The following is a 54,117-nucleotide window of genomic DNA, read 5'->3' as shown; positions in this document are numbered from 1 at the left end:
GATCCGCCAGCTCGGACACAGGCCTGGCCTGGGCCTCGGCACTGTCCATCAGTTCATCCGTGCGACGGCACCAGACGTAGATCGCCCAAATCGCTCTTCGTTTCTCGTAAGGGAGGAGAAGCGTTCCGAGGTAGAACGTTTTCGCCCAAGTCGCGGTCTCTTGCCGACAACTCTCGTAGGCAGCGTCGAGATCCGGTGCGGCGAGGGGCATGACTCAGGCCGACACCGGCGAGCTGACAGGGGTCGATGATGCCAGCTGGTCACGCTTGCGGTCTACCGCAGCGGCACAGAGTTTGCCGCTGAGCACAGCACCTTCCATCGAAGCCAGGTAGCGCTGCATGGTGTAGTCGCCGGCCAAGAAGAAATTCTTGATCGGCGTGGTTTGATCCGGACGCAGCTGCTGACAGCCCGGCGTGGTCTTGTAAACCGAGAGGGGCGTTTTGACGACCTTGTATTTCCGCAGGATGGCGGGGTTGTCACCACTGAAATGAATCGGGAACAGCTTCTTGAGCTCGCCCATGGTGACCTCGATGATCTCCTCATCAGGACGTCCAATCCAATCCTTCGCCGGAGCGAACACCAGCTCGAGCATGGACTGATCAGGGTCCTCATATTCCCTGCAGGTGATGCTCATATCGGCATAAACACTGAGAAGTTTCGATCTACTAAAGAGCAGATGGTCGATATCGGTGAGCTTGCGATCGAACCACATGTGCAAATTGATCACGGGAACACCACGCAGGCCATCCAGCTTGCGAAAGACCTCCATCTGCTGCCACGGCTCGGGCAATAACAGCTTGAAAGGATCCACCGGCAATGCACTCACATAGGCATCGGCCTCGATGTCACGGCTCCCCTGGCCATCGAGGCCGCCAATCCGGAAGGCCGCAACACTGCCGTCGTCGTTGAGCTTGATCTCCCGCAAAGGGCTGTTGAGATGCACCTCTCCACCCAGCCCTTCAATGTGCTCAACAATCGGCTGGCAGAGCCGCTCCGGTGGCGCTCCATCCAGGAAAGCCATCTTGGAACCGTTCTTCTCCTGCAGGAAACGATTCAGTGCTGTCAGCACCACAGTGGAGGAAATTTCGTCGGGATCGATGAAGTTCAGCGCCTTGCTCATGGCGATGAACACCTCATCGTTGACGCGTTCAGGGATGTTGTGCAGACGCAGCCATTCCGTCCATGAGTATTGATCGCACTCCTCGACATAGCCCTGACCTCGCAGCATCGCAGGAACCAGGCCAAGACCAAAACTGATCTTTTCCGGCCACGTGAGCATGTCGTTGTTGCCAAGGATGGCTGCCACACCATTGATTGGAGCAGGCAGATCGGGAAAGTCGAAACGGCTGTAGGTACCGGGCTCTTCAGGCTGATTGAAAATCATCGAGTGACTTTTCCACTGCAGCCTGTCCTCGATGTTCAACTCCTTGAACAGCTGCAACATGTTCGGATACGCCCCGAAAAAGATATGCAGACCTGTCTCATACCAGTCCCCATCCTCGTCCTTCCAGGCCGCAACCTTGCCGCCAAGAACGTCACGCGACTCAAGCACCACCGGCGTATGACCAGCATCCGCCAGGTACTTCGCACAGGAGAGTCCCGCCAGACCGGCTCCTGCAATAGCGATGCGCATGGTGGTGCTCTGAAATTGCAAACAACCTTAAAAGCAGCCCACCCCCACTTGCTTCCTAAAGTCGGTTCAACCGCCGTCCTGATCCCCTCGGGGATCGTCGTTGCCATGGCCGAGACCCTGCTGAAGTGCACCACCCGTCACGTACGGCTGTTTACAGCCAAGGTGGAGAACAAGAACCTCGTTCCAGACCCCGAGCAGCTCACCCTGGACCTTGATCCGGACAACGAATTCATCTGGACTGACAGCACCGTTGCCACTGTTCAGCAGCGATTTAGGGATCTTGTGGACAGCCACAGCGGTGCCGAACTGAGTGACTACAACCTTCGCCGCATCGGCACAGAACTCGAGGGATGCATCCGGCAGCTGCTTCAGGCTGGTGAACTGAGCTACAACCCCGATTGTCGCGTCCTCAACTATTCGATGGGCCTGCCCCGATCTCCTGAACTGCTGTGAGCCGCTCCCCCTACGACCGCCCGCGCTATGACCAAGGGGGTTACGAACGGCCCCGGCCCAGGCGTTCCCGCCCCCCATCCCCGCCTCAAGGTGGAGGTCCGTCTGGTCCTGGAGGGCTGACATTGAACACCGGCAGCGTGGCTGTGCTGGCGGGAATTCTTGTGGTGGGAATCGGCATTGGTAGTGCCGTGACCAGCACCACCCAGGGCGATCAGGGCAATATCGCCAGCAGTCAGCAACTGGACATGGCTGTTCCTGATCCGGAGTTCTGCAAAAGGTGGGGAGCGAGTGCCTATGTCATGGATTTGGAGATGTACACAACCATGAACCCCGTCAGCAGCTTCGTGACCCAGCCAGCGCTTCAGGCCGGCTGTGTGATCCGCAGAGAAAACTGGTCTGTGCTGCGTAAAGAGGGGGCGATCACACAGGAACAGGAACGGGAGTGCAAACAACGGATGAACACCTTCGCTTACATCGGCTCGATTCGCGATAAACCATTTGTGCGCTGCGTTTATCAGACCGACATCCGCGAAAACAAATTCATCACGAAGGGCGTCGCTGATGACACCGTTGGGCTAACCCCAGAGGCCGATCAGTTCTAAGTAACGCGGGCATCAGCATCCCCGGCTGACTTCTCAGCCGGGGTCTGCTGCTGAGCCTGACCGCTACGGAGCTGACGCAAAGGGCTATCAGGACTGGCGAAGAGCGGCAGGACATCCCTACGGAACGCATCTGACGCCCTGGAGCAGTACCGGGCAGGGTGACTGATCAACTTCAGCTGTCGGCGCACCTGCAAGTCCACCACCGCTGGTTTATGGAGCGTGCCGGCATTGAGCTCTCTCTCGATCGAGACCACCGGCAGAAAAGCTGCCCCCAATCCGGCCTGGACAGCATTCTTGATGGCCTCGAGCGAGTTGAGCTCCATCTCGATGCGCAGCCGCTGCACATCAAGCCCAGAACGGGCCAGCAACTGGTCCACCATCTTTCGCGTGGTGGATTGGGAATCGAGACAGACAAAACCAAGCCGATAGAGATCGTCCTTGCTCAGTTCCATCAACCGGGCCAGAGGATGCTTGACCGGAAGCACCAGTGCCAGTTCATCACTGGCATAGGGCACAACCTGCAGCAGCTCATTCAGCTCAGGCGGTAGTTCGCCGCCGATAATCGCCAGATCAATCTGACCATTGGCAACGCTCCAGCCAGTGCGCCTGGTGCTGTGCACATGCAGCTGAACCGCCACATCCGGATATTTCTGCCGGAATAGGCCGATCATCCGCGGCATCAGATAGGTCCCTGTGGTCTGACTAGCACCGACCACCAGTGAGCCTCCCTTGAGGTTGTGAAGGTCATCAAGAGCACGGCAAGCCTCATGACACTGGCTGAGGATCCGGTCGCAGTAGCCGAGCAGCAGATGTCCGGCCTCTGTGAGCTGGGCCTTGCGACCCCCACGGTCGAACAGCGACACCTCGAGCTGCTTCTCGAGGTTCTGAATCTGCAGGCTCACCGCCGGCTGGGTCACAAACAGGCTGTCAGCTGCTTTTTTAAAACTGCCCTCGCTGACGATGGCCCGCAGAATGCGTAGTTGATCCAGGGTGAAGGGCAGATCGGCCATAGGGGCCTGCGCACCCGGGCAGGAAGAACTCAAAAACTGTAGGTGGGATGGCGGCGTTGATGGATCACGCGCTCACCGCCGGACACACCAGCTTCCAGAATCAGCGGATTGCTGAGAGCAGCACTCCGTGGCCGAAGCCATCCCTAGCACCGTTCACCACACCAGCCTCGTGATGCTGGGCCTCTTGGTGCTGTTCGCGGTGATCCACAGCGGCGGTGCAGCTTTGCGCACTCAGGCCGAGAAACGCATCGGGGCCAGGGCATGGCGGCTGCTGTTCGCCGCCGCCAGCATTCCTGCCGCGGTGGTCGTGATCGGTTACTTTCTGGCCCACCGCTATGACGGCCTGCGCCTCTGGAATCTCCAAGGCACGCCTGGAATCATTCCAGTGATTTGGCTGCTGACAGCCATCAGCTTTCTCTTCCTCTATCCAGCCACCTACAACTTGCTGGAGATTCCAGCAGTGCTCAAGCCCCAAGTGCGCATGTATGCAACGGGGGTCATCCGGATCAGCCGCCACCCTCAAGCCATCGGCCAGGTTCTCTGGTGCTTCAGCCATGCCCTTTGGATCGGCAGCAGCTTCATGCTTGTCACCTGCATCGGCCTGATTGGTCATCACCTCTTCGCGATCTGGCATGGCGACCGTCGCCTGCGTCAGCGATTCGGCACAGCCTTCGATGAATTACTCGCGAACACCTCAGTCCTGCCCTTCGTGGCTGTGCTGGATGGTCGGCAACACTTGATATGGAGTGAGTTCCTGCGTCCAGCCCAACTAGGAATTGCAATCGCCGTGGGGGTTTTCTGGTGGGCCCACCGCTGGATTCCGATCGGCACCACTGCCTTTCTGCACTCACGGCTAGAGAGCCTGCTCGGCTGAGCTGCCTACACTCCTCTCAGCCTGCCTCGACCGGATGCACTCGGCCGCTGATTACGCCTGGTTGATCCCAGTGCTCCCGCTGATTGGAGCACTGATCACAGGCCTGGGACTGATCAGTTTCAACCGCACGATCAACCGGCTGCGCAAGCCGGTGGCCGTTCTCCTGCTCAGCTGTGTCGGAGCTGCCGCGGTGATCAGTTACGCGGTGCTGTTTGAACAACTTGGAGGAGCACCTCCGGTCGAGCATCTCTTCGTATGGGCCAGTGCAGGCAGTTTCAGCCTGCCGATGGGCTTCGTGGTGGATCCACTCGGATCGGTGATGCTTGCCCTGGTGACGACCATCGCCTTTCTGGTGCTGATCTACTCCCACGGCTACATGGCGCACGACAAGAGCTACGTGCGCTTCTTCACCTACCTGGCCCTTTTCAGCAGCTCAATGCTGGGTCTGGTGATTAGCCCCAACCTGCTTGAGATTTACGTGTTCTGGGAGTTGGTGGGCATGTGTTCCTACCTGCTCGTGGGCTTCTGGTACGACCGCGACGGTGCAGCCCACGCCGCTCAAAAAGCCTTCATCGTCAACCGTGTTGGCGACTTCGGATTGCTGCTCGGCATTCTCGGCCTCTTCTGGGCTACGGGCAGCTTTGATTTCCAGGGAATCGCCGATGGGCTCTCCGCTGCCATGAGCAATGGCACGGTGCCTGGCTGGGCCGCGATTGCCCTCTGCCTGTTCGTGTTCATGGGTCCGATGGCCAAATCGGCCCAGTTCCCTTTGCACGTTTGGCTACCCGACGCGATGGAGGGCCCTACGCCCATCTCCGCCCTGATCCATGCCGCCACCATGGTGGCGGCAGGCGTCTTCCTGGTGGCACGCCTCGAGCCCCTCTACGCCCAATTCCCCAGCGTCGGACTGGTCATTGCCGTCGTCGGTGCCATCACCTGCTTCCTGGGAGCCTCAATCGCTCTCACCCAGATGGACCTGAAAAAGGGGCTGGCGTACAGCACTGTGTCGCAGCTCGGATACATGATGCTCGCGATGGGCTGCGGAGCTCCTGTCGCCGGCATGTTCCATCTGGTGACCCATGCCTTCTTCAAGGCCATGCTCTTCCTTGGCTCCGGCTCAGTGATCCATGCCATGGAAGATGTCGTGGGGCATGAACCTGTCCTCGCTCAGGACATGCGTCTGATGGGAGGCCTGCGCCAAAAGATGCCGATCACAGCGATCACATTTCTGATCGGCTGTGTGGCCATTAGTGGCATTCCTCCGCTGGCTGGGTTCTGGAGCAAGGACGAGATTCTTGGCCAGGCCTTCAACACCTATCCGTTGCTCTGGGCTGTCGGCTTCCTCACAGCCGGGATGACCGCCTTTTACATGTTCCGCCTCTACTTCCTCACATTCGAGGGAGAGTTTCGAGGCAACGACAAAACGATTCAGGCCGAGCTGCTGGCTACCGCAGGCAAGAGTGCCGATGACGGCCATGGGCACCACGCTGAGAGCGTGCATGAGTCGGCCTGGCCAATGACGCTGCCGCTTGCGGTGCTCGCAGTGCCGTCCGTGCTGATCGGTCTGCTGGGAACCCCCTGGAACAGTCGCTTCGCCGGTCTTCTCAACCCCGAGGAAGCCGCTGAGATGGCAGAACACTTCAGCTGGAGTGAATTTCTACCCCTTGCTGGAGCCTCTGTTGCCATCTCATTAACCGGAATCACCATCGCGGTGCTGGCTTATGCCCTGCATCGCATTGATCTTGGAGAACTGGTGGCAGCTCGTGTGCCGACGCTCAATGCCTTCCTGGCCAACAAATGGTATTTAGACGCCATCAACGAAAAACTCTTCGTTCGCGGCAGCCGCAAACTGGCAAGAGAGGTGCTGGAAGTGGACGCCAAGGTTGTGGATGGCGTGGTCAATCTGACCGGCCTCCTGACCCTTGGCAGCGGCGAAGGTCTGAAGTATTTCGAGACCGGCCGGGTTCAGTTCTACGCCCTGATTGTGTTTGGCGGAGTGATCGCAATGGTGGTGCTGTTCGGAGCCCTCGGCTGACCAATCAGCTGAGCCTGGCCTCACTTGGATGCACCCGGTTGTCTGACGCTGTGTGTCCCAAAGCAGATGGAAAGCTGCCAAGTGGCCAGACGTTTCTACACTCCACGCAGACCTGAAAAGGCTTGCACGTGCTGGAGTTTGCCGTCAGCCCTCCCTTTGATCCTCAGACGGTGGGCATCCCCGCCACTGCGATCGCAGCGGGGGTTCCCTGGCTGAGCCTTTCGATCCTTTTCCCGATCGTCGGCGCCCTGATCGTTCCTTTCTTCCCCGACCAGGGGGAGGGGAAACAAGTGCGATGGTTCGCGCTGGGCATCGCCCTGATCACCTTTCTGATCACCGTTGCCGCCTATCTGAATGGCTATGACCCAGGGGTCAGCGGCCTGCAGCTATCCGAACGGGTGAGCTGGCTCCCAGATCTAGGCCTCACATGGGCCTTAGGCGCGGATGGTCTCTCCATGCCGCTGATCCTGCTCACCAGCTTCATTACCGCATTGGCGGTGCTGGCCGCCTGGCCTGTCACCTTCAAGCCCAAGCTGTTCTTCTTCTTGATCCTGGCGATGGATGGCGGCCAGATCGCCGTTTTCGCTGTGCAAGACATGCTCCTGTTTTTCCTTGCCTGGGAGCTGGAGCTCATCCCCGTTTACCTGTTGCTGGCGATCTGGGGAGGGAAGCGTCGTCAATATGCAGCCACCAAATTCATCATCTACACCGCGGGGAGCTCTCTTTTCATTCTGCTGGCAGCCCTGGCCATGGGCTTCTTCGGCGGTGGCACACCCAACTTCGAATACAGCGTGCTGGCCCAAAAAGGCTTCGGCACTGGCTTTCAACTGCTCTGTTACTCAGGCTTGCTGATCGCCTTTGGCGTGAAGCTACCGATTGTGCCGCTCCACACCTGGCTCCCTGATGCCCATGGGGAAGCCACGGCACCGGTGCACATGCTTCTCGCGGGCATCCTCCTGAAGATGGGCGGCTACGCCTTGCTGCGCTTCAACGCAGAGATCTTGCCGGAGGCCCACGCTCAGTTCGCCCCTCTACTTGTGGTGCTTGGCGTGGTGAACATCATTTACGCCGCCCTGACCTCCTTCGCCCAACGCAACCTCAAACGCAAGATCGCCTACAGCTCAATCAGCCACATGGGTTTCGTGCTGATTGGCATCGGCAGTTTTAGCTCTCTTGGCACCAGCGGAGCGATGTTGCAGATGATCAGCCACGGCCTGATTGGCGCCAGTCTGTTCTTCCTTGTTGGAGCCACCTACGACCGCACCCATACCCTCCAATTGGATGAGATGGGCGGCGTGGGGCAGAAAATGCGGGTGATGTTCGCCCTCTGGACTGTGTGCTCCCTGGCATCCCTGGCGCTGCCTGGCATGAGCGGCTTCGTGAGCGAACTGATGGTGTTTGCCGGCTTTGCCACCGACGAGGCCTACAGCCTCACTTTCCGGATCGTGATCGCTGGCCTAGCCGCCGTGGGTGTCATCCTCACACCGATCTACCTGCTCTCGATGCTTCGCGAGATCTTTTTCGGCAAGGAGAACAGCGAACTGGTGTCGCACACGAACCTTGTGGATGCGGAGCCCCGCGAGGTGTACGTGATCGGTTGCCTCTTGGTGCCCATCATCGGTATCGGCCTCTATCCCCGCCTGATGACCGACAGCTACAGCAGCTCAATCGAAGCACTTGTGAACCGGGATGTGGTGGCGATGGAACGGATCACCCAACCAACCGCTCCGCTGATTCGGAGTTCACCCATTGTGTCCACACTCATCCAGGCTCCATCCATCCCGCAGGCGTAACGAACTTCGTCCGTTCGGCGATCTGAACGGACGACGACCAACAAGGCTCGTAATTTTCAGACGCGACTGCTTGCTGCCATGCGTCAGATCAACTTCGGCCTGATCTTCGCCTTCGGCCTGGCGATGGTGTTTTTCACGCTTGAGAACACTGCTGCCACGACGGTTCATGTCCTGCCAGGACTCAAATACACCATGCCACTGGCAGCCCTACTGCTGCTGTCTTCAGGCATCGGTGCCGTTTCCGCCTGGTTCTTCGCCACCTGGAGCGGCATGCTCAACACGGTGATCACCGTGGGCAAAGACGAGGAATATCAAGCCCAGCAGGTTCGAATCCAGGAGCTTGAAACCGATCTCAACCGCTATCGCTCCACGGTGGAAACCCAGCTCGGCCTCCTCCCCTCTGCCAAGACATCCGCCAGCGATGACGAAGACAGTGACGTCGAACAACTCGATGTCAGTGCTTCCTGAGTCAGGCGAATCCCCTGTCTGATCGCTGGCGGAGCGGCTGAGGGCTCGATACCTTGCGTTCAGCAAGTGTGTGATGTTGCCCGAGATCAGCCGAAACCAAAGAGCTGATGCAGGAGCACGCCTCGCCATCCGCCTCCTTCAAGATGCAGCCCAGAGGGGGGATCTCGACCCCTGGGATGTTGACGTGATCGCAGTGGTTGATGGCTTCCTCGACCAGCTGCGTCAAAGGATTGACGTGCCTCGTCAAGTGGCTGCAGCCCTTCAAGGTCAGGGAGGTAGCTACGAGAAAGACCTGGCAGACAGCAGTGAGGCCTTTCTGGCCGCGTCTGTGCTGGTAGGCCTCAAGGCCGAAATTCTCGAGGCGGAAACCTTCCCCCCGGAACCGGTCTTTGAGGAGGGTTTCGAACCTGAGCTGGGAGATCAGGGTTGGCTTGATCCCGACTTCAACCTGCCACGACGACCAGAGCGGCATCTGGAAAGACGGCCTGTCGCCCCTCCCCCGCTTCGTCGGCCGGTGACGTTGGGTGAACTGATCGAACAGCTGGAATCGATCGCTGATCAACTCGAGACCGACGAGCTGGAGATGCGGCGTCGGCAGAAAGCAAAACGCTTCAGCAACCGCGAAGCCATTGCCCAGGTGGCCGCGCTTGCACACCGTGAAAAGCTGCCGGAAACAACGGCTGCCCTCGGTCAATTTCTGCAGAGCTGGGAAGACGTTCTGCACTGGATGGACTTTGAACAGCTGGTGCAGCGCTGGGGCGAAGTGGCAGCGCCCGATCTCGACACCGACCGCGTCGGCGTGTTCTGGGCGCTTCTGTTTCTGTCCTCTCAGGGACAGATCGAACTGCAGCAGGGAGACTCGCTGCATGGCCCACTGCAGCTCAAACGACTCCTAGCGTCAGGCAGCATGGCTCAACTGCCGATTACGAAGCTCAACGTGCCAGCTGTTGTGCCGGCCGGAGAAGCGGTTGCAGCCTGATCTGGCCCTTATGTTGACCTATCGATCTGAGGCCTGATGCGTCCATGAAGGCGATGATCCTGGCAGCAGGCAAGGGCACCCGCGTGCAGCCGATCACGCATGTGATCCCAAAACCAATGATTCCGATCCTGCAGAAGCCAGTGATGGAATTTCTCCTGGAGCTGCTGAAGGAACACGGCTTCACAGAGGTGATGGTGAACGTGTCTCACCTGGCCGAAGAGATCGAGAACTATTTCCGCGACGGTCAGCGCTTTGGGGTTGAGATCGCCTACAGCTTCGAAGGCCGCATCGAAGACGGTGAACTGATTGGCGATGCGCTGGGTTCCGCTGGTGGTCTCAAGAAGATTCAGGACTTCCAACCCTTCTTTGATGACACCTTTGTGGTGCTCTGTGGCGACGCCCTGATTGACCTTGATCTGAGCGAAGCCGTTCGCCGCCACCGCGAAAAGGGAGCGATCGCCAGCATCGTCACCAAGCGAGTGCCTCGTGACCAGGTGAGTAGCTACGGCGTGGTGGTGACCGATGAAGCGGGCAAAATCAGTGCCTTCCAAGAAAAGCCCAGCATCGACGAAGCGCTCAGCGACACCATCAACACCGGCATCTACATCTTTGAGCCGGAGATCTTCGAACACATCCCCTCAAGCCAGCCCTTTGACATTGGCTCGGATCTCTTCCCCAAGCTGGTGTCCCAAGGAGCCCCCTTCTACGCCCTGCCGATGGATTTCGAGTGGGTCGATATCGGCAAGGTCCCTGATTACTGGCAGGCGATTCGCAGTGTGCTGATGGGCGAAGTGCGCCAGGTTGGCATCCCCGGCAAGGAAGTTCGTCCTGGGGTCTACACCGGCCTCAATGTCGCTGCCAACTGGGACAAGATCAACGTTCAGGGACCGATCTACGTGGGTGGCATGACCCAGATTGAAGACGGCGCCACCCTGATAGGCCCAACCATGATCGGGCCAAGCTGCTCGATCTGCGAAGGCGCGGTGATCGACAACTCGATCATCTTTGACTACTCACGGATCGGTGCAGGGGTGCAGTTGGTCGACAAGCTTGTCTTTGGTCGCTACTGCGTTGGCCGCAATGGCGACCATTTCGACCTTCAGGAAGCTGCCCTCGACTGGCTGATCACCGATGCCAGACGAGCGGATTTGATCGAGCCATCACCTCAGCAGAAGGCCATGGCAGAACTGCTCGGTACAGATCTCACACCGACACCGGGCTAACACCCGCTTGTTCAAGCACCAAAGGAATCCGTTCCTCTGCACGCACAGCCATCAAATGCACACCCTGAGCAATCCCCATGTAGCGCTGCACCTGCTCCGCCGCGATGGCAATCCCCTCTGCGGCAGGATCTTCCGCAGCCTCCAAGCGGGCGATCAGCGCATCAGGAATGCAGGCTCCAGGCACCATGCGATTGATGAAGCCGGCATTCTTGGCTGATTTCAGCAGAAATACCCCGGCCAGCACCGGCAGCTCTAGGGGTGCAGCCAGATCTGTGCAGAACCTCTCCAGCACTGCCCCATCCATCACCATCTGGGTCTGAAGGAAGCGTGCGCCAGCCTCCCGCTTGCGCTCGAGGCGCCTCAGAAGACCACTCTGGCTGGAGCAGTGTGGATCAGCGGCAGCACCGGCGAACAAAGCCGTGGGTCCGTCGGCCAGATCACCCTTGACTGGGTCCTCGCCGCGGTTGAAAGCCGTGACCTGATGCAAGAGACGCACTGATTCCAGCTCATTCACCGGACGCACCTTGGGCTGATCCCCGGCGGTCACAGGATCACCGGTCAGGCAGAGAAGATTGCGGATACCTAGGGCATGGGCGCCAAGCAGATCGGCTTGAAGAGCAATGCGATTACGGTCACGACAGGCGATCTGCAGCACCGGCTCCATCCCGTGATCCAGCAGCAACCGGCACACCGCCAGGCTGCTCATGCGCATCACAGCACGGCTGCCATCTGTGACATTCACAGCGTGCACCCTGCCACGCAAGGCTGCCGCCATCGCCAGGGTATGGCGCACATCACCGCCTCGCGGAGGCATCACTTCTGCCGTAATGGTTGGCTGACCAGCGGTAAGACTGTGCTGCAGCGCCGTGCTGTCCATCTCTAATCGTCTTCTCCCAGCCGTCACTATGGGCGATCGGGATCACACCGCCAGAACGTGCCTAGGATGAAGTGACGATGAAGAGACGGGGACGATGAGCAGCGGCAACACCCCGGGCTCAATGAATGTTTCCCTGTCTAGCCGCGAGCTTGAGATCATCGAACTGGTGGCTGAAGGGCTGACCAATCAGGAAATTGCCGAACGTCTCACCATCAGCAAGCGCACGGTGGACAACCACGTGAGCAATGTCTTCACGAAAACAGGGTCCAAGAACCGCGTGGCCCTGCTGAACTGGGCCATGGATCACGGCAAGATCTGCCGGGATGGCTTTAACTGCTGCGTGCTCCCTCACGACGAGAGCGACGCTTCCTGAACACCTGGGCTGCAGGGCGGGGCATTGGCAGCAAAGAACAGCTGGCGAGGGGCAGCGAGAACAGAGCGGCGTAAGCCTCACAAGCTTCACGGTCTCCACCCATGAAGCGAAGAATCCCATCGGTGTCATAAAGGCCGTACATCGCCGCGTCTCCTGATCCCAGGGTGCATTCCGCGCCGGAGAGGCACGACACCTTCTCCCCAAATCTAAAGCAAATCGAAAGAGGCTTTCAAAGTCTGGGGCCATAGCTTCATGGGCTGCAAGGCCAAGGCAGCGTTGCTCCAACGCTTGTCACCGGTGATTTCCTGTCCACACCAGTCAGGAATCACCACAGAGGTCTGCATCGATGGCAGCTCCACCTCCGCCAAAACCAAGGGTGCATTCTCCCCCGTAAAGCAATCCACCACCCAGTCACCACCAGGAAGATCAAGGCCATAGCGAATCTTGGTCAGTCGATGGGGAGCAAGCTCCCAAAGCGCTTCCGCATCATCGAGTGGCAATGGATATTCGAACTCATGGCTGGCGAAGCCAGCGGCTGGAGCCTTGAGGGTCAACCACGCTGCCTGCTCTGCGCGAATCCGCATCCTCACGGTGATCCCCTGCTCAGAAGTGGCCAAATAACCCTGTCGAAGCGACTGGGGTGCTCCAGCGAGGGTCCGCCACCCTTCCGATCGGACCAGAAAACGACGTTCGATCTCAAGGGGCATGGGATCGCCTCAGTTGGGGGATGGCTCCGAAGCGACAAGACTGCCCGCCCAGTGAAGCTTCTGCGCCAGTGTTCGGTAATAGGAGGGCTTTCTATCCAATTGGAGCATCAAGGCATGGTGGGGGGCACGCTGCACCATGCAGCATTCACCTGGCTCCAGAACGGCACCTGCCACTCCATCTTTCCAGAGCTTCACAGGCCGTTCTCCTTCACCCAGTGGCCAAATCATCAACCGAGAGCGGGGAGGCACCACGACCGGCCGACTCGACAAACTCATCGGACAAATGGGGCTGACGATGATCGCATCGATCCCTGGATGCAGGATGGGTCCACCTGAGGCCATGGCATAGCCCGTCGAGCCCGTCGGCGTGGCCAGGATCAGCCCATCACCGCGCACCTGATCAACCACCTCACCATCGATCTCCAACTCGAGAATGCAAGTGGGGGCGAGGTCTTCTCGATGGGGGCGCAAGTAAAGATCGTTCAGGGCCCAATGTCGCTCCAGCGCATCGGATGCATCCGCAGGAACCTGGGAGCGGCTGCCGTCCTCCATTGCACAGCGGAGGTCACGGCCGTGATGGACCGTTGCCTGCAGCATCATGCGCTGCTCCAGAGCGAACTGATCATCAATCAGACGCTGCCAGAGCTCAAGCCCACCCAACATGGTGGAGTCATGGGTCAGGAAACCCAAGTGCCCCCCGACGTTGAAACAGAGAATCGGCACGTCATGCACCGCCAGATGCCGAGCTGCTCCGAGAACGGTGCCATCGCCTCCGAGCACAACAGCCACATTGGGCAATGTGGGTTCGGAGGCCATCAGACCAGGGAAGGGATTGGCCTTCGGGCCACTCATGGCCAGGGTGACCTCGGCCCCGAGAGAGGTGAGGTCATCAGCGCAGCGCCTGGCTTCCCGCAAGGCAGCCAAGCTATCTGCTCTGTAAATCAACCAGACCCGATCAAGGCGCATGGGGCGTAGGCGCCGGAGATCACCAGCGCAGCAGGTTGAAGCGTTCCATATCCACTGTGACGCGATTGCGATAAAGCGACAGCAGAATCGCAAGACCCACGGCTGCCTCGGCAGCAGCCACGGTGATAACGAAAACAGCGAACACCTGGCCCCGAATTAAATCACCATCCACATAGGAGGAGAAGGCCATCAGATTGATGTTCACCCCATTAAGCATCAGCTCGATACTCATCAGCACGCGCACTGCATTACGGCTGTTGATCAGACCCCAGACACCGGTGCAGAACAACACTGCAGCCAGCAGAAGATACGCCTCGAGAGGTACGGATCCGTTCAGCAGCTCAGACATGGGGTGCAGATAAAAGGAAGAGATTCAGAACAGCACCGGTTCAGGCGGGGGGCTGATCCACCAAGAGAGGAGTACGGGACTTTTCAATCAGTCCCTGATCAGCCGACTGCCCCGTGCCCAGATCCGTTGCTTGCACATCTCGACGGGCCAAAACGATCGCGCCGATCATCGCCATCAGCAGAAGAACGGAAGCCAGCTCAAAGGGCAGAAGGTAATCGGTGAAGAGGTGCTCACCAATCCGAACGGTTGCGCCCTCACCGACGGCCTCTGGGCCAGGCACGGCCCAGGGGGTCGTGAAAGCAACCCTGACCAGCAAGGCAAACAGACCGGCGCAGACTCCTCCTGAGAGCAAGCGACGCGTTGGCAGGCCCTTGATCGGTTCCAGATCTTCCCGTTTATTCACGAGCATGATCGCGAACAGGATCAAGACGTTCACCGCTCCGACATAGACCAAGACCTGGGCCGCTGCCACAAAACTGGCATTGAGCAGCAGATACAAGCCAGCCACAGCCATGAAAACGCCTCCCAGAAGAAAGGCGGAGTAAACGATGTTGCTCAGCAGCACAACGCCCAGGCCGCCAATCGCGATCACAGCGCCGAGAACGAGGAAGCAGATGAGCTGGGTTGAGGCAGCAATCGTCATCCTGCGTTCTCCTCCTTGGTGGTCGTCGAAGAGGATTCTCCCCCATCCGCTGCCGACTTGGGCATCGAAGCCAGCACCTGATCAGGAAGCTGACCCGCCCTTGGACGGTCAGCAGCAACACCATGGGGATCCATCTCACCCACAGGCAGATAGGCGAGCTCCCGAAGTGGCTGCACGGAAGCATCAGTGGTGACGCTCGTGGGCAGACGCCCAAGAGCGACATTGTCGAAGTTGAGGCTGTGGCGATCGAAGGCTGCTAACTCGTATTCCTCAGTCATCGACAGACAATTCGTGGGGCAATACTCCACGCAGTTGCCACAGAAAATACAGACACCGAAGTCGATCGAATAGTTGCGCAGCTCCTTTTTCTTGGTCTGCTTGTTCATCACCCAGTCGACGACTGGCAGGTTGATGGGACAGACCCGAACGCACACCTCGCAAGCGATGCACTTGTCGAATTCGTAGTGAATCCGGCCGCGATAACGCTCGGACGGGATCAGCTTTTCGTAGGGATATTGCACCGTCACGGGACGACGCTGCATGTGGTCAAACGTGACTGCCAATCCCTGGGTCAGGTTGCGTGCCGCATCAACGGCATCCCTGGTGTAGTCACCAACCTGCTTGAGGAATCCGAACATGGCCTGGGAGGAAGTGGAACGGTGTGAGAACGAGGGGGGCGGGGCTAGGCGGATTCAACCGCCGAAAGCCACGGGAAAGGCCAATTTCAGTGCAGCTGTCACCAACAGGTTGACCAAGGCAAGCGGGAGAAGGAACTTCCAGCCCAGATTGAGGAGCTGATCGATCCTGACCCGCGGGGTGGTCCAGCGCAACAGGATGGCAAAAAAGACCAGAAGATAAGCCTTGAGCACCGTCATCACGATGCCTACGGTGCCTGTAATCACCTGCACAAGCGGTGCATCAACCGACTGGCCCATCCAGCCTGCCAGCCATTCCACAGGAATCGGGAAGCCCCACCCGCCGAGATAGAGAACCGACACCAACAGGGCAGAAAGCACCAGGTTGATGTAGCTGCCGAGATAGAAGAGGGCGAACTTCATCCCGGCGTACTCGGTCTGATACCCGGCGACCAGCTCTTCCTCTGCTTCCGGAAGATCGAAAGGAAGACGTTCGCATTCAGCCAGAGCACAGATCCAGAAGATCAGAAAGCCCACGGGCTGACGCCAGATATTCCAGCTGAGCAAACCGGCACCGGTCTGCTGGTCGACGATGTCAATCGTGCTGAGGGAATTGCTCATCATCACGACAGCCAGGACAGCCAGAGCGAGGGGGATCTCGTAGCTGATCGACTGGGCCGCAGCCCTCAATCCGCCAAGCAGGGAGTACTTGTTGTTGGAGGCGTAGCCGCTCATCAGCAGGCCAATCGGCTGAATGCTGCTAAGCGAGATCCAGAGGAAGATGCCAACCCCCACATTGCTCACGAGCAGGTTCTGGCCAAAAGGGACGATCAGCCAAGACAAGATGACCGGCACCACCACGAGCACCGGGCCAAGTGTGAACAGCACGCTGTCGGCCCGAGCCGGAATGATGTCCTCTTTCACCAGCAGCTTGAGGCCATCAGCTAGCGGCTGAAGCACCCCAAGGGCACCAGCGTATTCAGGGCCAATGCGCTGCTGAACGGCCGCCGAGATCTTGCGTTCCAGCCAAACCGTGACCAGCACACCCACGACAGCCGCCACAAGCACCAGCAGCATCGGCAGAGGCAGCCAAAGCAGATGAGCGACGTCAGGAGACAGGCCGAGTCCTTGCAATGCCTGGCTGAAACTGAACTCCAGGTCCAAACCGGGGCTCACCAGGGCCGTCATTGTGGTGGCAAGGGAGGTCACCATGTTCAGGGGTGAGATGGAAGCAACTTAGGCGCCCGCAGTCGGGAGGCGGCTTTCAAGCGGTATCCAGCTGCGCTGGGTACTGCCTGTGTAGATCTGCGAGGGACGGAAAATCCTGTTGGCACCGAGCTGTTCCCGCCAATGGGCCAACCAACCTGCCACCCGGGAAATGGCAAACACTGGTGTGAACAGATCGCGGGGAATCCCCAGTTTCCGATAGACGAGTCCGGAATAGAAATCGACATTGGGATAGATGCCCTTCGGTCCAAGCCTGGTTTCGGCAGCAGCCTCCAGGGCGCGGGCGACGTCATAGAGCTCGTCGTGACCGAAGCGCTCAAACATCTCCTCGACAAGAGCCTGAAGAATCACCGCCCGAGGGTCCTTCACCCTGTATTCCCGGTGACCAAAACCCATCACCTTGCGCTTGTTCGCAATCGCGTCATCGAGATAAGCCGCCGCCTGATCAGGAGAGCTGATCTCTTCCAGCATGGCCAGCACATCTTCATTAGCGCCGCCGTGTAGAGGACCGGCCAAGGTCCCGACTGCGGACGCAACCACGGCGTAGGGATCGGTGAGCGTGCTCGCCGTGACTCGAGCACTGAACGTACTGGCATTGAGGCTGTGCTCGGCGTGAAGCATCAGACAGCGATCAAAAATGCGGGCGGCAAACGGATCAGGTTCCCGCTCCGTGAGCATGTAGAGAAAATTGGCGGAATAAGCCAGATCGTCGCGGGGCTGGATCGGATCTTGGCCTTTGCGAATCAGCTGGAACGCAGCCACCATCGTGGGGATCTTGGCGATCAGCCGCACCACCGCCGCATAGATGTATTTGGGGTCGTCAATGGCCCGACGGGAATAGAACAATCCAAGGGATGCTGCGCTCGACTGCAGGGCATCCATGGGGTGACCGGTGGCCGGGAAGCACTTCATCATGTCCCGCACCCGGAAGCTCACCCGCCGGTGCATCTGCACCTCATGCTCGAAGGCCTTGAGCTGGTCAGTGGTGGGCAGCTCACCCCAAATCAGCAAATAAGCCGTTTCCAGAAAGGTGCTCTCGGCGGCGAGTTCCTCCAGCGGATAGCCGCGATAGGACAAACGCCCCTGCTGACCGTCGATGTCACAGATGGACGACTGGGTGGCAGGCACCCCATCCAGCCCGGGGCGGAAAACGATGCCTGTCCGCTCGTGGCGGATCTCCTCAACTGAAGACTGTCCCACCCCCAACCTGCATCGCCAGTGCAACCTAATCGGCGCCGCGCAAGAGCAGCCCTGGCCGCAACAACAGCTCCAAGCGCGCGGTCCCGACGACAGGCAGCTCTGTGCTCGGCCATCGCAGATGGCAGAAGCCCGCTTTGCGCATGCGCAAGAGTCCTGGTGGGGCTGCAAGAAGGGCAGCGGCAAAAGCGCTGAGATCAGGTTCATGGCCGACCAACAGGCATCGCCCCTGGAGCTGGGGAAGCAGGGCGTGATGATCGCCACCCGGCTTGAGAAAGGATGAGCACTCCGGTTCAGGTGCCAAGCCGGCGCGGTAGGCCAGCCACGCCGTTTCCAAGGCCCGAGCGTATGGACTAGAGATCAAGCGATCGGCACGGAGACCCGCCGTCACCAGGTGTGTCAGCACAGCATCGACGCGTTGTCGACCGCGCTGAGTTAGTGAACGGTCGGGGTGATCGCGGCCCGCAAAGCGTTCCACCGCGATCCCATGACGAAGCAGGAAGAGATCAACCCAGGTTGAGCAGGGCACGCAAGCGCAGGGTGTTGCCACCACCAGCCTGATCAGCGAATAACGCCGTGTCATCCGTGGGGTCCGGCCCCACAGCCACGGCCAACCCCTGCACCTGATCCAACAGGGAGCGACCTGCCACGGTCTGCACCAATGTCCAGGGGCGCCAACGCTGCAGCTGTTCACGACTGAGGGGCGCGGCCAGTGCCAGTTGCTGGGGCAGCGGCAGCTGTTGGTCCTCCAACGCCTTCAATTGCTGTAAGCGCTGCTGGAGTGGCTTGTCATCGCGACGCTGCTGCACCGTGTCAAGACTTTCCCCCCACCATTCCTGACGTCCCTCACGGGCAAGGGCCACCGCCAGCTCAGCCTGCAACGACTCCTGACCATGACTGCGTTTGCGCTGTAAACGGGTCCAGACCGTGAGCTGACCACGTTCAGCATCAAGTGACGAAGCGGCCAGGCCTTCTGCGCTCAGGGCGGCATCGACAGCATCAAATCCCGGACGCCCTGCCTCAGTCCCCACCAACCATCCCTGCGGCTGCTGTTCCCACAGCATCGGGCCGTCATTCCGGGCACTAATGGCATCCAGAGCCGGGGATGCCAAGGCCTGGAGCTGTCCCCGTAGCAATGGGCCCAGCAATTGCGCCTGAGGATCGTCGTTGGCCATCTCCAATAGGGCAGAGGGATTGGTGAGCAGCGCTAGGGCATCGGCGCTGCCCCCTGCAAACTCCAAGAGAGCCTCACGAGCCGCGGCTGCGTCAGTGCTGGAGGCCTCTGCCGCCACCACGGGAGACCGGAAACGCAGCATTCCATCCACCGCCAGATCAGCCCCTTGGACACCTAGGGACGCCACCAACCCATCCAAGTCGGAATGGTTCGCCAGCTCAGCAGGCAGGCCCAGCCATGAACCGAGCGCCTGAGGGGATGCCGTGACCAGGGCCACCCCATCGCCAAGCTCGGTTAAGCGACGCTGAAGATCAGCATCACCGAGCTGATGTTGATCGTCGAGTTGGGAGACATCGAGGGCCTGCTCAAGCACGCCTCGACCCGAGGCAAGCAGCAGGAGATCATTGTCGATCAAAGCCGTGGCAAGGGGCTGAGGATCGCGCCCCAGCAAGGCACCACGGCCACTAATCACGCCCATACCGCGGTAACTACTGACCTGCAGATCTGTGCCGGCCAAACTGCGGGTCTGCCAGAAACGCTGCAAAAACCGCCGCGGACCATCTGGATCCCGACTGGAAAGAGCCAGCACCCAACCCAGGCGTCCATCATCTCCGCCCGAATCGAGCAGGGCGAGACTCACTTCAGGCCCAAGCCAGTCGGACAACTCATCGCTGTACTCCAGCCCGGCCAGAGCAAAAGCCCCATCACGCAGCTGTTGCACAGCCTCACGGGCAGCACGGCGCTGCTTCGAGGGTGCAACGGCCTCTGCATAGGCTGGCAATCGCCCGGGATCCATGAGCCAATGAAGGCTCAGAGCTGCCTGACGCGGCACGAACTGAGCTGCCCGAGGCAGCTCCAACGGACGCTGGGCTTGGCGCAGAGGACTCTGCCAAGCCATCGTCCACCAAATCCCTGCAGCCGAGGTGAGCAGGAGCAGCACCGAGGCGGCGATAGCGAGAAGAAAAGAGCGGGCCTTCATGGGCCGGCGATCAAGCCAATTGACGACATCTTTGTCCATTCCGGGGCAGATGCCAGGGGGATTCAGAATGAATCGATGATCAACCCCGATGCCGCAGGCCGGCCCAAACCCCTCTCAGCGGTGAATCTTCAACACCTGCTTGAGGACGCAAACCCTCCAAGAATTGTCGATGTCAGAGAAGACCAGGAACTGGCTGTCGCAGCGTTTCCAGGTGATGTCTTGCATCTGCCCCTCAGCGCAGCCGATCGCTGGATGGACGATCTCCTGGACCAATTCAATGGTGACCAAGATGTTGTTGTGGTCTGCCATGCCGGGGTGCGCAGCTGGCAATTCGGCTGCTGGCTACTGGCGCAACGCCCTGAACTAACCGTCTGGAATCTGGATGGCGGCATTGATGCCTGGAGCCAGCAGGTGGACCCTGGCGTGCCGCGGTACTAAGCGAACACGCCCCGTACGATCGAGGTGGTGACACCAACGTCTTGGAACCCCTGCCCAGCCGACAACAGGAAGTGCTGCGAGCCACGGTGCACCACTATGTCGACACCATTGAACCGGTGGGCAGCCGCACGCTCGTCAAGCGCTTTGGCCTCAAGGCGAGCTCAGCCACGGTGCGCTACGCGATGGGAGCCCTTGAGCAGCGGGGACTGCTCACCCAGCCCCATACCTCCGCAGGCCGCGTGCCCAGCCCTCGCGGCTACCGCCATTACGTGGACTGCCTGCTACCACCGCCGGGAGCAGCCGCTCAACATTTGGAGCAAGAACTGACCCAACTCAGCCTGCGCTGGGCCGCACTCGACGATCTGCTCCAACAGATGGCCCGGCGCCTCACCGACTTCACAGGCCTGATGAGCCTGATCACCCACCCGACCCGGTTGCAACCGGCTCTCGAAGCACTCCGCTTGGTGCGCAGTGAGGAGCGTCTTCTGGTGATGCTGGTTCAGAACTCAAGCCAGGCAAGCCATCTCAACCTTCGCCTTCCCCACGGAAGTGAGCATCAAATCGAAGCGATCGAGCTGTGGACACGGAGGCAGCTGGAGCACAACGGCAATGGCCAAATCGCTTGGGAATCGCTGCCACTGGAACTGCAGGACTGTGGTCGAGCCCTGCAGGATGCGATCCATAGCCATCAGCAACTGGAGACGCCGCAAGAGTCCAGAAGTGTGTTTCACGGAGTCTCTCGATTGATCGCCGAGCCGGAATTCAGCCAAAGCGCTCGGGTCCGGCCGCTGCTGGAACTGATGGATGAACAACCCACAGCCCTCGCCCCAAGCCACTGTCATCCCTGCGGTGGTGTCTGGATCGGGCAGGAACATCCTCAGACAGCCCTTCACCAGTGTTCTGTGGTGCAGGCTCCCTATCGCAGCGGAGGCGAAGGAATCGGCCAAGTAGCCCTGGTCGGCCCCATGCGCATGGCTTATGCCACTGCTTTGGCAGCCGTGCAGTCAGTGGCCCGGACCCTTGAACGGCTTCTGTCGTAGAGACCAGACGATTGGGGATCAAGCACCCAGCGCAGTTCCTAATCGCTCTGCCACTGCGTTCACATCCTTGTCTCCACGACCGGAACAGTTGAGGACAACTTCAGTACCGTCACTGAGGGTGGGACAGAGCTGTTCCAACCAGGCAAAGGCATGGGCCGTTTCGAGGGCGGGGATGATGCCCTCGAGTTGGCTCACAAGCTGCAGAGCTGTCAAAGCCTGCGCATCGGTAACGGCGCCATACTCAGCCCGACCGATCTCACGCAGATAGCTGTGCTCTGGGCCAACGCCGGGGTAATCGAGGCCTGCGCTGATTGAGTGGGCTTCCTGGACCTGACCGTCACCGTCCTGCAGGAGCAGACTCATGGCCCCGTGCAGGACACCGACACGCCCTTCAGTGATCGTGGCCGCATGACGCCCGGTCTCGACACCATCACCGGCCGCTTCTACCCCGATCAGGCGTACAGCTTTGTCCTGCACAAAGGGATGGAATAGGCCCATCGCGTTTGATCCACCGCCAACGCAGGCCACCAGCACGTCCGGCAGACGCCCGAAGGATTCCTGGCACTGTCGCTTGGCCTCCTCACCGATCACAGCGTGGAAGTCGCGCACGAGCATCGGATAGGGATGCGGACCCGCAACCGAGCCGAGAATGTAGTGGGTGGTTTCCACATTCGTTACCCAGTCGCGAATTGCTTCGCTGGTGGCGTCCTTCAGGGTGGCTGTCCCAGCTGTCACAGGTTGCACAGTGGCACCGAGAAGACGCATGCGGAAGACATTCAGCGCCTGACGACGCATGTCTTCGGCGCCCATATACACAACACAGTCCAGACCGAAGCGGGCACACACCGTGGCTGTAGCCACACCATGCTGGCCGGCCCCTGTTTCGGCGATGATCCGCTTTTTGCCCATGCGCAGGGCAAGAAGAGCCTGGCCAAGGGCATTGTTGATCTTGTGGGCACCGGTGTGATTGAGGTCCTCACGCTTCAGCCAGATGCGCGGACCACCATCGGCGCGGCGGTAATGGTTGGTGAGGCGCTCGGCTTCATAGAGAGGTGTCTCACGCCCCACATAGCTGCGCAGAAGTCGATCCAACTCAGCAGTGAAAGCGGGATCCTTCCAAGCTTTGGCGGCGGCTAGCTCCAGCTCAGCCAAAGCTGGCATCAGGGTTTCCGGCACATACTGGCCGCCATACCGCCCAAATCTGCCCCGATCTGAAGGCCTGGCATTCACGGCCAGATCCGCATCGGTGGGCTGGGAAGGCAGGGTGCTGGTCACAGAACAAACGACCGCACATGCGGACGCTGAAGCGTGGGATCAGCGTAAGCAGGCGATCACACGATGCCGCGGATCACAAGCACTCACCTCGAGGGCATGGAAACCAGCGGCATGGAGGGCAGCTTCCATATCGAGGCCGAAATACTGCTCGATATACGGCTCAGTGCTCTTGAGCAGGGTGGCCACTGGAGCCGGCAGGGCCTGTAAGACCGAGGAGGCGGGATCCTGATCCACCATCACCAGCACGCCACCAGGTCGCAGCAAGCGGGCTGCCTCCTTCAGCACGGCATGGGTTGCCGTCTGGGGAAGTTCATGGCAAACGAACTGCAGGCTGATCAGATCGATACAACCAGCCGCCAACCCGGTGTGTTCAGCCGCCGCATGGCGCCACTCCGCCACGACCCCGTCCACATCACGAACCCTTGCAACGGCGAGCATTTCGGGGGAGAGGTCCAGCCCCACAACCCGTGGCGAAGCCTTCCCAGCCGCAGCAGCACGACCCGCCAGCCAATCAGCCAGGGCCTGGGTGCTGACACCCACCGAACAACCGAGATCAAGCACCTGCTCCAGTCGACCGCTGAGCATGGGTTCCACCGCCTGATGGATCGCATTCCTAAGGCGGGCCTGCGCCTGCCCTGGACTGAGTGTTTCCTCAGGCCAAACCCTCAACGCCATCGCATCAGTGGCCTGCTCAGCCTCTGCCGCGGCCTGCCAGCAGAGATTGCCTTCTTCATAAGCATGAAACCGCACGCGGTAGTAGTCGGGAGGTAACAGACCAGGAGTGGTGCTCTGAGCGAGCAGAGGTGTCGCTGCATCCCTGAGTTCCGAACGCCGTCGTCGCCATGGGATGCCATTGCGTTCAGCGGTACGGATAATCAGCTGCCGAGCTTGAAAAAACAGGGGCCTGCGCAAGACACCGATGCTGATCAGCCGCTCGATCCAGCGACCGAGGCCCTGGCTTGAATCAGCCCAATGAGGAGCGGAGACGGGAACGGTCATTGCAGGAACGGCAGGATGGAGGTGATGACAGGAGGGCAATGCCAAAGGGAGGCTGGCAGGAATTCAGCAGCGGCGACAGTCTGCAGCGCCCAAGTGGTCCGGCAACAGATCCGACACCCAAGGCTGAGCAGATCGTGCGGGTGCAACCGACCCGTGGTGGCCGGGGCGGCAAAACTGTGACAGTGATCCGCGGCCTCGAGCTTGATGCGGCCGGATTCAAAGGTCTTCTCAAGAAACTGAAAAGCCGCATCGGCAGCGGCGGCACCGCAAAGGATGGGGTGGTGGAACTGCAGGGGGATCAAGTGGAACTAACCCTGGAGCTGCTGACCAAAGAGGGATACCGGCCCAAACGGGCAGGAGGTTGAGGCCCAGCACGATGAAGCCGAAAGGCACGTCTGGCATAGCTGAGGGACAATGGCCATCCGAAAACGCCAGATTCCATGTCCGCAACGCCCACCTACGGCAATCTCACGAACCAGGGAGCCTCCACCAACATCGCCTGGCACCACGCCTCGGTGGATCGGGCAGCCAGGGCCGAACAGAGAGGGCACCGCAGCACCATCCTCTGGTTCACCGGCCTCAGCGGTGCCGGCAAGAGCACCCTCGCCAATGCCGTGAACCAGGCTCTCTTTGAGCGCGGGCTCGCCACATACGTGCTCGATGGCGACAATGTGCGCCATGGCCTCTGCAAGGATCTGGGCTTCTCCGACGCGGACCGCGAGGAGAACATCCGCCGCATCGGCGAGGTGGCCAAGCTGTTTCTCGACGCAGGCGTGATTGTGCTCACCGCCTTCGTGTCCCCTTTCCGCGCCGACCGCGACAAGGCCAGGGCATTGGTGGAGAACGGCGATTTCATCGAGATCTTCTGCTCAGCAGACCTCAGCGTTTGCGAACAACGTGACACCAAGGGGCTTTACGCCAAGGCACGCGCAGGTGAGATCAAGGAATTCACAGGCATTTCAAGCCCCTACGAAGCCCCGGAGAGACCGGAGCTGTCTGTCGACACCGGCGCCAGCGATCTGGAGGCCTGCGTCAATCAGGTGGTCCGTACCCTGATCGACCAGGGCATTATTCCGTCCCAGGCCTGACCTCGGACTGCCAGGCATCCACAAACGTTTTGGTGCAACTGGCGACGGGCACAGCCAGCAGCAACCCAAGCAAGGAGCCAAAGCCGAACAGATCTCCTGCCCTTGCCCCCACGGGCAGGACAATCAACAGCCAGGCCGGTTGCAGGCCAAGCAGATTGCCCATCAGGTGAGGCTGAATCACCTGATCGACGATCTGGCCAACAGCGATCGCGGCGGCAAGGATCTCTAAACCAGTGCGGGGATCCTGAATGGCCAACAAGGCACTGACCGCCACGATCATGAGGGCGCTGGCATAAGGGATCAACGTGGTGAAGCCGATCAGCACTGCGAACAGCACCCCATAAGGAATCCCCAAGACGGTGAACACCACGATCTGTCCGAGGCTGAGGATCAGAGCCAGTACCACCTGTCCAGCGAAATAGCCGCGGAATGTTGCCGTGATCGTGGTGACCACAAGCTCCCGCCACGCCTCCGGCAGCCAACGGGCCAGGCCGGCAGTCATCGAATCCCCGCTAAGCAGAAAGAACACAGCCAACACCAGCACAATCACCGTGTTGATCGTTGTGCCAAGCGTCGCTCCGAGGATGGCAAGCAGACGCTGGCTGAACTGACTGGCAACACGACTGAGGCGGGTGAGCAGATCACTGCTGACATCACCGAAATCACTGGGAAGTCCCCGCTGCAGAGACCAGTCCTGCACCCGGTTAATCCAGCCTTCTGCTGCCACAAGCCAGCTGGGCAAGGTATTGATCAGCTGGCCCAGCTGATCAATCAACAAAGGCACAAGGGTGACTGCAGCGAGCACTAATCCAGTGGCGGTGAGCACAGTCACGAACAGGATCGCCAGCCAACGGGGCAGTCCGCTACGCATCAGCCAGCGCGTTGGAATGTCGAGCAGAAAGGCGATCAGTGCCGCCGTCAAAAAGAGTGCAGGGAAAGGCGCCAGGGGCAGCAGGAGCTGCCGGCACACGTACAGATTGAGCGTGACCAGCGGAAGGGCCAAAGACCAGCGCAGCCAAAAGGGCCAGGGCATGGCAACGGGCGAATTGGCTTCATTGTGCGCAGACGCTCAAGTGCGTGGCTGGGCGTCAGCGATCGATCATGTTCTCGAGATAGACACTCGCCCCAAGCTCCAACAAACGGGCATCCTTCGCCACAACCGTGTCATGGAGACTCTGGCGGTAGGTCTGCAACCGAGTCGTGAGGGCAGGATCGGCGACCGCGAGGATCTGCGCCGCCAGCAGGCCTGCATTGAGACCACCGCCAATCGCCACCGTGGCCACAGGGATACCACCAGGCATCTGCACAATCGAATGGAGGGAATCAACGCCCGAAAGAGCCCGACTCTGGACCGGCACACCGATCACAGGAAGAGTTGTCAGCGAGGCCACCATGCCGGGCAAATGGGCGGCCCCACCAGCTCCAGCCACGATCACCCGAAAACCTTGATCCCTGGCCTGCTGAGCAAAAGCAACCATCTCTAGAGGGGTGCGATGGGCCGAAAGCACCCGCACCTCCACCGAAACATCCAAGTCTTCGAGAGCCTTCACCGCCGGATGCAGGCTGGGCAAGTCGGAATCACTGCCCATGATCACCGCAACCCGGGGCTGCTCAGACATCGCTTGTGAGGGGAATGAGGTCACGGTTCTGACAGGGCGAGTGCGAACTGGCGAGACTGTCATCGTCCCGCACGGACACGTTCCGGTCACCTGCCATGCGACGGATCACCAACGTCCGCCTGCCCCGACGTCCTGACGCTACAGATCCTGCAACGCCGGAATTCTGGTCAATCGAGGTGGATCATCGCCAACGCATTCACGCACTGACGCCGATGCAGCCCAGTGCGGCCATGGCCGGCGAAGACTGGCAGGGCGACTGGCTCAGCCCCATGGGCGTGGACCTGCAGATCAACGGCGGCCATGGCCTGGCCTTCCCTGAACTCCAGGAGGCTGATCTCCCCCGCCTCCTGAAGCTGCTGGATCAGCTCTGGCAAGACGGAGTGGAAGCGATCAGCCCCACGCTCGTCACCTGCGCGGTGGAACCTCTACGCCGATCCCTGGCAGTCCTGCAGGCTGCCAGGGCGGAAAAGCAACCCCAACGCTGTCATCTGCTCGGGGCCCATCTCGAGGGGCCGTTCCTTGCAGAAGCACGGCGGGGCGCCCACCCCAGAGAGCATCTCTGTGCCCCAAGCCTTGAAGCACTGGACGCACGCATTGGAGGCTTCGAGGCGGAGATTGCCTTGATGACTCTCGCCCCGGAGCTGGAGGGGGCAGCAGCCGTGATCAGCCGGCTGCGGGATCTCAACATCTGCGTCGCACTAGGACATACCAACGCCTCGGCCGAGCAGGCAATCACTGGCTTTGACCATGGCGTGACGATGCTCACGCATAGCTTCAATGCCATGCCCGGGCTGCATCACAGGGGCCCCGGCCCTATCGCGGAAGCCTGTCGCCAAGGGGACATTGCCATGGGGCTGATCGCCGATGGCGTCCATGTGCATCCCACCATGGCGATACTGCTCCAGCAACTCGCGGGGGATCAACTGGTCTTAGTCAGTGACGCCCTAGCGCCCTATGGCCTTGCAGATGGTCGCCATCGCTGGGACGAACGGGTGCTTCTGGTGGACAACGGAACCTGCCGACTGGAAGACGGCACCCTGGCAGGGGTCACCCTGCCATTGCTGGACGGCGCCATTCGTCTGGCCTCGTGGGGGGACAGGCCTGAAGCGTCGATCTGGGCCGCCACCTTGGCACCTCGAGAAGTGCTGGAAGCGAACGCCGCAGCGAAACTCGAGACCCTTCTGGTGGGCCAAAGCCTCCAAGACCTGCTGCGCTGGCGCTGGGAGAACAGCGACCATCAGCTCAGCTGGCGGCACGCTGCTTAGGATCCCCGCGATCCGCCCCCTCGACCGCCCATGGCTCCCGAGCAGCTGCTGAACAACAAGCAGACCGAAAAGCAGGAGGTGAAGGGCTACTTCGAAACCACTGGCTTCGATCGCTGGAACCGCATCTACAGCGACAGCGACGATGTGAACAAGGTGCAGCGCAACATCCGCATCGGCCACCAGAAAACCGTGGATGAAGTCCTCGACTGGGTCAAAACCAGCAACGAACTCACCAACGTGAGCTTCTGCGATGCCGGCTGCGGTGTGGGCAGCCTCAGCCTGCCCCTGGCCGCGATGGGCGCCGGCTCAATCCAGGCCAGCGACATCTCGGACGCGATGGCAAAGGAAGCCGAGCGCCGCGCCCGTGACGCCGGACTCAACATGGCCAAGCTCAACTTCAGCGCATCCGATCTGGAAAGCATCCGCGGCTCTTTCCACACCGTTTGCTGCCTCGACGTGTTCATCCATTACCCCCAGCCCGCAGCTGAAGAGATGGTGAAACACCTCTGCAGCCTCACCGAAGAGCGCCTGATCGTGAGCTTCGCCCCTTACACCCCTCTGCTGGCACTGCTCAAGGGAATTGGCCAACTGTTCCCCGGCCCCAGCAAAACCACCCGGGCGTACACCCTCAAGGAAGCCGGCATCGTCAAAGCCGCTGAAGCCTGTGGCTTCAAGCTGGTGCGCCGCAGCCTGAACCAGGCCCCCTTCTACTTCTCCCGCCTGATCGAGTTCCGCAAAGCCTGAGGTTGACGCCGCCCTACGGCTGATTAGCTCAACGCAGGCTCAGGGGGCGCAAGCGTCCTTGCCGCAGCACACCGAGCTGAATCGGACGCGGCGCCCCGCTCCGCGGCAACGTCACCTCAACCCAGAGGGGATCCGTGGGCGAGCGACGCGACGGATCGTTGACGTCGGGAGGGATGAACAGGGCCAGGGGCTCGGTCAACTCCACCAGGGCTTGGCCGTCCCGACGAATCAACTCACCGGCATAGCGCTCACCGTCTCCATCGTTCTGAGCCACCAGCCGGTCACCTTGCGCCTGCAGAATGACAGACTGGGTCGTGGATTCAGACGTCTCGGCGCCCGACAGCGGCACGAGCAAACGCAGGCTGACGTAACGCCCACGAATGGGGAGGTTGGGATCCACCGGTTGCGTCAGCGCCCAGAGCCGTGGTGAGGTGAGGCGCTCCATCCAGAAGCTCAAGCCAACGAGCAGCAACAGTCCGGCTTGGAACAGCGCCAGAAACACACCAGCACGCCGCATTGTCATTGCAGGGTCTCCTTCTGAACAGGCAAAAGCGAGCGACGCAAACGGTTCAAGCCCCAGCCCCCAGACAGAAAGAGCAAACCCAATCCGAGCAGGCTCAACGAGCGCTCCAAGCGCCCCATCACTTCAGCGATGTAAAAGCCCATCAAGGTGATGGCAAACAGGGCGGTGCCGAAATTGATTCGTTCAGCACGGGCCTCCGCCGTCCCCCAAGCCATCAGACCGATGGCACCAAGCCCCCACCACAGAAAGCTGAGCACTGTGAGCTCCTGACCTTGCAGCTGCAGGTCCACCAGAATCCAGACCAATGCCACGGCCAACGGCCAGGCCCGATGGCGGCGCAACAGCCAGGCCAGCAGCATGGGCAGCCCCAGCAAGAGCCCCCAGGCCAGCAGCATGGGCCAGGTCGACGGCAACGGGATTGGTGGTTGAGAGGACGCCGCCAGCGCCAACACAATCAACCCTGGTGGCAACAAGAGGCCGCCGACCCAGAGCAACACGCGCTGGGCAGGGCCAGCGACAGGGCGCATCGGCGCCGTGAAATAGGTGAGGGCCAACAACACACCGCTCACGACCCAGGGGAGCCCGGCCCAGGAACTGAACTCCGGGTCGAACCTCTCCAGCTCCAGGGCCAGCAGCGCCCCCAGCCAGCCGGGCAGCAGCAAACTCAGCAGCACCAACTGCGGCCCCTGACGCAGCAGCCACCAGCCGGCCGCCGCCGCCAATGACCAGAGCAGAAGTCCCCAACGGAGCGACCAATTGACCTCGAGGTTGAAAATCTGGGCACAAAGGAACACCCCAGCCCCCAGGCTGATCGTTCCAACGGCATGCAGCCCCTTCGACAGCACAGGCAGACGCTGCGCAAACCAGTGGCCACCGAGATGCATCGCCACAGTGCACAACCAAAGCAATCCAAACCGGCTGAGCGGTGAGAGCTGATCCCAATGGGCAGCGACAAACAACAGCACACCAGCCGCAAAAAGCAGCGAGCCCACCAGCACCAACAGCCGCACTGGCCAGGTCATCGCAGGCTGAGCCCTTGCCGGTTGTCCTTCCAGACGCTCCTGTTCCCAGGCCACGATCGATGCCGCCGCAGCGTCATCAATCAGACCTGCGTCTCGCCAACGTTGAAGGTGAAGGTCCCAGGCCGGGACGGAATCAGACAAAGGCTCCACGGGATCAACGCTTCAAGGTCACCTGGGGGAAGAGACGAACCGCCAGCAGCGGTGGATCGCCAACCTTCAGTTGCGCTGAACCAAGCAAACCTGCGAATTGCCCACCTTGTCCCTGCACAGACAATGCATGTGACCCAGGGAAGAGCGTTTGCATGCCAAACGTTTGTGACCCGCTGCGGGCCAGCAAAGACCGCTCCCCATCCGTGATCTGGATGGTGCCCATGGCCATCAGACGCAAATTGCCATCCGGCAGCATCACCGTTCCCTGCAGATCCGTCAGGAACTGCGAGTGACCCTTACCAACCTCGCGACGCTCAACGATCTGCTCAGCGCCGTAGAAACTGCCTGTGGGATTGGTGCAGGACGGCGTGCCTCCCTCCAGCAACGGAGACACCCTGACCACATAAGTGATCCGGTCTCCCACGCTCACGACAGCGTCGTTGTTGTGATCAAAAAACTGGCCGCTTTTGATGCTGCAGAACGCCAGTTGCAACGCCTTCGACGCTTCCGGTTGCCGATCACGCTTGGTGTTTGGCATCAGTCCGCATCCAGCGATGAACAGCAGGACAGCAGCAGCGGAACCAGCAACGGGAACTCGCACAGAAAAGATCAGCCGTTACCGCCCATGCTGGCAACGGTGTCGTGAAGGCTGGGTTAAGTCCGCTGTGAGGAATGGAGCAGGCAACGGCGCCTCAAAGACCAAGACATCTAAAACGTTGCTCGGCAGCTTCTCCAGGCGCCAGGCATGCAGCTGATAGCCCCCATCGCCTGGAGTCGCAGAGGGGGCCAGGTGACGGCCCTGGAGGTACAGCGGATCGCCCAGCAGGGGGCTGCCCAGCTGGGCCAGATGAATGCGGATCTGATGGGGGCGACCGGTGGTGATCGCCACCTGAAGCCGATCGCCCTGCTCGCCTCGCTCCAACAAGGTCAGCTCGGAATGGGCGGTGAGTCGCCGTCGCACGCTGGTCGCGTCGCCCCGAGCGTCATCAGGCGGCTCTGGCCCCCAGACCCAACCCAGCAGCGGGTGGGGGCGTTCCACCACATCAGTGCAGACCTGTAAAGGCAGCTCAAGATCCAGCCCCTCCACCCGCTGGCTCCAGGCTTGATACAGCTTGCGGCACCCTCCCTGCGGCCGGAAGTGGGCGGAAAGAGCAGCGCGAGTCTCCGGCCGGCGCGCGCACACCTGAAGCCCCGAGGTAAATCGACCGAGCCGGTGCACGGGCTTGGGAACCAGAGACTCCCCTCGCTCCCGACTGCGCTGCTCCAGCAGGGCCGTAAGGGTGTGGAGCAGGAATCCTCCACCGGGCATCACCGGCAGACCCGACGGCTTATTGATCACCAGCAGATCACCGTCATCATGGATCGTCTCCCACTGATCAGGCACCGCCTCTTCCCGCCAAGGCGGACGCTTCCAGCGAATCTGGTCACCGATGGCCACCGCAGCATCGATAAGCAACGGCTCGCCATTGCAAGAGAGCTGCCCGGCCTGCAATCTCTGAGCCCAGAGCGAGGCCGACGAATGGCGATGGCGGGATGCCATCACCTCACTGACGCGATGGCCTAGCTCATCAGCTACAACCTGGTCGCAATAGGTCCATCCTTGATTGAACGCAGCCGGTCGCCATCCCGACGGCACCGCCATCAATCCACCAAACGGTGCTGGAGGGCAAAGCGCACCAATTCAGTACGACTGGACGTGCCGGTCTTAATGAACAGGCGGCTCACGTACTTCTCAACATTGCGAATCGAAGTTTCCAGTTGGCGCGCGATTTCTTTATTCATGAGACCCTCGGCGACCAGCTGAAGCACGCTTGCTTCTCGGGGGGTGAAACTGAGCTGTGGCGTATCAGCAGCGGCGGCTTCAGCTGAACCCGAGAGCATCGAACGGATCTCGTTGATCTGCCGAGCCATCTGTCCGACGTCGGCATCGGCAAAGCGAGCCGCCTCTGTCAGCAAGCGATCCTGACGGCTCACCACGTTGCGCACGCGGGCCACCAATTCATCCGGGTCGAACGGCTTCGGGATGTAGTCATCCACGCCAGCCACATAACCCTGGGTGCGGTCGGCGGTCATGCCCTTAGCGGTTAGGAAGATCACCGGGGTCCCCCCGAGGCGTTCGTCGCCACGCATCTTCTCGAGCAAACCGTAGCCGTCGCAGCGGGGCATCATCACGTCGCTGATCACGAGATCCGGCATCAGCTGCTGTGCCTTCTCCCAGCCGTCAAGGCCGTCCACTGCCGTGGTCACCTGAAAGCCTTCGTCCTCGAGATAGGCCTGCACCGCCGTGCGTAGCCCGGGTTCATCATCCACCAACAACAGCCTTGGGGCCGGACGAGAGGACGCTTCAATCGACTGGGGATCTGCATCCCCGGGAGGGGTGGAAGTCATGGCCCTGACAGGTTCTGAACGGAATCTAGGAGTGTTATCTCTTAGGGGAGACGCAGTGTCTCGATCGATTCCAGAAGAAGTGTGGAATAGCCAAGCCCCCGTGCTGTATCTGTGAGGGTGGATGGATCAATTCCAGCCTGATCGGGCTGGCAGGCCGCCCACCACACAAGATGATCCTCTCGGTTCGCTGTGGTGACCAATCCACCAGGATTGAGACGACGCACATAGATGGCCTCGGCATCACGGGTGACCCGCAACGGGCCCTCGGTGCTGCAGTTCACCGACTCTGTGGGCACCACGAGATCGTTGGCAAATTCCTGCCAAAGCTTGTAGCGACGAAGATCATTATCAGTCGGGTCCAAGGAAACCGAAAAGATGCCAAGTGTGTAAGTGCCACCGTCGATCGTCCTGGTCTCCAGGATCGTCATCTCCTGCGGACGCATGCGTTTCATCTTTTCGAGCAATTCATCCCGTTCGATCGCACCGGCGGATTGGCCGATCCAGCCACAACCAACCAGAAGGATCAGACTGAGCGTTCGTTGAACGGCGCGCATCGCATCGGGAGCTGAGGTCACACCATGCTGCCAAGCCCTCCTCAACGCAACGCCAGGGACGAGAAACCTGTGGCGCTGGACTTTCAAGCCACGACACCCTGCGCTCCTGAGGTGGTTGAAGCGATGGAGCCCTGGTGGCAGATCCAATGGGGCAACCCCTCGAGCCGTCAGCATCGGCTTGGGCTGATGGCAGCCGCCGCGGTCAGTGATGCCCGAGACCGGCTCGCTGCCTGCCTGAACGTGGATCCAGAGCAGTTGATCTTTACGAGCGGTGCCACGGAGGCCAACAATCTGGCCCTCCTGGGCCATGCCCGGGCGATGGCGGAGCAAGCGGGCCGCCCTGGCCACCTGATCAGCGTCTGCACCGAACACCATGCTGTGCTTGATCCCCTGCAGCAGCTGAAGAGGGAGGGCTTCCGCCTCACACTCCTCACAACGGGAGCAGACGGCTTGGTCACCCCCAGCCAAGTGGAAGACGCCTTGCAGCCCGACACGATGCTGGTGAGTGTGATGGCCGCCAACAATGAGATCGGCGTGATTCAACCCCTGGAGCAGCTGGCAGACGTCTGTCATGCACAGGGGGCACGGCTGCACAGCGACGCCGCCCAGGCCTTCGGCAACATGCCTTTTCACCCCAAGCGCCTTGGCGTGGACCTCGCCAGCATCAGCGGCCACAAGCTCTACGGCCCGAAGGGCATCGGCGCCCTTGTCGTCGGCGAAGGGATCAAACTACAGCCCCTGCAGTTCGGAGGCGGACAGGAGCGTGGTTTGCGGCCGGGAACGTTACCGGTGCCTCTGATCGTGGGCCTGGCCCGCGCAGCAGAGCTCGCCCTTGAGGATCTCGATGCCCGCAGCCTCCGGATGATGGAACTGCGCAACCAGCTTTGGCGCGGCCTGCAGGAGCAGGTCGAAGGCGTGCAGCTCAACGGTGCACTCGAACAACGACTGCCCCACAACCTCAACATCCACGTGGCAGGAATCAACGGAAACCGCCTACAGCAAGCCCTACGAGGCAGGCTGCACTGCAGCAGCGGATCCGCCTGCAGCGCCGGCAGCCCCTCGCATGTGCTGCAAGCTCTTGGCCTCAGCCGAGAGGAGGCGAATGCCTCTCTGCGACTGAGCCTGGGCAGGATGACCCAGAAGGAAGACATCAACCGCGCGATTCAAGCGATCAGTGACGTGTTGAACGGTTTGCGGCAGGGACACTGAAAACAACCGTTCAAATCGCTACGTTCCGGCGAGAGTCCTTTTCCTCAACACCCTGGTCATGACCGATTCAAGCGGCAGTCCCAGACTGCAGGTGATGAGAGCCGTCGAAGACGGCTGGAACGCCTTCACGAAGTCACCCTGGCCCTTCGTGTTGTTTGTCCTCCTTTTTTGGGTCCTTTCGGCCATCTTCCAGGCCATCGCCAATGTGGTCGTGGTTTTCGCCGGAAACACCTCCACCACTGTTCAAATCATTGGCTTAGTCGTGTCTTGGCTGGGCAGCACGATCATTAGCCTCTGGGGTGTGACCGGGTTGATCCGAGGTGCATGGAAAGCCCTTGATGACGAGAAGCCCAATTTCTCAGAGTTAATCCGCTTGGACGGAGGAGCCGCCGGTCGACTGTTCATTAACCAGCTGGTGCTGGCGCTCATTCTCGGCATCATCGTCTGGATCAGCCTTTTGATCAGTGGCGAAGTGGCTCAGCTCAATGAGTCCCTGGCGTTCATCCCCGCCATTACAGCCGCCGTCGTATTCATCTATCTGGCGGTGAACCAGAAGTTTCTGCCCTGGATCGCCCTGATCCAGAACGGCAATCCCTTCGACACGATCCAAAGCGGACGTTCCGGCGTGGATCCTTCTTGGTGGTCGGTGGTGCTGCTTCTGATCATTGAGGCCTTGATCCTGCTCGCCGGCCTGCTTCTCTGTTGCGTCGGCCTGTTGGCGGCATTCCCTGTGGTGATCTGCATCTCCACAGCCGCCTACCGACAGATCTTCGGAAGTGAGGACAGCACGGGATTCCTCAGCTGATCTTCGACAGGGGCAGGCGACGGGCGAGCCGCAGTTTGGCGCTGCGGCTTCGCGGATTGGTGTCCTGTTCCTGCTCATCAGCAGTCAATGGCTTGCGGGTGATCCGCTCGAGGCGTTCGTCCTGCAAAAAGGCTGTTTTCACCCGTCGGTCCTCCAACGAATGGAAGCTGATGATCGCCAGCACTCCACTGGGCTTAAGCCAATCGGGTGCCTGCTGAAGCAAGCGATCCAGCACCCCAAGCTCATCGTTCACGGCAATGCGCAGGGCCTGAAAAGTACGTGTCGCCGGATGGATCCGTCCTCGGCGAGCCTTGGGCGGATAACACCCCGCCACCGCGTAAGCCAGAGCTGCGGTGCCTGCGTAAGCACCATGCGTAGCCAAATCGTTCTTGATACGACGGGCGATCCGCCGTGACAAACGCTCCTCCCCATAGGCGTAGATCAGATCCGCCAAAGCAGCTTCCTCGAGTCGCTCGATTAATTCAGCCGCGGTTTCAGTGTTTGCCTCTGGATTCATGCGCATGTCGAGCGGGCCATCGAGTCGGAAGCTGAAGCCCCTGGCCGCCACATCCAACTGCGGACTACTCACCCCCAGATCCGCCAACACCAGATCCACAGGTTGTTCAGGCCGGAAATCAGCGAAATTGGTCGCCACAACAATCGCCCGCTCTCCATAGGGCCGCAGGCGTTCCGACGCAGCAGACCGGGCTGTGGCGTCCTGATCGAGGCCGATCAGTTGCAACCCCGGGTAACGATCGAGCAGCAAAGAACTGTGGCCAGCGCCCCCCAGAGTTGCGTCAATCAACAGACCGTTCTGCCAGGGAGCATCAGCACTGGCGGCTAATGCCTGCAGCAGCGGAGCCGCCAACACCGGCACATGAACGAACCCATCTTCAGGGAGCTGTGACTGATCGGGCATGGGTCCTTCCTAATATCTCGATGCGTTCGCATTGCCACGGCCCCATGACGCAGCTGGAAACGCGCACGGAGCCGATGGTGGTCAACTTCGGCCCCCATCACCCCTCCATGCACGGGGTATTGAGGCTGGTGGTGACCCTCGACGGCGAAGACGTGGTGGATTGCGAGCCAGTGATCGGCTATCTCCACCGCGGCATGGAGAAGATTGCCGAGAACCGCACGAACGTGATGTTCGTGCCCTATGTGAGCCGCATGGACTATGCGGCGGGCATGTTCTACGAGGCGATCGTGGTCAATGCCCCGGAACGCCTGGCGGACATTCCGGTGCCGAAGCGGGCGAGCTACATCCGGGTGCTGATGCTTGAGCTGAACCGAATCGCCAACCATCTGCTCTGGTTGGGTCCCTTCTTGGCAGACGTGGGTGCTCAGACCCCCTTCTTCTACATCTTCCGCGAGCGGGAGATGATTTATGACCTCTGGGAAGCAGCGACAGGCCAGCGCCTGATCAATAACAATTACTTCCGAATTGGCGGTGTTGCTGCAGATCTGCCTTTTGGCTGGCTGGAAAAGTGCCGCGATTTCTGCGACTGGTTCGGCCCGAAAATTGATGAATACGAAAAGCTGATTACAAACAATCCGATCTTTCGGCGCCGCATCGAAGGCTTGGGGGTGATTAGCCGCGATGAGGCAATCAACTGGAGCCTGTCCGGGCCCATGCTGCGCGCATCAGGCGTGCCCTGGGACCTTCGCAAAGTTGATCACTACGAGTGCTACGACGACTTTGACTGGAAGGTCGTCTCAGAGAAAGAAGGTGATTGTTTCGCCCGCTACCGCGTTCGGATCGAGGAGATGCGCCAGTCTCTGAGCATCCTGCAGCAGGCCTGCGAGATGATCCCCGGAGGCCCAACCGAAAACCTCGAAGCCAAGCGAATGGCCGAAGGTAAAAAGAGCGAATTCGCTGGATTCGATTACCAGTATGTGGCCAAGAAGGTTGCTCCAACCTTCAAGATTCCCAATGGTGAGCTCTACACCAGACTGGAATCTGGCAAGGGCGAAATCGGTGTCTTCATCCAGGGCAACAACGATGTCACCCCCTGGCGCTTCAAGATCCGCGCTGCCGACAGCAACAACCTGCAGATCCTTCCCCACATCCTCAAAGGCCACAAGGTGGCCGACATCATGGCGATCCTGGGCTCGATCGACGTAATCATGGGATCCGTGGATCGCTAACGATCAAGCCGGACGAGAAGGCTGAATGAATGTATTCCTGCGCAGACTCCAGCACGCCGGCCACCTGATCCCTTCCGTGTTGACGGGTTATCTCTGGTTGAAGGGTTGGCAGCCTCATCTGCCCGGCTGGGGATGCCCTTTCCGTGCCTTAACAGGCATCCCCTGTCCAGGCTGTTTCCTGACGCGCGCCACCTCTGCGGCCTTGACTGGACAACTCGATCGCTCAATCGAATTACACCTGTTTGGGCCCATTGCAGCAGCAACACTTGTGATCTGGAGCGTTGCATCGATCCGAACCAACAGGCTGATACCCAAACAACTGTCCTTCGCCGCACTAGCCATAGCAGCATCAGCACTGTTCAGCTACTGGATACTGCGGATCCTCTTCAGCTATGCCCTTCACCTCAAGGGCTTTCCCGGATTCCCAAGCCCATAAAAAAAACCGCCCTACAAAAAGGGCGGCGATAAAATGATCAAACTCTGATTAGGATTTCACTCTTCAGACAGATGAAGAGGCACTAACCAGACCAGAACGTGAAACGTAGAGCTGGATAAAGAAAGTCACCACTGGCACATACACAATCAGGCCAACAATGCAGAAGCCGCAAGTCACAAAAGCAAGCAGGAAGGCCATTAATTGAATACCCACCAAAGCCCAACCTTTATCAGAACCGTAGACGGACGCAAAGGAGGAAGTGAAACAATCCCAAACGCCCTGATCAGTCGTAAACACCTTGTTCACGTAGACCGGCATCGACGCAAAGATGATCAACCCCGGAAGCACACAAGCGAAAATCCCTATAGTTGATGCAACTGTAAACAGAACACCCGCTATGACATAGCGCCCAAGCCGAGACATCAAGACCGAATAAACATCGGAGAAGCCAACCACTTCACCACGCTGATAATAAAGAGCAGGAATCGCGGTGAACATCACACCAATCAGACTCTGGAGGATCCAGAAAGGAACATTAGTGACCTGACTAAGAATCATTCCTATTCCGGCTCCGGCGCCTGAGCCGTCATCAATAGCTGCAAACCCAAAGAAAATAACGTAATAAACAATCAGCCCAATAATTCCTACAACAACCGAAGCCAACCAGGTCAGAAGAAGCGTCGGGACATGGGCAATCGTGTCCTTCCAAGCATCTCGCAGGGTGGAGCTGGCGCTAAACGAGGTCACAAGTCAAGGTCAATTACTGCAAATACTATCTTTTAGCTACAGGCCTTGCCACCTGGTAAGCAAATTCCGTAACAACACAAGCTTCACGCCACCTAACAATGTGCGCCTTGACCTCACTCGGCAAAACACATCAAATCAAGCCGAAAACGAGGTCACACTCGTGAGCCTTAAGATACGCTCTGCTGATAGCAATTACCCGACGATCTGCCCTTATTCTCACCATTAATGGTCACAAGGCAGCCGACATCATGATGCTCTTTGCTGGACTCGTTGATCACGAGCCTGCGGCAAGCAGAACGCCAATAACCATCAAAGAACAAGGCCTGCGCAAAGAAAGGCGGCCGACAACTATTGATCAAGAGCACTAAGCCATCAGATCAATCCACCACTCGAACACCACACAGAGCACAGTCACGTCAAGACTGCTTGATCGGCCGCCAGGGTTCGGATGAACATTGGAGTGAAGAAACATTCAGGCATATTTTCTAATCAGCCTTCCCCACAGAAGCGCAAATCCCAAGGGAGACATCGACGAAGACGACACAAGTCGATCTTGACACTTTTTAGAAGGAATAGGCTCGACTCAGTCTTATACTATTTAGACATCTTGAGTATTGAACCAATGAGCGTGATCCCCATTGCGATCTTGATTGGAGTTTTATGCTTGGATTTAGCCAATGCACTGATCGGCATGCTGACCAATTTCGAGCTTTTACCAGAACTCGGAAAATGGACAAACATTGCCTGTGCAGCCCTTAGCTTAATAGCAACACTGATGTCCTTTGTACTACTTTTAACCAAAAAATACTCATCGATTTTAATGGGCTTTATGGTGACAATGCTGAGCGCTCTATCCTTCGCCGTCTTCACAGCATGGACAGCAAGCTGGTTTGTGAACTGAGACTTGTATGAACCAAGCAAGTTGGCTCGAGCTTGAACGCCACGTGCGCTTTGGTGACACTGATGCGGCAGGCGTCATGCATTTCCATCAGCTCCTGCGCTGGTGCCATGAAGCCTGGGAGGAAAGCCTGGAACGCTACGGAGTAGCAGCCGCCGTGGTGTTTCCCGGCTGCCGCGATCAGGAACACAGGCCTCAAATCGCCCTACCCGTAATTCATTGCGAAGCAGACTTTTTGCGACCCGTGCATGGAGGAGATCAACTTTGCCTCACACTGCAACCAGAACGAATCAACCCAGGCTGCTTTGAGGTTCACTACCTCTTCCAACTGCAGGAGGAGGTCGTGGCCCGAGGCCTGATCCGCCACCTGGCCATTAATGCGGAATCTCGCCAACGCTGCCCCCTTCCAGAAGCAGTAGATCTCTGGTTAGAGGCTTCAGGCATGGGGCGAATCAGTAGCCTTTAAAAAGATCACAAAATAAAAAGATAGAGGCAACAACTGTCAAGATTGGGCAACCCTTACACATCAAGAAGCGAATGAGCGAAGCAATTAACTTTCAGCACCAAAGCCCTGCGACAATAGTCATCCTCCTTATAGCCACCTGCACCATTTATTACTTTGTTTTATTGTATCAATGGATCACCGCAGTCAACCTGGCCAGCTCAAAACCAAAACTAGACCCAGCAATTGCAATCATTCTAACAATAGTAACTTGCGGACTGGCCTCGATATATTTTGAATACGAAGTGGCCGAGCGAATCGAAAAAATCATCCAAGAGAAAAAAGCTAATGGAACTCTTAGAAACGACGGAATGGCGCCCCCTCTCAACAATCTAAAAGGGCTTGTTTTATTTGGAAGCCTTGGAGCCTTGGCAGTCTCTGCATTTTCAGCTGGCTGCTTAAGCGTACTTGCCTTGATATTCTTAATTTGGCTGTCTTGCGCAGTTCAATACGCAATTGAATATGCGCTTGACACCCCGCAAGAATAATCAGCCAGAAATCAAGCTGAGTACATTCCACGGCCCTGCCAAAGGCGAATCAGGATGCTTTCTAATCTTTTGCTTGCGAATTTAACCAAGCCTGCCAACGCTCACTTTGCCACTTGCCCTCGGCAGAAGCCTCAAGCTCCGGGCAGTGGTGCCAGGCCATCGGTCGTTCTGCAGGGAACCACTCTGCAGTGATTGAACTTAAGCGCTGCACCAGGGCAAGCCAATCCCTTTGCGTATAAGAATCCTCAGAGAAGCGCACCAGCCCTACCAACCGCTGCCCCCAAACGTCGCTCTCTTCCGGTAAAAGCAGCACCGCCTCCAACGGCAAGGCCTGCTCCTTTGCCTCATCCAAGAGGCGCTGGCCCAGTTGCTCAGGGAAGACCGTTTCACCACCAGAGTGAATAGCCCCATCGATGCGGCCGCGGATTTCCAGCCATTGGCACGCATCAGACCCTGTCGAGATCGAGGCGGCGTCTCCGCTACGCCACCAGCCGTCTGCATCAGCCAGAGGCTTCCACGCTCCATCACGCCAACGGGCCAGAGCCAGTCGCTCGGTGCGCACCATCAGGGCACCGTCACTATCCAACTGCAACTGCACATCAGCCAGGGGAGCTCCGCAACCAGACTGGCCCGCAAGGAACTCCTCTGGAGTCTGAGCTGCCACCATCGCAGCGGTTTCCGTGGCGCCATAACAAGGAGCCAAACGCAAATTCAACCTCCGAGCTTGTTGTGCAAGAGAGGCCGGCAACGAAGCGCCGCCAACCCACACCAAGGCCATCTGCTGCAACCAGATCACACCCTGGGCATGGTCGATCAGCCGCTTCAACTGGGTAGGAACCAACGAAACGACCATAGGCTTTTGGCCCCATCCGGGCAGAGCTGTGCATGCGGCCATCAAGGCTTCTGGCTGTTTCATCAAGGCAGGCTCAAGTACCTGGTAGTCGCCCCCAAAAAAACGACTCCGCCACCATGGCATCAGCCCACTGACGTGGTGAAAGGGCAGTGGGCTGAGGAAAAGAAGGTTCCGAGGGTCCAACCCCACCGCCTTCAGCCACTGACCGCAAGCGGCGGCGGAACGATCAAGGTTGAACCATGGCTGCAAGCAGAAACTGCGCTCCCCCTCGCTCCCACCGCTGGCCAAGACAACACCGCCACCCGCTGGCCAATCGAAATGACTGAGTGCGTCAGGGGAGGCTGAAGTTGCATCAAAGGTCTGAACCGCCTGCAACAAAACCCATTCGCCTCTCCTCTGCGCTTGCTCGAGCCGCAAAAACACCGCAGCCAACTCCTGGCCAGACACACTGAGCCGCAAGAAGCCTCCATCAGCAGCGCCACCAAACTTCTGCTCTCTCATCCGATCGCCTCTGAAGCAGCCCAGACCTGTTCTGGATCAGAGCTCAACAAGGGTCCCTGCGGGGACCAACCCGGGGCCAGCCCCGGAGCTGTCGGTGTCGGCCCCTGCAGTTGCAAAGCCGCGAGATGGGCAAGCCAGCGGGCACCGATGCCTGTTTCAAACGCCGTGCTCAGCATCAGCCGCGGCACGCCCTGCTGCAACTGGCGCAGCAATGGCCTGGGATCTCCCTCAAGACTGGGCCGGCGCACCTGCCAACCGGGCCAGTGTTCCCTCCAGGCTGGGTGCTTGCGCAGACCTTCATCCAGGGCCACAGGCACCCGAGCCAACAAGCTGCGATGCCCTTCCAGATCGTCCACCATCAGGGGCTGTTCCAACCACTCCAAGCGAGGGTCGCCCTGGAGAGACTCGACCCAGCGCTGGGCTGTCTGGCGACACCAGCCGCCATTGGCATCCAATCGCAACTTGGAGCGGCGGGGCAAGGAATCACGCAACCACTCCAGCAGGCGCCATTCCTCGGCATCTGCAGTCGCGGCCACCTTCCATTTCACAGTCAAGGGATGGTCCTGCGCCAGATCCTCCGCCAGGAGCCGCTCCAACGCCGCAGGCATCTCACCACCCGCCGGCAGCAACTGAGCCGAAGACGGGGCGGGCAACCAGCTCTCTCCAGCCGCTCCACCCACGAGTTCCTGCACTTCCGCCAGAGCAGCACCAAGACCGAAGGCCACAGCACCAGGGCTGACCATCACATGCCGCTCCAGATCAGCCTCCGTCAGGCTCTGGCTGGACGTGCCAGCGAGTTCAGTCATCGCGCGAGCACACCGCCGTTGTTCGACGGAATCGAGCGGCGACACTTCACCCCAACCGCAGCGACCTGAGGGAGATTGCAGGCGAAGCAACCAACCTCGGCGCTGTTGCCACTCACCGGCTGCGTTACGCAGGGAACGGGTGAGCACAAAGGAGTAGGGCCTGATCTGCAGCCTCAGCCCCATCGTCATCACCCTGCTGCCTGCTGGCCCCATCCCAGCAGAGGACTGATCGCCAGACCAGCACTCAACCCAAGCCCGTTAAGCGCCTGAAAGCGCAACGCCAGAAACTTGCTGTGCTGAATGCGCTCAGGCTCATGGTGATGCTGACGCAGTAAGCGGATCAAGGCTGCACCGGCGGGCAAGCCCAGCGCTCCAAGCAGAGCCGTCAACGGCCATTCCCCCTGCACCACAGGGATCCATTCCAGGGCCAGGGTGCCGACCACGAAGCAAGGGATCAGCGCGGCAGCCCTGGCCGTACCAAGACGCACCACAGGAGAGCGCTTGCCATGAGCTTCGTCTTCCTCCACCTGATGAAAGTGGGAACAAAACAGCACCAACGAGGTGGCAAGGGCTGGACCAGCGCCCAGCGTCAAGGCCGGCCCCCAGGGGATGGGGAGCTGCTCAACGCCATGAGCCGCTGGGGCGAGCACCAACAGGGCTGCAGCGGTCGCGAAGGGACCGAAAGCCAGCCAGCAAAGCGGTTCCCCCAAACCCAGATAGCCCAGGCGGAATGGAGGGCCTTGGTACACGTATCCGATCGCGCAGCTGATCGCCACCAAACCAAGCACCGCAACGCTGCTGCGCAAGGCCAGAAACAGCATCAACAACAGGCCCAGCAGCAATGCCAGCCAAGCCAAAGACCGAACCGGCGGCTTACGTCCAAGCAAAGCCACCACCGAGTGGGGCTTCCCCCTGGCATCCACCCCGGTGTCCGCATCAAAGAGATCGTTACTGAGGTTTTCCCACAGCAGCAGCAGCACCGCTGCCACAAGAAAACCGACCGCCTGGCTCCAACGCACCGAATGGCCTTCCGCCAGTCGCCAGCCGGCGGCCAAAAGCACCGGCATAACAGCCACGGAATACATCGGCCACTTGATCGCAGCCTTCCAGAGGCGCCGCCGATCCGAGTGCGGGGCGTAACGGGATGCAACAGCCTGCGGGTCTGGCATGGACTCAAGCCCTCCGGCCCATACGAAGGCCCATACATTTGAGCAGCACGGTGTCTTCTCCACGTCGGATGCAGGCCGCTTCCGCCTCCAGCCTGGATGCAGCACGGTTCCCTGACGTGCTGGCCGCTGCATTGCGAATCTGGGAACGGCAGCGGGTCGACGACGGGGTCTTCAGCATGGCCCTTCCACTGCAAGGAGTGGACCCGTTAGAGCAACTACCGCTGCTGGAAGCAACTCATCCGTTCCGCTTTCTTTGGGATGGCGCACCTGGCCTCTGCCTGGCCGCCAGCGGGCGCTGTCATCACCTCGACCTCGCTGGCCCCAAACGATTTGAGCTGGCGCAACGCTTCAGCGATGCCACCCTGGCCCGCCTCATCGATGCCAGCCCCCACGCACCAGCCCAAGCCCGCAGCCGGGTGCTGTTGGCCTTTTCTTTTTTCTCCCATCCGAACGAACAGCAACGACAAGCCCAGCCGCCAGCCGACACCACGCCAGCCGTCCAAGCGGTCCTGCCCCGATGGCAACTAAGCCGACATGGCCGCCAGGGCTGGCTACGCATCCATGGCTTGGCTCACCAAAGCGGCGATGTGCGCGATTTGGTGGAAACACTGTGGGCGATGCATCAACGCCTGCAGGCCCCGACTGCCAATGCCAACCCTCAGCACTGGCAAGGACCGATCGGTGCCGTGACCACCAACGTGCCCTGGCAGCAGTGCTATGCCCCGGCGCTTGAGCAGGGGATCGAACTGGTCAATCGGGGCGATCTGCACAAACTCGTGCTCGCGGTGCGCCAGAGCATCGCCCTGCGCGACACGCTCAATCCCCTTCCGCTCCTCGCCAGGCTGCGCCATGAGCAAGCTGGGAGCTGCCGCTTCCTCTGGCAACGCTCCGCTGCTGACGCTTTCTTCGGGGCCTCCCCGGAGCGCCTGCTGAGCCTGCGCGGCGGCCAGCTCCGCAGCGACGCCCTGGCTGGAACTGCAGGACAGGGGGACAGCGGCGAAGCTCTGCTGCAATCGGACAAGGACCGGCGCGAGCATGAGCTCGTGGTGCAAGCGATCACTGAGCACCTGCAGCAGCAGGGCCTCAGCCCACGTCGGCCACGGCGCCCTCAGCTGGCACGACACGGACATCTGGTGCATCTCCACACCCCGATCACCGCAGCAGCCAGCGGCCATCAACCCCTGACCCTCTCGGGTGCACTCCACCCCACGCCTGCCGTGGCTGGTTTGCCACGGCGAGAGGCGATGACCTGGCTGCGCAGTCTGGAGCCGTTTGAACGCGGAGGCTATGCCGCCCCAGTGGGCTGGATCGACAGCGCTGGGGATGCGGAACTCCGGGTAGCAATCCGCTGCGGCCATGCCCGCGGCCATCGCCTCGACCTGACCGCAGGGGCCGGCCTCGTGCGTGGATCACTGGCTGAGAAAGAACTTCAGGAGGTGGCTCTGAAGCTGGCCGTACTAGCCGACCAGCTCGACCTGCGCTCAGGGGGTCGGCAGCGAACGCAGACGCCAGTCCATTGAGCACTGCTTGAGCACATCACCGAAGGGCTCCACGCGCCCACCAATGTGTTGATGAAGAAAGTGCTCCTCTAACGCTGCCCAGGCCAACGCATTACGGGGATTGGCCCAGCCATGCCCCTCATCAGGAAACACAACAAAATCAATCGGCAGTTTGCGAGCCGTCATTGCAGCTGCGATGGATTCACTCTCCCGCAAGCTGACCCGTGGATCATTGGCACCGTGACCCAACAGAAGAGGGCGTTGAATCTGATCCACATGATTGATCGGAGAAATGGCATCGAGGTCAACACTGCCGACACCAATCATGCGGTCAAAATTGATGCGAGTGGCTGCCCAATAAGGAGGAATCGATTCCAACAATGTGCGGAGATTCGAGGGTCCGACTGCTGAAACCGCTGCTGCAAATAGCGTTGGATCACGCGTCAATCCTGCCAAAGCTGCATAGCCGCCATAGGAGGCGCCCTTGATCACCAGTTTGTCAGGGTCAGCAATGCCCTGATCAACCGCCCAGCCAACGGCGTCCACCAGATCATCCTGCATCCGGGCATACCACTCACCTTCTCCTGCCAGCAGATGCGCCTTTCCAAAACCAGTGCTGCCGCGATAGTTCACACTCATCACGTGATACCCCCGATTGGCAAGCCACTGATGGGTACGATTCAAACCCCAATAATCTCTGGCCTGAGGGCCACCATGCACGACCAGAACAAGGGGCTGCGGACCATCACTGGCGAGGGGAGTGCGCGTTAAATAGGCAGGAATCCTCCGGCCATCCCGGGCCTTGAGGTCGAGGCTTTCCATCGACGCCAGGGCGTAATCGTCCAGTTTTGGCTGAACTGAAAACAACCGTTGATGCTGACGGCGATCTCGATCCCAGAGCCAGAATTGCTCGCCCTGACGGTCGGAAGAGACCAGAACCAACCAGAGTCGATCTTTCCTGTCGCGATCGAAAACCGAGAACTCATTGGAGCCCGCCAAACGTTCTAAGGCGTCGTAATCGGAGCGCAGCGAAGGATCCAAAATGAAACGCTGACTACGCAAATCCGTTTCGACTAGCACCGAGGGCACGCCAGTCTCAATCGTTTTCATCGCGATGCCCAACGCTCCAGTCGTTGCTCGGTGCACGACTTCAAAACCACAATCGGTCGTGCAGCGCTCCAGCTCCTCACGACTCCAACGCACAAGGCGAGGTTTGTCTTCCCCCGTGCTCAGTTGCCCATACAGCCACTGACCATCACGGGTGAACCCTGCTGGCATAGACAAGCGAGCATCTTCGAAACCGAATTGAAGAAAGGGGCGCCACTCCTTCTCACCAGGCAAACGAAGCTCATAGACCACGCCGCCATCGGCCAATTCCTCAGAGCGCAGATAGGGATACCACTCACCATTGAGGCGATCCACTTCAACGGGTCGACCATCGTCAACTTGATGAAGCAGTTTGCGCTCTCCACTTGAAATATCGAGCACATAAAGATCGTGATAGCGAGGATCACGATCATTGAGGCCAACCACCAATTCGCCAGGCACATCGCGATCTGCAGCATTGACACGCGCCAAGACACCGGATGGTGGCGTGAGATCAACCGTCTCCCCTGTGCGCGGGTCAATTCTGACCAGCACCGTGTTTTCATCTCCCTGTGCATCTCTGCTAGAGATCAGGAAGCGCCCATCAGGCGTCCATCGAGCACCCTGTTGCGGCCGATCCGTCTTCCGGGTCAGCAGACGGGGCTCTTCACGCCCATCCAGATCACGGACCCAGAGGTTGAGAACTCCTTCGTAAGGCGCGAGGTAGGCGATGCGGGTGCCATCGGGGCTGAGGTCAACCCCCGCGATCTCAGGGTTACCGAACAGCACCTCGCGCGGAATCAATGGCGGCGGCTCCGCCGCCGGCACAGCGACAGGGACCAAAACCTGACTGAAGACCAGGCCCGAGAGCAGCAACCCTCCAAGCATCACCGTGCGCCTGCGCATCGCCAATTCCTCTGAAGCACCAACAGAATTGTGGCGCCCCTGTCCCAAAGTGACGAGACAACGCAAAGGGACTCAGCGTTGCCTGCTCAAACGTTCGATCACCCGATCAGCGAGGGGGACCTGCATGAGGCGTTCCACCTCTCGGATCCCAGTGGGACTGGTGACATTGATCTCACTGAGCATGCCGCCGATCACGTCGATGCCAACGAAGAAAAGGCCCTCTGCACGCAGGGCTGGTGCCAAGGCTGCACAGATCTGATGCTCGCGGTCACTGAGCTCGGTGGCCTCCGGATGCCCTCCCACTGCCAGGTTGCTGCGGAACTCACCCTCCTTCGGCTTGCGATTCACGGCTCCGAGAGGTTCCCCGTCCACCAGCAGGATGCGCTTATCGCCATCGGTTACAGAGGGCAGAAAGCGTTGGGCCATCACTGGCAACCGCCCCTGCTCCGTCACCAGCTCCAGCAGCGCGCCAAGGCCTGGAGCCTGAGCTGACACCCGCACCACACCCAGACCGGCACGGCCTCCGAGAGGCTTGAGCACGACCTCGCCCTGTGCATGGGCAAAAGCCTCCAACTCAGAAATCCGACCGGCCACAAGGGTCGGGGCCATCCAACGGCTGAAACGCAGGGCTCCGAGCTTTTCGTTCCAGCTGCGCAACGAGGAAGGCCGGTTGAGAACCAATGCCCCAGCCCGCTCGGCAACCTCCAACAAATGAGTTGCATAGAGATAAGCCTCATCAACGGGTGGATCCTTGCGCATCCAAATCGCGTCAAAGGTCTGGAGCTGCTGTCGCTGCGGCTCGCCAATCGTGAGCCAGGGTTCAGCCTGCACAGGCACCGCAACGACAAGCGGTTCATCACCCAAGGCGATGAGATCAGCAGGGGTCGACGCCCACACTTCATGACCGGCCCTCTGGGCAGCCTGCATCAGGGCAGCCGTGGAGTCTTTGACCGGATTGATCCGCTCCAGCGGATCCATCACAAACAACTGGCGCATCGGAACCTCCGATCAGGCCTGCGCCAGAAGCGCATCGAGGTCACCGGCACGCTCCAGCGCATGCAGCTCATCACAGCCACCGATGTGACGGTCGTTGATGAAAATCTGGGGAACACTGCGCCGGCCATTGCCCCGATCAGCCATGGCATCACGAGCCGGCTCATCACCATCCACGGAAATCTCGTTGAAGCTCACACCCTTGCGATCAAGCAATCCCTTGGCGCGCACGCAAAAGGGGCAGGTGCGCCAGGTATAGATCTCAACCTTGGCCATGGCTGTGCAGAACGGGTGAGGGGGAATCTTATGCAGGCCAACCACGCTGATAGCGTCGGATCAATGGAAAAGTCCTCACCGTTGCTCGACCTCACTGACTTCAAGCGCGACCTCTCCGAGCTCACTGACCGCCTGGGCCATGCCCAGGACTGTCTTTGACGTTCCTGCACTGAAGGCCAGGCAGCAGGACCTCGAACAACTCGCAGCCCAACCGGGTTTCTGGGACGACCAACAAAACGCCCAGAAGCAAATGCGCCGCCTCGATGAGGTGAAAGCTCAACTGGAAAAGCTCTTGCAATGGCGTCGTGCAGTGGACGATGCGGAGGCAACCCTTGAGCTTTATGAGTTGGAGCCCGACGACGACATGCTCGCTGAGGCCCAGACCGGTCTGACCAAACTGCGTAGCGAACTGGATCGCTGGGAGCTGGAGAGGCTACTGAGTGGGGAATACGACAAGGAAGGAGCCGTTCTCTCGATCAATGCGGGCGCCGGCGGCACCGATGCCCAGGACTGGGCCCAGATGCTCCTGCGCATGTATACGCGCTGGGCAGAAGACCATGGGATGTCGGTGAGCGTGGACGAACTCTCCGAAGGAGAAGAAGCAGGCATCAAGAGCGCCACGATCGAAATCGAGGGCCGCTACGCCTATGGCTATCTCCATAACGAGAAAGGCACCCACCGGCTGGTGCGTATCTCACCGTTCAACGCCAACGACAAGCGTCAAACCAGCTTCGCCGGTGTGGAGGTGATGCCCATGCTGGACGAAGACGTGGATATCGATATCCCAGAAAAGGATCTAGAAGTCACCACCAGCCGATCCGGTGGTGCTGGTGGCCAGAACGTGAACAAGGTGGAAACCGCTGTCCGCATCCTGCATATCCCCACGGGCTTAGCCGTGCGGTGCACGCAAGAGCGTTCCCAGCTTCAAAACAAGGAAAAGGCGATGGCTCTGCTCAAAGCCAAGCTGCTAGTCATCGCCCAGGAACAACGAGCTGCCGAAATCGCCGACATCCGCGGCGACATTGTTGAAGCAGCCTGGGGTAATCAGATTCGCAATTATGTATTTCACCCCTATCAGATGGTCAAGGATCTAAGAACCCAGGAGGAGACCACCGATGTGCAGGGGGTCATGGACGGTGATCTCGACCCCTTCATTCAGGCTCTGCTGCGCCAGGGTGTCGACAGCCCAGGCCGTGAAGACGAGAGCTGACGCATGAATGAAACGGTGAACGACAACGCCCCCAGCTTCGTCAAGCAGGCCATGCGCAACATGGTGCGCAAGGGCAGCAAAAGCCTGTTGCACTTTGGACTCACTGGCGTGGGTTTCCTCGCCTTCATTGTTTTGGTGGCCTGGCTCGGACGTCCCAGCCTTCCTTAATGACCAGGCCTGCATTCGAGCTCGATCTCGCATTTGATCCAGCACCATCGATCCTTCACGCTGACGCGGATTCCAAGACAGAGCACACTCGCCTCAGCGCTTCAGAGGACTGGCTCAAGGAGCTGACTGCTTGGCTGCAGACGATGAGAACATTGCAGCCGCCCGCTTGTCCTGCATCGGTACGACAAGCACGGGGATTCAGCCTGGGCCTACAACTCACCGATGATGCGACCATCGCCGACCTCAACGGCCGCTGGCGCAACAAACAGGAATCCACTGATGTGCTCTCGTTTGCCGCCCTTGACGACGCACCACCGCTGATCGAGGCACCATGCCTGGAGCTTGGGGACATCATTGTGTCCGTGCCGACAGCCCGCAAACAGGCCAGCGACCACGGGCATGATCTGCTTTGGGAACTGCGCTGGCTCGTCAGCCACGGCTTTCTCCACCTGCTCGGCTGGGATCACCCCAACGAGGCACTGCTGTCAGCGATGCTGCGCTGCCAGGAGCAACTTCTTGGCAAGAGCGGTAAGGTTCTGGGCCAAAGGGAGGGTAGTAGTGACGCGACTTCAGAACTCACTACTGCACCCTGAGAGCGCATCCACCGTGCCTGAGGATCTGAGCCAAACCAGTCCAACCCAGGCTCGGCGCACAGCCCGTCATGCTGCCCACCGCGGGGCCTGGACCATTGCCGGTGACCTGCCTTCCAGCTTCCGCTATGCCGCTCAGGGACTGGGCTACAGCTTCATCAGCCAACGAAACTTTCGCATTCACGTTGTGATTGGGGCCGTGGTGTTCAGCCTTGGGATCGGGCTGCAACTCCCGGCCCTGCAAATGGCTGTTCTGGTGCTCACCATCGCGGCGGTGCTTGTGTTGGAACTTCTCAATACCGCAATGGAAGCGGTCGTTGATCTGGCGATCGGACGGCGCTTTCACCCCCTTGCTCGGATCGCCAAGGATTGTGCCGCCGCTGCTGTACTGGTGGCTGCAATCAGCTCAATGCTGATCGCCCTGCTCCTGCTGCTGCCGCCACTGGTGGAGCGCCTTCAGGGATAATCAGAGCCATGCTTCTGGTGATCGACAACTACGACAGCTTCACCTTCAACCTGGTGCAGTATCTCGGTGAGCTGGCGAGCGAACACCCGGTCGCTGCTGATCTGCGCGTCGAGCGGAATGACGCCCTCAGCATTGGCGAGATCCACAGCCTCAATCCAGAGGCCATCCTCCTGTCACCAGGCCCGGGGGACCCGGACCAATCAGGCGTGTGCCTCGACGTGCTTCGCGAACTGTCTCCCAGCATCCCCACCCTCGGGGTCTGTCTCGGCCATCAGGCCCTGGCCCAGGTCTATGGCGGTCGTGTGGTGCGTGCCCCTGAACTCATGCATGGCAAGACCTCACCCGTGCTGCATCAAGGGGAAGGGGTGTTTGCCGGACTACCCCAACCCATCACCGCCACCAGATATCACAGCCTTGTGGCCGAGCGCGACAGCCTCCCCTCCTGCCTGGAGGTGACCGCCTGGCTCGAGGACGGCATGGTGATGGGTCTGCGACACCGTGACTATCCCCACCTTCAGGGAGTGCAATTCCACCCTGAAAGCGTGCTCACCGAAGCCGGCCACCAGCTGCTAGCCAACTTCTTACGTCAAGCTGAGTCGGGAGCACACCACTGCTAGTTTCCAAGCCCAGTCGGATCCACTCCATGCCCGCTCGCAAGCCGACCACGGCAGTCCGATCCGCAGCGATGCTGCTCGGTGCATCCATCACCCTGGGGGGAAGCCTGCATGCCCAGGCCGGTGGCGTCACCATCACCAACTATGGCCACAGCGCCCTACTGATCAATGGTGGTGGCCAGTCGGTACTGATCAACCCGTTCCGAGCCGTGGGTTGTGCCAAGGGTCTTGCGGAACCACGGGTCACGGCGAACGTGATCCTGGCCAGTTCCGAACTCCCAGATGAAGGGGCCCGCATCGCCAACGGCACCTTCCTTTCCCGACCTGGTTCCTTCCGGATAGGCGGCCTGAACCTGGAAGGCTTCTCTGCCCCTCATGACCGCATCGGGGGACGCCGTTACGGCCAGTCCACCCTGTGGCGTTGGCAGCAGGGTGGACTGAGCTTTGCCCACCTCGGCGGTACCGCCGCCAAGCTCAGCGGCGAAGACAAGGTGCTACTAGGGCGCCCTGATGTACTGATCATCGGCGTGGGCGGCGGGGGCAAGGTGTACAACGGCAAGGAAGCTGCTGAGGTCGTGAAAGCCCTCAACCCCCGCCGTGTGATTCCCGTGCAATACGTGAGCGGTGAAGCACCCGTCGGTTGCGATCAGACTGGCGTTCAGCCATTTCTGGATTCCTTAGGCGGCATCAAAGTGCAGCGCGTGGGCACCACGCTCACGCTTCCGAGCAGCCTGGGTGACAACACGGTGATCGACGTGATGCGCTGATCGGCTCCAACCGCAGCCGTGTCAGTCAGCCCACCGTCATTGGTGTCGCCTGAAGCAGTCGCTGCAATCCAGAGCGATCAAGACCTGCGATCAAAGCGAGCAACAGCAACACCCTCGCCTTCTGAGGATTGAGGGTGCCGGCTGGCAACAGCCCAAGTTGATGGTCATCAGCATGACCATGCACCGGCCCTGCACCACAGCGGTTCGAGCGCAGCATCAAAGGCAGAGAACCGCTCCAGGCCTCCAAGGCCCTGCGCTCCAACGCAGAAAGCTGACCAGCACCGGTCCCGGTGAACACCAGCCCCTCCACCCCTGCCATGAGAAGGGCTTGGATCAAGGCAGCAGGTGGATTGACGCAACCATGAAGGATCGCCACCTCCGGCCACAGTTCCGGCAGCTGCAGTCCCGCAAAAGGTATCTCCCGCTGGGTTCTCGCCGAAGGCAGATGGACACCGGCATCATCCAACCAACCCAGAGGGCCAGCACCAGGGCTTGCAAACGCACCCACTCCCTGCGTCGCCACCTTGCTGACAACACGGGCACTGTGAATCTCGCCATCCATCACCACCAGCACCCCCAGCCCCCTGGCCTTCAAGCTGACCGCCACCTGCACAGCCTGAAAGAGGTTGAGAGGGCCATCAGCGCTCAAAGCCGTCGCTGGACGCATCGCCCCCACCAACACCACTGGCCGCGGATCGTCGATCAACAGATCCAGCAGCCAGGCAGTTTCCTCCAAGGTATTGGTGCCATGGGTGATCACCACTCCCACAAGATGCGGATCAGCCGCAAAGGCCGCGCGAATGCGCAACACCAACTGATTCCAGTGCCCAAACTGCAAATCCGCACTGTCAACGTTGGCAATGGCCTCAACTTGAAAGCTGGCCAACTGATGCAGCTCAGGCACTGCCGCTAGAAGCTCTTCAGTGCTGAGAGCACCAGCGGCATAGCTGTTCAAGCGAGTGCTGGCATCACCGCGGCCAGCGATCGTGCCACCGGTGCTCAGCAACAACACAGAGGGGAGCATCTTCGCCAACAGCGTCATCAGGTGAGGCCAAAGCGGAGCGCCAGTTCATCCAATAAAGCCTCATCAACGCCATAACGACGCAGGGCCTCCAACACGGCCCGAGGCTGATCGGTTTTGGAGACGTCTCGCACCTGCTCGAACACCGTCAGGCCAATCGGACCGATCAGTTCGGTGAGATGGGCACGCAGCTGCTCATCTTCAAGCACAGCAGGAGCTGCAGATTCCTCTTCAGCCCTTGAGACAGGCAGGGGAGCTGTATTCGGGGCAGGAACTGATAACGCTTCACCCTCAGAGGCAGACAATTGCGCGGAGACGGTTGCCGCCTTCGCCAGCAGTTCGTCGATCACCGCAACAGGCACGGAGGAGTTCTGCAGTTGGGTGCGGAGAAAGGCCGGATCATGCTGCGCCGCTTCGCAAAGCTCAGTGGTCCAGATGAAATCCGCAATCGGCCCGACACGATCTCGAAGCAGGGCAAGCAACGCCACCTGTAAACCTGCCTCAGGTGCAGCAGCTTGAGCCTGTGGCACAACCACTGACGGCTCCAGAGGAGCCATGGTTTCGATCCCCCCCCCGACAGGGACATCAGGCATTTTCAACTGGGCCTTGCGCATCGCCTCCTCCACATCAGCCAGGGCGAGTCCTGCACCCACCAAT

General features: G+C 59.9%; 63 protein-coding genes (2 of these 63 running past the window's edge). 29 read left to right on the top strand and 34 right to left on the bottom strand.

Features of this window, described 5'->3' with window-relative positions; all coding sequences use genetic code 11:
* Both DXY16_RS10890 and pds read right to left on the bottom strand, forming a co-directional pair.
* Positions 1 to 211 carry the 5' end (the start) of a phytoene synthase gene (locus DXY16_RS10890; RefSeq protein WP_115121239.1) on the bottom strand. Its footprint begins 698 nt before the window's first position, so only the first 211 of its 909 coding nucleotides appear in the window; the start codon lies at positions 209 to 211; its stop codon lies beyond the left edge, outside the window.
* 3 nt (positions 212 to 214) lie between these two features.
* Positions 215 to 1,633 carry a 15-cis-phytoene desaturase gene (pds, locus tag DXY16_RS10885; RefSeq protein WP_115121267.1) on the bottom strand — a complete coding sequence of 473 codons (1,419 nt, stop codon included), beginning with the start codon at positions 1,631 to 1,633 and terminating at the stop codon, positions 215 to 217.
* Between the two features lie 105 nt (positions 1,634 to 1,738).
* On the opposite strand from pds, the gene DXY16_RS10880 reads away from it, so the two are divergent.
* Together DXY16_RS10880 and DXY16_RS10875 are read left to right on the top strand one after the other, a co-directional pair.
* Positions 1,739 to 2,086 carry an NAD(P)H-quinone oxidoreductase subunit M gene (locus DXY16_RS10880; protein WP_115121238.1) on the top strand — a complete coding sequence of 116 codons (348 nt, stop codon included), beginning with the start codon at positions 1,739 to 1,741 and terminating at the stop codon, positions 2,084 to 2,086.
* Positions 2,083 to 2,688, top strand: a complete 606-nt coding sequence (locus DXY16_RS10875) for a DUF3172 domain-containing protein (protein ID WP_115121237.1) — start codon at positions 2,083 to 2,085, stop codon at positions 2,686 to 2,688. The genes DXY16_RS10880 and DXY16_RS10875 overlap by 4 nt, the downstream gene beginning before the upstream one ends.
* Here DXY16_RS10875 and DXY16_RS10870 read toward each other — a convergent pair.
* Complete coding sequence (locus tag DXY16_RS10870; RefSeq protein ID WP_244281660.1) at positions 2,685 to 3,698, bottom strand: LysR family transcriptional regulator; 1,014 nt, start codon at positions 3,696 to 3,698, stop codon at positions 2,685 to 2,687. The genes DXY16_RS10875 and DXY16_RS10870 overlap by 4 nt on opposite strands.
* A 172-nt stretch (positions 3,699 to 3,870) precedes the next feature.
* Here DXY16_RS10870 and DXY16_RS10865 point away from each other — a divergent pair, with 172 nt between their 5' ends.
* The 6 genes from DXY16_RS10865 (at position 3,871) to DXY16_RS10840 (ending at position 11,070) form a co-directional block, all read left to right on the top strand.
* Positions 3,871 to 4,572 carry an NnrU family protein gene (locus DXY16_RS10865; protein WP_115121266.1) on the top strand — a complete coding sequence of 234 codons (702 nt, stop codon included), beginning with the start codon at positions 3,871 to 3,873 and terminating at the stop codon, positions 4,570 to 4,572.
* A 34-nt stretch (positions 4,573 to 4,606) separates the two neighbouring features.
* Positions 4,607 to 6,607, top strand: coding sequence for an NAD(P)H-quinone oxidoreductase subunit 5 (locus tag DXY16_RS10860; RefSeq protein WP_115121236.1), 2,001 nt, complete (start codon positions 4,607 to 4,609; stop codon positions 6,605 to 6,607).
* Between the two features lie 128 nt (positions 6,608 to 6,735).
* Positions 6,736 to 8,400, top strand: coding sequence for an NAD(P)H-quinone oxidoreductase subunit 4 (locus tag DXY16_RS10855; protein WP_115121235.1), 1,665 nt, complete (start codon positions 6,736 to 6,738; stop codon positions 8,398 to 8,400).
* A 78-nt stretch (positions 8,401 to 8,478) separates the two neighbouring features.
* Positions 8,479 to 8,868: a lipopolysaccharide assembly protein LapA domain-containing protein gene (locus DXY16_RS10850; protein ID WP_115121234.1), complete on the top strand. Its 390-nt coding sequence runs from the start codon at positions 8,479 to 8,481 to the stop codon at positions 8,866 to 8,868.
* A gap of 73 nt (positions 8,869 to 8,941) precedes the next feature.
* Complete coding sequence (locus DXY16_RS10845) at positions 8,942 to 9,847, top strand: segregation/condensation protein A (RefSeq protein ID WP_115121233.1); 906 nt, start codon at positions 8,942 to 8,944, stop codon at positions 9,845 to 9,847.
* A 44-nt stretch (positions 9,848 to 9,891) separates the two neighbouring features.
* On the top strand, positions 9,892 to 11,070 hold the full coding sequence (locus tag DXY16_RS10840) for an NDP-sugar synthase (RefSeq protein ID WP_115121232.1): 1,179 nt from the start codon (positions 9,892 to 9,894) through the stop codon (positions 11,068 to 11,070).
* Here the strand turns inward: DXY16_RS10840 and DXY16_RS10835 are convergent.
* The gene (locus DXY16_RS10835; protein WP_115121231.1) at positions 11,051 to 11,947 is read right to left on the bottom strand and encodes a methylenetetrahydrofolate reductase; all 897 of its coding nucleotides are present in this window, start codon (positions 11,945 to 11,947) and stop codon (positions 11,051 to 11,053) included. The genes DXY16_RS10840 and DXY16_RS10835 overlap by 20 nt on opposite strands.
* 94 nt (positions 11,948 to 12,041) lie before the next feature.
* Here DXY16_RS10835 and DXY16_RS10830 point away from each other — a divergent pair, with 94 nt between their 5' ends.
* Entirely contained in the window at positions 12,042 to 12,320 is a 279-nt protein-coding gene (locus DXY16_RS10830) for a helix-turn-helix transcriptional regulator (RefSeq protein WP_115121230.1), read from the top strand.
* On the opposite strand, the gene DXY16_RS10825 is transcribed toward DXY16_RS10830, so the two are convergent.
* The 10 genes from DXY16_RS10825 to DXY16_RS10780 are packed head-to-tail and all read right to left on the bottom strand — an operon-like array spanning position 12,277 to position 20,197.
* Positions 12,277 to 12,513: a hypothetical protein gene (locus DXY16_RS10825; RefSeq protein ID WP_244281659.1), complete on the bottom strand. Its 237-nt coding sequence runs from the start codon at positions 12,511 to 12,513 to the stop codon at positions 12,277 to 12,279. The two genes, DXY16_RS10830 and DXY16_RS10825, sit on opposite strands and share 44 nt — an antisense overlap.
* 13 nt (positions 12,514 to 12,526) lie before the next feature.
* The gene (locus tag DXY16_RS10820; protein ID WP_115121228.1) at positions 12,527 to 13,027 is read right to left on the bottom strand and encodes a CYTH domain-containing protein; all 501 of its coding nucleotides are present in this window, start codon (positions 13,025 to 13,027) and stop codon (positions 12,527 to 12,529) included.
* 9 nt (positions 13,028 to 13,036) lie between these two features.
* Positions 13,037 to 13,993, bottom strand: coding sequence for an NAD(+) kinase (locus DXY16_RS10815; protein WP_115121227.1), 957 nt, complete (start codon positions 13,991 to 13,993; stop codon positions 13,037 to 13,039).
* Between the two features lie 19 nt (positions 13,994 to 14,012).
* Positions 14,013 to 14,342, bottom strand: coding sequence for an NADH-quinone oxidoreductase subunit NuoK (nuoK, locus tag DXY16_RS10810; protein ID WP_115016271.1), 330 nt, complete (start codon positions 14,340 to 14,342; stop codon positions 14,013 to 14,015).
* 40 nt (positions 14,343 to 14,382) lie between these two features.
* The gene (locus DXY16_RS10805; RefSeq protein ID WP_115016268.1) at positions 14,383 to 14,985 is read right to left on the bottom strand and encodes an NADH-quinone oxidoreductase subunit J; all 603 of its coding nucleotides are present in this window, start codon (positions 14,983 to 14,985) and stop codon (positions 14,383 to 14,385) included.
* Positions 14,982 to 15,623, bottom strand: coding sequence for an NAD(P)H-quinone oxidoreductase subunit I (ndhI, locus tag DXY16_RS10800; RefSeq protein WP_115016267.1), 642 nt, complete (start codon positions 15,621 to 15,623; stop codon positions 14,982 to 14,984). Before ndhI ends, DXY16_RS10805 begins: the two co-directional genes overlap by 4 nt.
* Before the next feature lie 54 nt (positions 15,624 to 15,677).
* Positions 15,678 to 16,796: an NADH-quinone oxidoreductase subunit NuoH gene (nuoH, locus tag DXY16_RS10795; protein ID WP_170953937.1), complete on the bottom strand. Its 1,119-nt coding sequence runs from the start codon at positions 16,794 to 16,796 to the stop codon at positions 15,678 to 15,680.
* A 60-nt stretch (positions 16,797 to 16,856) separates the two neighbouring features.
* Positions 16,857 to 18,053 (bottom strand): citrate synthase, encoded by a 1,197-nt coding sequence (locus tag DXY16_RS10790; RefSeq protein ID WP_170953933.1) that lies wholly within the window; start codon positions 18,051 to 18,053, stop codon positions 16,857 to 16,859.
* 19 nt (positions 18,054 to 18,072) lie between these two features.
* The gene (locus DXY16_RS10785) at positions 18,073 to 18,573 is read right to left on the bottom strand and encodes a histidine phosphatase family protein (RefSeq protein ID WP_244281658.1); all 501 of its coding nucleotides are present in this window, start codon (positions 18,571 to 18,573) and stop codon (positions 18,073 to 18,075) included.
* Positions 18,551 to 20,197, bottom strand: a complete 1,647-nt coding sequence (locus DXY16_RS10780) for a DUF3352 domain-containing protein (protein WP_115121265.1) — start codon at positions 20,195 to 20,197, stop codon at positions 18,551 to 18,553. The genes DXY16_RS10785 and DXY16_RS10780 overlap by 23 nt, the downstream gene beginning before the upstream one ends.
* A 75-nt stretch (positions 20,198 to 20,272) precedes the next feature.
* Between DXY16_RS10780 and DXY16_RS10775 the strand changes: the two genes are divergently transcribed.
* Together DXY16_RS10775 and hrcA are read left to right on the top strand one after the other, a co-directional pair.
* The gene (locus tag DXY16_RS10775; protein ID WP_115121224.1) at positions 20,273 to 20,635 is read left to right on the top strand and encodes a rhodanese-like domain-containing protein; all 363 of its coding nucleotides are present in this window, start codon (positions 20,273 to 20,275) and stop codon (positions 20,633 to 20,635) included.
* A gap of 41 nt (positions 20,636 to 20,676) precedes the next feature.
* Positions 20,677 to 21,675, top strand: a complete 999-nt coding sequence (gene hrcA / locus DXY16_RS10770; RefSeq protein WP_115121223.1) for a heat-inducible transcriptional repressor HrcA — start codon at positions 20,677 to 20,679, stop codon at positions 21,673 to 21,675.
* An 18-nt stretch (positions 21,676 to 21,693) separates the two neighbouring features.
* Here hrcA and trpB read toward each other — a convergent pair whose 3' ends face one another.
* Together trpB and DXY16_RS10760 are read right to left on the bottom strand one after the other, a co-directional pair.
* Complete coding sequence (gene trpB, locus DXY16_RS10765) at positions 21,694 to 22,950, bottom strand: tryptophan synthase subunit beta (RefSeq protein WP_115121222.1); 1,257 nt, start codon at positions 22,948 to 22,950, stop codon at positions 21,694 to 21,696.
* Between the two features lie 39 nt (positions 22,951 to 22,989).
* Entirely contained in the window at positions 22,990 to 23,949 is a 960-nt protein-coding gene (locus DXY16_RS10760; RefSeq protein ID WP_115121221.1) for a class I SAM-dependent methyltransferase, read from the bottom strand.
* Positions 23,950 to 23,987: 38 nt separating this feature from the next.
* On the opposite strand from DXY16_RS10760, the gene DXY16_RS10755 reads away from it, so the two are divergent.
* A complete protein-coding gene (locus DXY16_RS10755; RefSeq protein WP_115121264.1) occupies positions 23,988 to 24,314 on the top strand; it encodes a translation initiation factor in 327 nt (108 codons plus the stop codon).
* Positions 24,315 to 24,389: 75 nt separating this feature from the next.
* Complete coding sequence (gene cysC / locus DXY16_RS10750; protein WP_115121220.1) at positions 24,390 to 25,037, top strand: adenylyl-sulfate kinase; 648 nt, start codon at positions 24,390 to 24,392, stop codon at positions 25,035 to 25,037.
* Here cysC and DXY16_RS10745 read toward each other — a convergent pair.
* Both DXY16_RS10745 and purE read right to left on the bottom strand, forming a co-directional pair.
* Entirely contained in the window at positions 25,018 to 26,070 is a 1,053-nt protein-coding gene (locus DXY16_RS10745; RefSeq protein WP_115121219.1) for an AI-2E family transporter, read from the bottom strand. The two genes, cysC and DXY16_RS10745, sit on opposite strands and share 20 nt — an antisense overlap.
* A 55-nt stretch (positions 26,071 to 26,125) precedes the next feature.
* The gene (gene purE / locus DXY16_RS10740) at positions 26,126 to 26,656 is read right to left on the bottom strand and encodes a 5-(carboxyamino)imidazole ribonucleotide mutase (protein ID WP_244281657.1); all 531 of its coding nucleotides are present in this window, start codon (positions 26,654 to 26,656) and stop codon (positions 26,126 to 26,128) included.
* Positions 26,657 to 26,751: 95 nt separating this feature from the next.
* Here purE and DXY16_RS10735 point away from each other — a divergent pair, with 95 nt between their 5' ends.
* Both DXY16_RS10735 and bchM read left to right on the top strand, forming a co-directional pair.
* Positions 26,752 to 27,921, top strand: a complete 1,170-nt coding sequence (locus DXY16_RS10735; protein WP_115121218.1) for an N-acetylglucosamine-6-phosphate deacetylase — start codon at positions 26,752 to 26,754, stop codon at positions 27,919 to 27,921.
* Between the two features lie 30 nt (positions 27,922 to 27,951).
* Positions 27,952 to 28,665 carry a magnesium protoporphyrin IX methyltransferase gene (gene bchM, locus DXY16_RS10730; protein WP_115121217.1) on the top strand — a complete coding sequence of 238 codons (714 nt, stop codon included), beginning with the start codon at positions 27,952 to 27,954 and terminating at the stop codon, positions 28,663 to 28,665.
* Positions 28,666 to 28,693: 28 nt separating this feature from the next.
* On the opposite strand, the gene DXY16_RS10725 is transcribed toward bchM, so the two are convergent.
* From DXY16_RS10725 to DXY16_RS10700, 6 genes are read right to left on the bottom strand one after another with little or no spacing between them, the layout of a single operon-like run.
* Positions 28,694 to 29,188, bottom strand: coding sequence for a hypothetical protein (locus DXY16_RS10725; RefSeq protein ID WP_137007088.1), 495 nt, complete (start codon positions 29,186 to 29,188; stop codon positions 28,694 to 28,696).
* Positions 29,185 to 30,351, bottom strand: coding sequence for a DUF2157 domain-containing protein (locus tag DXY16_RS10720; protein WP_170953931.1), 1,167 nt, complete (start codon positions 30,349 to 30,351; stop codon positions 29,185 to 29,187). Before DXY16_RS10720 ends, DXY16_RS10725 begins: the two co-directional genes overlap by 4 nt.
* 13 nt (positions 30,352 to 30,364) lie before the next feature.
* Positions 30,365 to 30,961, bottom strand: coding sequence for a dockerin (locus tag DXY16_RS10715; protein WP_115121214.1), 597 nt, complete (start codon positions 30,959 to 30,961; stop codon positions 30,365 to 30,367).
* A gap of 15 nt (positions 30,962 to 30,976) precedes the next feature.
* Positions 30,977 to 32,002, bottom strand: a complete 1,026-nt coding sequence (locus DXY16_RS10710) for an RNA pseudouridine synthase (RefSeq protein ID WP_115121213.1) — start codon at positions 32,000 to 32,002, stop codon at positions 30,977 to 30,979.
* Complete coding sequence (locus DXY16_RS10705) at positions 32,002 to 32,748, bottom strand: response regulator transcription factor (RefSeq protein WP_170953930.1); 747 nt, start codon at positions 32,746 to 32,748, stop codon at positions 32,002 to 32,004. The genes DXY16_RS10710 and DXY16_RS10705 overlap by 1 nt, the downstream gene beginning before the upstream one ends.
* 41 nt (positions 32,749 to 32,789) lie before the next feature.
* Positions 32,790 to 33,302 (bottom strand): hypothetical protein, encoded by a 513-nt coding sequence (locus DXY16_RS10700; protein WP_244281656.1) that lies wholly within the window; start codon positions 33,300 to 33,302, stop codon positions 32,790 to 32,792.
* A gap of 24 nt (positions 33,303 to 33,326) precedes the next feature.
* Here DXY16_RS10700 and DXY16_RS10695 point away from each other — a divergent pair, with 24 nt between their 5' ends.
* Both DXY16_RS10695 and DXY16_RS10690 read left to right on the top strand, forming a co-directional pair.
* Complete coding sequence (locus DXY16_RS10695) at positions 33,327 to 34,511, top strand: cysteine desulfurase family protein (protein WP_115121211.1); 1,185 nt, start codon at positions 33,327 to 33,329, stop codon at positions 34,509 to 34,511.
* Positions 34,512 to 34,569: 58 nt separating this feature from the next.
* Positions 34,570 to 35,316 (top strand): hypothetical protein, encoded by a 747-nt coding sequence (locus tag DXY16_RS10690; RefSeq protein WP_115121210.1) that lies wholly within the window; start codon positions 34,570 to 34,572, stop codon positions 35,314 to 35,316.
* On the opposite strand, the gene rsmH is transcribed toward DXY16_RS10690, so the two are convergent.
* Positions 35,309 to 36,235, bottom strand: coding sequence for a 16S rRNA (cytosine(1402)-N(4))-methyltransferase RsmH (gene rsmH, locus DXY16_RS10685; protein WP_115121209.1), 927 nt, complete (start codon positions 36,233 to 36,235; stop codon positions 35,309 to 35,311). The two genes, DXY16_RS10690 and rsmH, sit on opposite strands and share 8 nt — an antisense overlap.
* A gap of 44 nt (positions 36,236 to 36,279) precedes the next feature.
* On the opposite strand from rsmH, the gene DXY16_RS10680 reads away from it, so the two are divergent.
* Positions 36,280 to 37,464 (top strand): NAD(P)H-quinone oxidoreductase subunit H, encoded by a 1,185-nt coding sequence (locus tag DXY16_RS10680; protein WP_115121208.1) that lies wholly within the window; start codon positions 36,280 to 36,282, stop codon positions 37,462 to 37,464.
* 25 nt (positions 37,465 to 37,489) lie between these two features.
* On the top strand, positions 37,490 to 37,900 hold the full coding sequence (locus DXY16_RS10675) for a DUF2752 domain-containing protein (protein WP_115121207.1): 411 nt from the start codon (positions 37,490 to 37,492) through the stop codon (positions 37,898 to 37,900).
* A gap of 63 nt (positions 37,901 to 37,963) precedes the next feature.
* Here DXY16_RS10675 and DXY16_RS10670 read toward each other — a convergent pair whose 3' ends face one another.
* Positions 37,964 to 38,647: a hypothetical protein gene (locus DXY16_RS10670; protein ID WP_115121206.1), complete on the bottom strand. Its 684-nt coding sequence runs from the start codon at positions 38,645 to 38,647 to the stop codon at positions 37,964 to 37,966.
* A 622-nt stretch (positions 38,648 to 39,269) separates the two neighbouring features.
* Between DXY16_RS10670 and DXY16_RS14440 the strand changes: the two genes are divergently transcribed.
* The 3 genes from DXY16_RS14440 (at position 39,270) to DXY16_RS10650 (ending at position 40,535) form a co-directional block, all read left to right on the top strand.
* A complete protein-coding gene (locus DXY16_RS14440) occupies positions 39,270 to 39,548 on the top strand; it encodes a hypothetical protein (RefSeq protein WP_137007087.1) in 279 nt (92 codons plus the stop codon).
* Between the two features lie 7 nt (positions 39,549 to 39,555).
* Positions 39,556 to 40,011 carry a thioesterase family protein gene (locus DXY16_RS10655; RefSeq protein ID WP_115121203.1) on the top strand — a complete coding sequence of 152 codons (456 nt, stop codon included), beginning with the start codon at positions 39,556 to 39,558 and terminating at the stop codon, positions 40,009 to 40,011.
* 71 nt (positions 40,012 to 40,082) lie between these two features.
* The gene (locus DXY16_RS10650; RefSeq protein ID WP_115121202.1) at positions 40,083 to 40,535 is read left to right on the top strand and encodes a DUF4234 domain-containing protein; all 453 of its coding nucleotides are present in this window, start codon (positions 40,083 to 40,085) and stop codon (positions 40,533 to 40,535) included.
* 61 nt (positions 40,536 to 40,596) lie between these two features.
* Here the strand turns inward: DXY16_RS10650 and DXY16_RS10645 are convergent, their stop codons facing one another.
* Genes DXY16_RS10645 through menA form a run of 3 tightly spaced genes read right to left on the bottom strand, consistent with a single transcriptional unit; the run spans position 40,597 to position 43,864 of the window.
* Positions 40,597 to 41,889, bottom strand: coding sequence for an AMP-binding protein (locus DXY16_RS10645; protein ID WP_115121201.1), 1,293 nt, complete (start codon positions 41,887 to 41,889; stop codon positions 40,597 to 40,599).
* Entirely contained in the window at positions 41,886 to 42,878 is a 993-nt protein-coding gene (locus DXY16_RS10640) for an o-succinylbenzoate synthase (RefSeq protein WP_115121261.1), read from the bottom strand. The genes DXY16_RS10645 and DXY16_RS10640 overlap by 4 nt, the downstream gene beginning before the upstream one ends.
* Positions 42,879 to 42,883: 5 nt before the next feature.
* Entirely contained in the window at positions 42,884 to 43,864 is a 981-nt protein-coding gene (menA, locus tag DXY16_RS10635) for a 2-carboxy-1,4-naphthoquinone phytyltransferase (RefSeq protein ID WP_115121200.1), read from the bottom strand.
* Between the two features lie 68 nt (positions 43,865 to 43,932).
* Between menA and DXY16_RS10630 the strand changes: the two genes are divergently transcribed.
* Positions 43,933 to 45,384, top strand: a complete 1,452-nt coding sequence (locus tag DXY16_RS10630) for an isochorismate synthase MenF (protein ID WP_115121199.1) — start codon at positions 43,933 to 43,935, stop codon at positions 45,382 to 45,384.
* Here the strand turns inward: DXY16_RS10630 and DXY16_RS10625 are convergent.
* The 3 genes from DXY16_RS10625 to grxC all read right to left on the bottom strand — a co-directional run bounded on the left by DXY16_RS10625 (position 45,346) and on the right by grxC (position 48,624).
* Positions 45,346 to 47,355, bottom strand: a complete 2,010-nt coding sequence (locus tag DXY16_RS10625) for a S9 family peptidase (RefSeq protein ID WP_115121260.1) — start codon at positions 47,353 to 47,355, stop codon at positions 45,346 to 45,348. The two genes, DXY16_RS10630 and DXY16_RS10625, sit on opposite strands and share 39 nt — an antisense overlap.
* Positions 47,356 to 47,427: 72 nt before the next feature.
* Complete coding sequence (gene gshB / locus DXY16_RS10620; protein ID WP_115121198.1) at positions 47,428 to 48,351, bottom strand: glutathione synthase; 924 nt, start codon at positions 48,349 to 48,351, stop codon at positions 47,428 to 47,430.
* Positions 48,352 to 48,363: 12 nt separating this feature from the next.
* A complete protein-coding gene (gene grxC, locus DXY16_RS10615) occupies positions 48,364 to 48,624 on the bottom strand; it encodes a glutaredoxin 3 (protein ID WP_115121259.1) in 261 nt (86 codons plus the stop codon).
* A gap of 81 nt (positions 48,625 to 48,705) precedes the next feature.
* Here grxC and prfB point away from each other — a divergent pair.
* The 6 genes from prfB (at position 48,706) to DXY16_RS10585 (ending at position 52,439) form a co-directional block, all read left to right on the top strand.
* Positions 48,706 to 49,834 (top strand): peptide chain release factor 2 gene (prfB, locus tag DXY16_RS10610; RefSeq protein ID WP_115121258.1). Its coding sequence is split into 2 segments (ribosomal slippage): positions 48,706 to 48,780 and positions 48,782 to 49,834, totalling 1,128 coding nucleotides; the frame shifts between segments, so codons are not numbered across the junction.
* Positions 49,835 to 49,837: 3 nt separating this feature from the next.
* Entirely contained in the window at positions 49,838 to 50,002 is a 165-nt protein-coding gene (locus DXY16_RS10605) for a DUF3285 domain-containing protein (protein ID WP_115121197.1), read from the top strand.
* Positions 50,002 to 50,595, top strand: coding sequence for an rRNA maturation RNase YbeY (ybeY, locus tag DXY16_RS10600; protein ID WP_115121196.1), 594 nt, complete (start codon positions 50,002 to 50,004; stop codon positions 50,593 to 50,595). The genes DXY16_RS10605 and ybeY overlap by 1 nt, the downstream gene beginning before the upstream one ends.
* Before the next feature lie 25 nt (positions 50,596 to 50,620).
* Positions 50,621 to 51,058 (top strand): diacylglycerol kinase family protein, encoded by a 438-nt coding sequence (locus DXY16_RS10595; RefSeq protein ID WP_244281662.1) that lies wholly within the window; start codon positions 50,621 to 50,623, stop codon positions 51,056 to 51,058.
* A gap of 8 nt (positions 51,059 to 51,066) precedes the next feature.
* On the top strand, positions 51,067 to 51,675 hold the full coding sequence (locus DXY16_RS10590) for an aminodeoxychorismate/anthranilate synthase component II (protein ID WP_115121194.1): 609 nt from the start codon (positions 51,067 to 51,069) through the stop codon (positions 51,673 to 51,675).
* Between the two features lie 68 nt (positions 51,676 to 51,743).
* Positions 51,744 to 52,439, top strand: coding sequence for an MBL fold metallo-hydrolase (locus DXY16_RS10585; RefSeq protein ID WP_244281661.1), 696 nt, complete (start codon positions 51,744 to 51,746; stop codon positions 52,437 to 52,439).
* A gap of 25 nt (positions 52,440 to 52,464) precedes the next feature.
* On the opposite strand, the gene DXY16_RS10580 is transcribed toward DXY16_RS10585, so the two are convergent.
* Both DXY16_RS10580 and DXY16_RS10575 read right to left on the bottom strand, forming a co-directional pair.
* A complete protein-coding gene (locus DXY16_RS10580) occupies positions 52,465 to 53,463 on the bottom strand; it encodes an asparaginase (RefSeq protein ID WP_115121257.1) in 999 nt (332 codons plus the stop codon).
* 17 nt (positions 53,464 to 53,480) lie between these two features.
* Positions 53,481 to 54,117, bottom strand: partial view of a protein kinase gene (locus tag DXY16_RS10575; RefSeq protein ID WP_115121192.1) — the 3' portion only. 1,520 nt of this gene lie beyond the right edge of the window; only the last 637 of its 2,157 coding nucleotides appear in the window; the start codon falls outside the window, past its right edge; its stop codon occupies positions 53,481 to 53,483.

The sequence above is a fragment of the Synechococcus sp. UW105 genome, from assembly GCF_900473935.1.
Lineage (GTDB): Bacteria > Cyanobacteriota > Cyanobacteriia > PCC-6307 > Cyanobiaceae > Synechococcus_C.
Note: the sequence above shows the minus strand (reverse complement) of the source record. Positions and strands in the feature narration are given on the sequence as shown.

Bases quoted from the DNA above. Each gene is read 5' to 3' on its own strand.
- pds (WP_115121267.1), bottom strand. From the start codon at position 1,633: ATGCGCATCGCTATTGCAGGAGCCGGTCTGGCGGGACTCTCCTGTGCG.
- DXY16_RS10880 (WP_115121238.1), top strand. From the start codon at position 1,739: ATGGCCGAGACCCTGCTGAAGTGCACCACCCGTCACGTACGGCTGTTT.
- DXY16_RS10870 (WP_244281660.1), bottom strand. From the start codon at position 3,698: ATGGCCGATCTGCCCTTCACCCTGGATCAACTACGCATTCTGCGGGCC.
- DXY16_RS10865 (WP_115121266.1), top strand. From the start codon at position 3,871: ATGCTGGGCCTCTTGGTGCTGTTCGCGGTGATCCACAGCGGCGGTGCA.
- DXY16_RS10860 (WP_115121236.1), top strand. From the start codon at position 4,607: ATGCACTCGGCCGCTGATTACGCCTGGTTGATCCCAGTGCTCCCGCTG.
- DXY16_RS10850 (WP_115121234.1), top strand. From the start codon at position 8,479: ATGCGTCAGATCAACTTCGGCCTGATCTTCGCCTTCGGCCTGGCGATG.
- DXY16_RS10845 (WP_115121233.1), top strand. From the start codon at position 8,942: ATGTTGCCCGAGATCAGCCGAAACCAAAGAGCTGATGCAGGAGCACGC.
- DXY16_RS10840 (WP_115121232.1), top strand. From the start codon at position 9,892: ATGAAGGCGATGATCCTGGCAGCAGGCAAGGGCACCCGCGTGCAGCCG.
- DXY16_RS10835 (WP_115121231.1), bottom strand. From the start codon at position 11,947: ATGGACAGCACGGCGCTGCAGCACAGTCTTACCGCTGGTCAGCCAACC.
- DXY16_RS10830 (WP_115121230.1), top strand. From the start codon at position 12,042: ATGAGCAGCGGCAACACCCCGGGCTCAATGAATGTTTCCCTGTCTAGC.
- DXY16_RS10820 (WP_115121228.1), bottom strand. From the start codon at position 13,027: ATGCCCCTTGAGATCGAACGTCGTTTTCTGGTCCGATCGGAAGGGTGG.
- DXY16_RS10815 (WP_115121227.1), bottom strand. From the start codon at position 13,993: ATGCGCCTTGATCGGGTCTGGTTGATTTACAGAGCAGATAGCTTGGCT.
- nuoK (WP_115016271.1), bottom strand. From the start codon at position 14,342: ATGTCTGAGCTGCTGAACGGATCCGTACCTCTCGAGGCGTATCTTCTG.
- DXY16_RS10805 (WP_115016268.1), bottom strand. From the start codon at position 14,985: ATGACGATTGCTGCCTCAACCCAGCTCATCTGCTTCCTCGTTCTCGGC.
- ndhI (WP_115016267.1), bottom strand. From the start codon at position 15,623: ATGTTCGGATTCCTCAAGCAGGTTGGTGACTACACCAGGGATGCCGTT.
- DXY16_RS10780 (WP_115121265.1), bottom strand. From the start codon at position 20,197: ATGAAGGCCCGCTCTTTTCTTCTCGCTATCGCCGCCTCGGTGCTGCTC.
- DXY16_RS10775 (WP_115121224.1), top strand. From the start codon at position 20,273: ATGATCAACCCCGATGCCGCAGGCCGGCCCAAACCCCTCTCAGCGGTG.
- DXY16_RS10760 (WP_115121221.1), bottom strand. From the start codon at position 23,949: ATGACCGTTCCCGTCTCCGCTCCTCATTGGGCTGATTCAAGCCAGGGC.
- DXY16_RS10755 (WP_115121264.1), top strand. From the start codon at position 23,988: ATGCCAAAGGGAGGCTGGCAGGAATTCAGCAGCGGCGACAGTCTGCAG.
- cysC (WP_115121220.1), top strand. From the start codon at position 24,390: ATGTCCGCAACGCCCACCTACGGCAATCTCACGAACCAGGGAGCCTCC.
- DXY16_RS10745 (WP_115121219.1), bottom strand. From the start codon at position 26,070: ATGCCCTGGCCCTTTTGGCTGCGCTGGTCTTTGGCCCTTCCGCTGGTC.
- purE (WP_244281657.1), bottom strand. From the start codon at position 26,656: ATGTCTGAGCAGCCCCGGGTTGCGGTGATCATGGGCAGTGATTCCGAC.
- DXY16_RS10735 (WP_115121218.1), top strand. From the start codon at position 26,752: ATGCGACGGATCACCAACGTCCGCCTGCCCCGACGTCCTGACGCTACA.
- bchM (WP_115121217.1), top strand. From the start codon at position 27,952: ATGGCTCCCGAGCAGCTGCTGAACAACAAGCAGACCGAAAAGCAGGAG.
- DXY16_RS10725 (WP_137007088.1), bottom strand. From the start codon at position 29,188: ATGACAATGCGGCGTGCTGGTGTGTTTCTGGCGCTGTTCCAAGCCGGA.
- DXY16_RS10710 (WP_115121213.1), bottom strand. From the start codon at position 32,002: ATGGCGGTGCCGTCGGGATGGCGACCGGCTGCGTTCAATCAAGGATGG.
- DXY16_RS10705 (WP_170953930.1), bottom strand. From the start codon at position 32,748: ATGACTTCCACCCCTCCCGGGGATGCAGATCCCCAGTCGATTGAAGCG.
- DXY16_RS10700 (WP_244281656.1), bottom strand. From the start codon at position 33,302: ATGCGCGCCGTTCAACGAACGCTCAGTCTGATCCTTCTGGTTGGTTGT.
- DXY16_RS10695 (WP_115121211.1), top strand. From the start codon at position 33,327: ATGCTGCCAAGCCCTCCTCAACGCAACGCCAGGGACGAGAAACCTGTG.
- DXY16_RS10690 (WP_115121210.1), top strand. From the start codon at position 34,570: ATGACCGATTCAAGCGGCAGTCCCAGACTGCAGGTGATGAGAGCCGTC.
- rsmH (WP_115121209.1), bottom strand. From the start codon at position 36,235: ATGCCCGATCAGTCACAGCTCCCTGAAGATGGGTTCGTTCATGTGCCG.
- DXY16_RS10680 (WP_115121208.1), top strand. From the start codon at position 36,280: ATGACGCAGCTGGAAACGCGCACGGAGCCGATGGTGGTCAACTTCGGC.
- DXY16_RS10675 (WP_115121207.1), top strand. From the start codon at position 37,490: ATGAATGTATTCCTGCGCAGACTCCAGCACGCCGGCCACCTGATCCCT.
- DXY16_RS14440 (WP_137007087.1), top strand. From the start codon at position 39,270: ATGAGCGTGATCCCCATTGCGATCTTGATTGGAGTTTTATGCTTGGAT.
- DXY16_RS10655 (WP_115121203.1), top strand. From the start codon at position 39,556: ATGAACCAAGCAAGTTGGCTCGAGCTTGAACGCCACGTGCGCTTTGGT.
- DXY16_RS10650 (WP_115121202.1), top strand. From the start codon at position 40,083: ATGAGCGAAGCAATTAACTTTCAGCACCAAAGCCCTGCGACAATAGTC.
- DXY16_RS10645 (WP_115121201.1), bottom strand. From the start codon at position 41,889: ATGAGAGAGCAGAAGTTTGGTGGCGCTGCTGATGGAGGCTTCTTGCGG.
- DXY16_RS10640 (WP_115121261.1), bottom strand. From the start codon at position 42,878: ATGGGGCTGAGGCTGCAGATCAGGCCCTACTCCTTTGTGCTCACCCGT.
- menA (WP_115121200.1), bottom strand. From the start codon at position 43,864: ATGCCAGACCCGCAGGCTGTTGCATCCCGTTACGCCCCGCACTCGGAT.
- DXY16_RS10630 (WP_115121199.1), top strand. From the start codon at position 43,933: ATGCAGGCCGCTTCCGCCTCCAGCCTGGATGCAGCACGGTTCCCTGAC.
- DXY16_RS10625 (WP_115121260.1), bottom strand. From the start codon at position 47,355: ATGCGCAGGCGCACGGTGATGCTTGGAGGGTTGCTGCTCTCGGGCCTG.
- gshB (WP_115121198.1), bottom strand. From the start codon at position 48,351: ATGCGCCAGTTGTTTGTGATGGATCCGCTGGAGCGGATCAATCCGGTC.
- grxC (WP_115121259.1), bottom strand. From the start codon at position 48,624: ATGGCCAAGGTTGAGATCTATACCTGGCGCACCTGCCCCTTTTGCGTG.
- DXY16_RS10605 (WP_115121197.1), top strand. From the start codon at position 49,838: ATGAATGAAACGGTGAACGACAACGCCCCCAGCTTCGTCAAGCAGGCC.
- ybeY (WP_115121196.1), top strand. From the start codon at position 50,002: ATGACCAGGCCTGCATTCGAGCTCGATCTCGCATTTGATCCAGCACCA.
- DXY16_RS10590 (WP_115121194.1), top strand. From the start codon at position 51,067: ATGCTTCTGGTGATCGACAACTACGACAGCTTCACCTTCAACCTGGTG.
- DXY16_RS10585 (WP_244281661.1), top strand. From the start codon at position 51,744: ATGCTGCTCGGTGCATCCATCACCCTGGGGGGAAGCCTGCATGCCCAG.
- DXY16_RS10580 (WP_115121257.1), bottom strand. From the start codon at position 53,463: ATGCTCCCCTCTGTGTTGTTGCTGAGCACCGGTGGCACGATCGCTGGC.